The following is a 54,926-nucleotide window of genomic DNA, read 5'->3' on the forward strand; positions in this document are numbered from 1 at the left end:
ATCGCCATCCGTGCGGCGCCGGATTTGAACTCCTTGATCTCGAAGCTCCGGCTGATCGTCGCCTCCGGATAGACGCCGACGAACTCGCCGGCGGCCAGCCGGCGGCAGGCTTCGTCGAACGACGCCGCCCCGCTGTCCCGGTCGACCGGGATGTGCTTCATACCCCGCATCAGCGGGCCGCTGATCTTGTTGTCGAAGACTTCCTTCTTCGCCATGAACCGGACCTTGCGGCCCAGGTGCTGCCGGTAGGCGGGCAGCCCGGCGAACGTGAAGTCGAAGTAGCTGGTGTGGTTGATCGCGATGACGGCCCCGCCGGTGCGAGGCAGATTCTCGATCCCCGTCACGGTGAACTTCAGGCCCTGAATCCGCCAGACCAGCCGGGCCAGCTGGATCGCGGTGCCGTATACCGGTTCCACAGGCGCAAGCGTAGTGCGCCGCCGCGCGCGCCCTGCAGCGCTGCCCCGTCCCGCTAAACTGCTCTGCGGGTCCGCAGTCACCGCAGCGGGCCCGGAAGGGACATCTGTGCAGGTCACGAGCGTCGGCCATGCCGGCTTCCGCATCGACACCAAGGCCGGCAGCATTCTGTGCGACCCGTGGGTCAACCCCGCCTACTTCGCGTCGTGGTTCCCGTTCCCCGACAACACCGGCCTCGATTGGTCTGCACTCGGCGCCGTGGACTACCTCTACGTGTCGCACCTGCACAAGGACCACTTCGACCCGAAGAACCTCGCCGAGCACGTCAACAAGGATGCGGTCGTGCTGCTGCCGGACTTCCCGGTGCCCGACCTGCGCCGCGAACTGGAGAAGCTGGGTTTCCACACGTTCTTCGAGACCACCGACTCGGTCAAGCACCGCGTCAGCGGACCGAAGGGCGACCTCGATGTGATGATCATCGCGCTGCGCGCCCCGGCCGACGGCCCGATCGGCGACTCCGGCCTGGTGGTGTCGGACGGTGTCACGACCGCGTTCAACATGAACGACGCCAGGCCGGTCGATCTGGACATGGTGCACGCCGACTTCGGCCAGATCGACGTCCACATGCTGCAGTACTCGGGCGCGATCTGGTACCCGATGGTCTACGACATGCCCGCCCGCGCCAAGCAAGCGTTCGGCACCCAGAAGCGGCAGCGCCAGATGGACCGCTGCCGGCAGTACATCGCGCAGGTCGGTGCGACGTGGGTGATCCCGTCAGCCGGTCCGCCCTGCTTCCTCGACCCCGAGTTGCGGGATCTGAACGACGACCACGGCGACCCGGCGAACATCTTCCCCGACCAGGTCGTGTTCCTCGACCAGATGCGCAGCCACGGACACGACGGCGGACTGCTGATGATCCCCGGGTCGACCGCGGATTTCACCGGCTCCCAACTGCTTTCGCTGAAGCATCCGATTCCCGACGACGACGTGATGGCGATCTTCACCACGGGCAAGGCGGACTACATCGCCGACTTCGCCGAGCGGATGGCTCCCGTGCTCGCCGCCGAGAAGGCGTCGTGGGCACCTGCCGAGGGCGAGCCCCTGCTCGAGCCGCTGCGCGAGCTCTTCGAGCCGATCATGCTGCAGTCCGACCAGATCTGCGACGGCATCGGATACCCGGTCGAACTGCGGCTCGGGGACGGCGACCGTCAAGAAGTCGTGGTGCTGGACTTCCCCAAACGTGCTGTGCGGGAAGCGATTCCCGATGAGAAGTTCCGCTACGGCTTCGCCATCGCGCCCGAACTGGTGCGCACCGTGCTGCGCGACGGAGAACCCGACTGGGTGAACACCATCTTCCTGTCCACCCGGTTCAGGGCCTGGCGGGTCGGCGGCTACAACGAATACCTCTACACCTTCTTCAAATGCCTCACCGACGAGCGCATCGCCTACGCCGACGGCTGGTTCGCCGAGGCCCACGACGACACCGCGTCGATCACGCTGGAGGGCTGGGAGATTCAGCGACGGTGCCCGCACCTGAAGGCCGACCTGTCCAAGTTCGGGGTCATCGAGGGCACCACGTTGACCTGCAACCTGCACGGCTGGCAGTGGAACCTGACCAACGGCCGCTGCCTGACCACCAAGGGCCACGAGTTGCGCTCGACGAAGCTGGGTTGAGGCGATGACCCAGACTTCGCGGAACGACGACCGCTACTACGACGACGGCCTGATCCAGCTGGATCAGGAGGCACTGACGTTGCGTCGCTACCACTTTCCGTCGGGCACCTCGAAGATCATCCCGCTGCGCGACATCCGCAGCTACGAATCGTCGCCGCTCGGACTGTTCGTCCAGCGGTTCCGGCTGTGGGGCAGTTCGGATCTGCGCCGCTGGCTGCCGCTCGACATCCACCGGCCGACGAAGTCGACCCTGGTGACCCTCGACGTCGGCACCTCGCCGCACCCGGCGTGCACACCGGCGCGGCCCGCGGAGTTTCTGGAACTGCTCGAAGACTTTTTGTCGGCGCGCCGCTGACTACTTCTTGGGTCTGAGCACGTCCGTGCCGACGTGGGGCACCAGCGCCTCGGGGATCCGCACGCTGCCGTCGGGCTGCTGATGGTTCTCCAGGATCGCGACCAGCCAGCGCGTGGTGGCCAGCGTCCCGTTCAGCGTCGCCGCGGTCTGGGGCCTGCCGTTCTCATCGCGGTAGCGCACGGCCAGCCGCCGCGCCTGGAACGTGGTGCAGTTCGACGTCGAGGTCAGCTCGCGGTAGGTCTGCTGCGTCGGCACCCACGCCTCGCAGTCGTACTTGCGTGCCGCCGACGACCCCAGATCCCCCGCGGCGATGTCGATCACCCGGTAGGGCACCTCGATGGCCGCCAGCAACTGACGCTGCCAGCCGAGCAGTCGATCGTGCTCGGCCTCGGCCTCTTCGGGCCGGCAGTAGACGAAGCCCTCGACCTTGTCGAACTGGTGCACCCGGATGATGCCGCGGGTGTCCTTGCCGTAGCTACCCGCCTCGCGCCGGAAGCACGACGACCAGCCGGCGTACCTCAGCGGGCCACCCGACAGGTCGAGGATCTCGTCGGAGTGGTAGCCGGCCAGCGGCACCTCCGACGTCCCGACCAGATACAGATCGTCCTCGGCGAGGTGGTAGATCTCGTCGGCGTGTGCGCCCAGGAACCCGGTGCCGCGCATGATCTCCGGCCGGACCAGCACCGGCGGGATCATCAGTGTGAAGCCGTTCTCGGTGGCGGTGCGCACCGCCAGCTGGAACAGACCGAGCTGCAGCAGCGCGCCGAACCCGGTGAGGAAGTAGAAGCGCGACCCCGACACCTTGGCCCCGCGCTCCATGTCGATCAACCCCAGTGCCTCGCCGAGCTCGAGATGGTCCTTGGCGTCGGGGATGACCCGTGGTTCACCGACGGTGTCGAGCACCACGAAATCGTCCTCACCGCCGGCGGGCACCCCGTCGATGATCACGTTCGAGATCGCCATGTGCGCCGCGGTGTAGGCGGCCTCGGCGGCCGCCTGGTCGGCCTCGGCGGCCTTGACCTTCTCGGAGAGCTCCTTCGCGGCGGCCAGCAGCGCGGGCCGTTCGTCGGGCGACGCCTTGCCGATCGCCTTGCTGGCCGACTTCTGTTCCGCGCGCAGATTGTCGGCGGCCGAGATCGCGGCACGCCGGGCGGAGTCGGCCTCGGCGAGCGCGTCGACCAGACCGGGATCCTCGCCCCTGGCCTGTTGTGATGCGCGGACGGCGTCGGGGTTTTCTCGCAGCACCTTCGGGTCGATCACCGGGCCAACCCTACGGGGTCGGCCGCCCTGCCTGCACATTCGCTGAGGTACCGGCACAGCACCCGACACGCCTGTCACAATGGTGCGGATGTCTGAGTCATCCGGTTCCTGGTGGAGGAGCCTGCACGCTGCGTCGACACGGCGCGCTCTGCTGCTGACCGCGCTCGGCGGGCTGCTGATCGCCGGCGTGATCACCGCGCTCCCCGACACCGACCCGACCGGCGGACTGACCGCGAACTCCATCTCCCTCGGACCGCGCGGCAACGACACCTTCGACCACGCCAAGAGCGGTGACTGCCTCACCTGGCCGGACCGCACGCCCGACGCCGCCGAGATCGTCGACTGCGCCGGTGAGCACCGGTTCGAGGTCGCCGAGTCGGTGGACATGGGCACCTTCCCCGGAAGCGAGTACGGACCCGACGCGGCGCCGCCGTCAGCGGCCCGGATCCAGCAGATCAGCCAGGAGCAGTGCTCGGCGGCGGTGAAGCGCTACCTGGGCGCGCGGTTCGACCCCAACAGCCGGTTCAGCGTCAGCATGCTGTGGTCCGGCGACAAGGCCTGGCGCCAGTCCGGCGAGCGCAGGATGCTGTGCGGACTGCAGCTGCCCGGCCCGAACAACCAGCAGCTCGCGTTCACCGGACGGGTCGCCGACGTCGACCAGTCCAAGGTCTGGCCGGTCGGCACGTGTCTGGGCATCGACCCGGCGACCAACCAGCCGACCGACATCCCCGTCGACTGCGCCGCCCCGCACGCGATGGAGGTGACCGGCGCGGTCAACCTGGCCGCGAAGTTCCCGGCCGCGCTGCCCCCGGAGCCCGAGCAGGACACGTTCATCAAGGACGAGTGCACGAAGATGACCGACGCCTACCTGGCGCCGATCGAGCTGCGAGAGACGACGCTGACGCTGGTGTACAGCACGGTGTCGTTGCCGAGCTGGGCCGCGGGCAGCCGCCAGGTGTCGTGCAGCATCGGGGCGACCCTCGGCAACGGCGGCTGGTCGACGCTGCTCAACAGCGCCAAGGGTCCGCTGATGATCAACGGACAGCCGCCCGTCCCGCCGCCGGACATCCCGGAGGAACGGCTGTCGCTGCCGCCCATCCCGGTGCCCGACTCGTCGTCGGGCAGCTCCAGCTCGTCGAGTTCGTCGGGGTCCTCCAGCTCGTCGGGGTCCTCGGACTCGTCGGGGTCCTCGGACTCGTCGGGATCCTCGGACTCGTCGTCGGGCAGCAGCCAGAGCGAGGACCAGACGGTCCACGGGCCGCAAGCCCCTGCGCCCGCGCCGACCGAGCAGCCGCCGGTCAATCCGGCGCCGCCGCCCCCGGCCGCGCCGCCCGCCGACCAGCTGCCGCCACCGGGCCCCCTGCTTCTGCCGCCGCCCCCGCCGCCGCCCGCTCCCGTGGCCGGGCCCCCGGCCGAGCCGCTGCCGCCCGGACCTCCGCCTCCACCGGGGGTGTAGCCGCGTGCCCGTGCGGATGAGCCCGCACCGGTTCGAGGAGTTGGTCGGTGACGCCCTGGACCTGATCCCGGCAGGGCTGGCCAAGGCGATCGACAACGTCGTGATCCTGGTCGCGGACCGCCATGAGGAGGAGCCCGACCTGCTGGGCCTCTACGAGGGCGTCGCGCTGACCGAACGGGACTCCTGGTACGCCGGGTCGCTGCCGGACACCATCACCATCTACCGCGAGGCGCTGCTCGACATGTGCGGGGACGAGCAGGAGGTCGTCGACGAGGTCGCCGTCACCGTCATCCACGAGATCGCCCACCACTTCGGCATCGACGACGAGCGCCTGCACGAACTCGGGTGGGGCTGAACGCCGCGCGGCAACCCCGATCCGTCACACCCGGGTGCTATGAACGGCACATGACCGAACAGTGCCGCGCCTGCCGTCTCGGGCTGGAGCACTGCCATGGCGCGCTGATCCACCACCCGTTCCACCGCCCGGAGTGCACCGAGGACGACTGCTTCGTCTCTGCCGCCGACCACGACCTGCACATCGACTGCAGCGCGACCGGATGCCTCTGCGAGGACGTCGCGTCGCGGTCAACCCATCGGGTCGGCTGACCGCGGCGCATCGCCTGCGGTCGTGGTGACCGGCGCGTCGCCGACGAACGGCGGGGTCAGCTTGCCCCACTGCACACAGCTCCAGCGTCCGTCGGTGATCGGCGCCAGCACCACCGATTCGGTGTTGGCGAGGTGGTGGTCGACGGCGAACCGGCTGTCGACACCGGCCAGTAAGGCCGAGACGAGCCTGATCGCGGCGCCGTGGCTGACCACGACGATGTCGCCGTGCCACGTCTCGTCGTCGAGGTAGCGCATCCGCAGCTGATCCAGCACCGGCACGTACCGGTCCAGCACCTGCTGAGCGGTCTCGCCACCGGGCAGCGCGACGTCGAGTTCCCCACCGTGCCAGCGCCGATAGACGGCGTTGAACTCGTCGTGGGCGGCCTCGTCGGTGCGGTCCTCCAACTCCCCCACCTGAACCTCGTGGAGTCCCTCGAATGCCATGGCGCCGGCGCTCAGCGCGCCGCCGAACTCCGCGGCGATGTGGCCGGCCGTCTGCACCGCCCGCGTCGCGATCGAGTGGGTGACGATCGCCGCCGGCCGGGCCAGCGTCCGCGCGAACGTCCGCGCCTGATCACGGCCCAGGTCGGTCAACTCGGCGCCGGGCGGCCGGGTGTCGAGGCGCCGTTCCACGTTGGCGTGCGACTGCCCGTGTCGCACGAGCACCAGGCGTCCGGTCACGGCCTGCCCTCCCGGAGCCGCTGCAGCCATGCCGTCGCCTCGTCCAGGGGAGGTGGCGCGGCGCCGCCCGTCTCACCGGTCGGCCACGAACCGAGGTAGCGCACGTCCGCGCAGCGGCGGTGCAGCGCCCGCAGGGCTTCGGCGACCGCGTCGTCGTCGATGTGGCCGACGAAATCGAGATAGAACCGGTAGGTGCCCAATTCCGTTCGGGTGGGCCGTGATTCGATGCCGGTGAGGTCGATCCCGCGGATCGCGAGCTCGTTCATCGCCGTCACCAGCGCACCCGGCACGTTGTCCAGTCGCAGGACCACCGACGTCCGGTCCGAACCCGTGCGCTTCGGCGGTGGCCCCGGACAGCCGACCAGGACGAACCGGGTGCGTGCGTTCGGCTCGTCGACGATCCCCGCGGCGAGCGTGTCCAGCCCGTACCGCTCGGTGGCCAGCGCGGTGCTGACGGCGGCCTCGGCCCTGCCGTCCGCGACGTCGCGCGCGGCGGCGGCGTTCGAATTCGACGGCACCAGTTCGGCATTCGGCAGGTTCTCTGACAGCCACCGCTTCACCTGCGCGGCGGCGACCGGGAAGGCCGCGACGGTACGGACGTCCGCGGCGGTGACGCCCGGGCGGACGGCGATCGTGAAGGACACGTCGAGGGTGAGCTCGGCGTAGATCTGCAGCGGCACCCCGTCGGCGAGGCTGTCGAGGGTCGGGATCACCGGGCCGTCGATGGAGTTCTCGATCGGCACGCAGGCGAAGTCCGCATCGCCGGCGCGCACGGCGGCCAGCGCCGCGGGTGTGCTGTCGGTGGCGAGGGGGGTGACGGAGCCGGCGCCGGACTGAGTCGCCGGGATCAGTCCCTGCGCGTCGAGCGCGCGCAGGGCCGCCTCGGTGAACGTTCCCTCGGGGCCGAGGTAGGCGATGCCGGGCACCGTTCCACCCTATCCGCTGGCCCGGTAATCCCGTTCCGCAGCGGGAAGGGGTTGCGCCGTCGTGATGCCGTAGTTAAGTTAGGCTCACCTTACCAACGAAAGGCGGCGTGATGGCATCTCCGGCACCGACTGCGGCTCCCACGACGGCCGAGCGCATCCGTAGCGCGTGCGTGCGCCCCGGAGGCGCGATGATCGCGGTCGAGGGTCTCGATCCCTCGACGACCTCCGTCCACCATCTGCTCGGCGACGGTTCGGTCGCGATCACCGTGCCCGTCGACGGTCCACTGGCGGCCTCGGTCGTCTCCGCGGGCAATGCCGGAATCCAGGCCGTCCTGGAGATGACCGACTACGCACCGCTGCCTCTGCGCGAACCCGTGCGCTCGCTGGTCTGGATCCAGGGCGTGCTGCGCGACGTCCCGACCGCGGAGGTGCCCGCCCTGCTCGACCTGATCGCCGCGGCGGACCCGAATCCTGCTCTGCTGCAAGTCAACCCCGGCCCGGAGGAAACCCCCCACGCCCTGATGCGTCTGGAGATCGAGTCGGTGGTCGTCGCCGACTCCACCGGCGCGGAGTCCGTCGCGCTCGGCGAACTGCTCGGCGCCCGCCCGGATCCGTTCTGCGCCATGGAATCCTGCTGGCTGCAGCACATGGAGTCCGCCCATCGCGACGTCGTCGACCGGCTCGCCGCACGACTGCCCGCATCGCTGCGGCAGGGACGGGTGCGCCCCCTGGCGCTGGACCGCTACGGCGTACAGCTGCGGGTGGAGGGCGCCGACGGCGACCACGACGTGCGGTTGCCGTTCGGCAAGCCCGTCGACGACGTGACGAGCCTGAGCAGGGCCATCCGGGTGCTGATGGGCTGCCCGTTCCTCAACGGCCTGCGCGCGCGGGGCGTCTAGCGCACCCTGGTCGCCGCGCCGCTACCGTGACTGCGGTGAACGCGACCGTGCACAGACACGACGACGACGACCTGACCGAGGCGCAACGCCGCGCGCTTCGCCTCGAGATCGCCGTCGTCCTGGCGGTCACCTTCGGCCTGAGCGCCTACACCGCGCTGCTGAGCCTGACCGAGGGCGTGCTGCTCGGCCTGGCCGATCGGACCGTCGCGCTCAACCCGAGCCGCTCCCCGTTCGACCTGATCGACCTGGGCCGCAACCTTGCGAGCCTGCTCCAACTGGTGGCCTGGGGTGCGCTGGCGATCTACCTGCTGTGGCGCAGCGGGGACGGGCCAGCGCGCATCGGGCTGGCCCGGATCCGGTGGCGCCAGGACATCCTCGGCGGCGTCGGGCTCGCGATGCTGATCGGCATTCCCGGGCTGGCGCTCTATCAACTGGCCCGGCTCATCGGCGCGAACGCGTCCGTCGAACCCGCCGAACTGAACGACACCTGGTGGCGCATCCCGGTCCTGCTCCTGCTCGCATTCGGCAACGGGTGGGCCGAAGAGATCGTCGTCGTCGGGTTCCTGCTCACCCGGCTGCGCCAGCTCAAGGTCAATCCCTGGACGGCCCTGGTGATCTCGTCGCTGCTGCGTGGTGTCTACCACCTGTACCAGGGCTTCGGCGCGGGGCTGGGCAACATCGCGATGGGGCTGGTGTTCGGCTACGTCTGGCAGCGCACCGGCAGGCTGTGGCCGCTCATCGTCGCCCACACGCTGATCGACGTCGTGGCCTTCGTGGGGTACTCGCTGCTGGCAGGTCGGCTCGGTTGGCTGCTCTAGCACGTACATTCTCACTGTGACCCACGAGCGGCCGCCGTTCCCGGAGCGACGCGAGCCGCCCCAGGTGATCCGGCGCGACCCGAACCGGCGCCCCCCGTGGCCGCCGAATCCGCCCACTCCGGCGCGCAGACCGATTCCGCCGCCGCACCGGGCGCGCGCCGTCCCGCCACCTCCCCCACCGCGCCGGCCCCCTCCACCCCGTCCGCCGGCACCCCGGCCCCCTCCACCCCGACCGCCCGCACCCCGACCGCCCGCACCGGTCGCCGCCGCCCCCCGCAAGCCACGTCGTGTCCGGCGGTGGTTCCGGATCGCGCTGGCGTGTCTGCTGCTGATCGCCGTCGCCGGGGTGGCCGTCGGCGCGTGGATCGACTCGTCGCTGTCGCGGCTTCCCGCGCTCGCCGACTACGCCGGCCGCCCGCCCGCGGGCGCGGGCACGACCTGGCTGCTGGTCGGCTCCGACGGCCGGGAGGGACTGACGCCCGAACAGCAGGCCGAACTGACCACCGGCGGCGATCTCGGCGCCAGCCGCACCGACACGATCCTGCTCGTCCATCTGCCGGGCATCGGATCGAGCACGCCGGCGACCATGGTGTCGATACCGCGCGACTCCTACGTCCCCATCCCCGAGTACGGCAGCGACAAGATCAACGCCGCGTTCTCCCTCGGGGGACCGCCGCTGCTGGCCCAGACCGTGGAGCAGGCCACCGGGCTCCGCATCGATCACTACGCCGAGGTCGGTTTCGGCGGATTCGCCGGCATGGTCGACGCGGTCGGCGGCGTCACGGTCTGCCCGGCCGAACCGATCAACGATCCCCTCGCGGGCATCGACCTGCCCGCCGGCTGTCAGGAACTCGACGGCCGCAACGCGCTGGGCTACGTCCGGTCCCGCGCGACCGCGCGCGCGGACCTCGACCGGATGGCCAACCAGCGGCAGTTCATGTCCGCGCTCATCGAACGGGCGTCCAGCCCGGCGGTGCTGCTCAACCCGCTGCGCTGGTATCCGCTCGCCTCCGCGGCCGCCGACACCGTGGCCGTCGACGACGGCGACCACGTCTGGGACCTCGCCCGGCTGGGCTGGGCGCTGCGCGGCGACGTCACCACCGTCACCGTGCCGATCGGGGAGTTCACCGAAAACAGCGCCGGCTCGATCGTGGTCTGGGACAGCGAAACCGCGCAGCGGTTGTTCGCGGCGCTGGCCTCGGACTCCCCTGTACCCGCCGATGTCCTGGAAGCCGGCAATAGGTAGCCAGCAAATTCTGTTGTGTCGGTCACATTATCTAGTCGAACTAAGGTTAAGCTTCCCTCGGTAAGGTCCACCTTCGGTGACAACCCGGTCTGAGCTGGCATATCGTGGCCGCATGACCGCGACGCCGTTCTCCACGTACTCCGACAGCCTGGACACCAAGTTTCACAGCCTGCTCAACGACCAGGTCCGTAGCGAACTCGGAGCCTCGCAGCAGTACCTCGCCATCGCGGTGTACTTCGACGGCGCCGACCTTCCGCAGCTGGCCACGCTCTTCTACCGCCAGTCGGTCGAAGAGCGCAATCACGCGATGATGCTCGTGCGCTACCTGCTCGACCGCGACGTCCACGCCGAGATCCCCGCGATCGACCCCGTGCGCAATACCTTCGACACCGCGCGCGACGCCCTCGGCCTGGCCCTGGACCTGGAGCGTTCCGTCACCGAGCAGATCAGCCGGCTCGCGGCCACCGCCCGCGACGAGGGCGACTATCTCGGCGAGCAGTTCATGCAGTGGTTCCTCAAGGAGCAGGTCGAGGAGGTCGCCACGATGACGACGCTGGTGCGTATCGCCGAGCGCGCCGGGGCGGACCTCTTCCACCTGGAAGATTTCGTCGCGCGGGAGATCTCGGCATCCGCGGCGGATCCGGCGGCTCCCGCGGCCGCGGGCGGGACTCTCTAGTCCCGGCCCGCTCCGGTCAGACCGTTCTGCAACCAGGCCTTCGTGCGGCCGGGATGGTTGGTCGCTATCCAGGCCACGCCGAGGTCTGCGCAGTACTGGACGTCCTCGTAGTGGTCGACGGTCCAGCAGTACAGCGCCCGCCCCTGCGCGGCGGCGCGGTCGACGAGTTCGGGGTGCTCGCGCAGCGTCGCGATCGACGGGCCGACGGCGGTGGCTCCGACCGTGGTGGCCGCGCCGCCGCCCAGGTAGCGCGACGTCTCGCCCAACAGAACGGTCGGCAGCATCGGGGCCGCACGCCGGATGCGCCACACCGCACCTGCGGAGAACGACATCACGACCGCGCGCGCCATGTCCGCCGACGCCGGCGAGGCGATGCCGTAGCGGTGCAGCAGGGCCAGCACCTTGCTCTCGACCAGGCCGCCGTAGCGCACCGGATGCTTGGTCTCGATGAACATCTTCACCGGCCGGTTCCAGTCCATCACCAGCGAGACGAGGTCGTCGAGGGTGAGCAGCCCGGTGTCGCCCCCGCTGACGTCGTCACGCCGGCTCGGATGCCAGGCGCCGAAGTCGAGCTCACGAAGCTGCGCCAACGTCATGTCGCTGACCAGCCCGGTTCCCGACGACGTCCGGTCGAGCCGTCGGTCGTGGACGCAGACGAGATGACCGTCTCTGGTCAGCCGCACATCGCACTCGACGGCGTCGGCGCCTTCCTCGAGGGCGAGCTGGTAGGCCGCGAGGGTGTGCTCCGGCCGATCGGCGGAGGCACCCCGGTGGGCGACCACGAAGGGATGGCCACCCAACGTCGCGCCGGAGCTCATATCGCTATGCTGCCGGGTTCTGCCCGTCTGTCTCAACTGCACGCGCGGGTTGCGTGTCGTCGACTTCGCCGTCCTGCGGAGCGCCGACGACCACCCAGCGGTGCGACGGCCGGGACACCGGCTGCTGTTCGAATCCGTCGAACACCCGCTGGACCAGCACCAGCGCGGCGAGACCGAACAGGTACGCCACGATCGTGACGACGGTGTTGTCGGCGATCCCCTGCGGGTCGGTGGTGAAACTGGTCGCGATCGAGAAGATCGACACCGCGGTGCTGACGACCCAGACGACCCACCACAGCAGGATCGAGCGGTGCAGCCACCTCAGCCGGGCCTCGGTGTCGGCGAGTTCGATGACATAGACCGGCGCCCACAGAAGGTTGGCCACCGGTACCAGGCAGCCGAGCCGCAGCGACGCGGCCGATCGGGGGTCCTGGTGCCCACGGTGGGCATACGCCGCGGCGCGGCGCGCGATCAGCCAGTTCGTCAGCATCAGGGCGCTGGCCACGACGGTGAACACCGCGACGACGCTGACCGCCACTCCACCCCAGGTCGCTGCCGCGGCGAGCCACGGCGGGAGCAGGACCGTGCGGTTGACGATCAGCAGGATGTAGCGCACGACGTGGACGAAGGCCGCCGCCCCCAGCGCCGCCATCGTGACGAGCAGCAGCGCGCGCACGGCGTTCGCCGAGGGCCCCGTGCGTTCCGCGGTCTGTTCGGCGGGAGCGTCGAAGTGTTCGACCAGACCCCAGCGGGGGATGCTCTGGTACCGCGGCGTCGGCCCGAGTTCCCGTCGGACGCGTCTGGGCCGCGGGGGCGCGCCGGGCCGCACCGCGACCCACCGGTAGCCGGCGGGCGGCCGCGCCGCGGGCCGCTGACCCCAGCCCTGTGCCGGGGCAGGACCCGACGGCGCGAGGAGCGTGCCGCGGCAACGCGGGCACCACACCCGTTGCCGGTCCCGCACGTTCCATCGGGTCCCGCACTGGGAACACACCTGGATCATCGGACCAGCGTAGGTCAGACCGTTCCGACGTTTCCGGCGTCGGTCACCACCGGGCGGCCGGCGCCCGCCCAGGCGAGCATGCCGCCGGTCACGTTGACGGGACGGAATCCGTTCCGGGCGAGGTACTGCGCGACGCGCTGCGACCGGCCTCCCACGTGACAGACGACGTACAACTCGGCGTCGGCGTCCAGTTCGGCGAGGCGGGCGGGGACGTCGCCCATCGGGATGTGGCGGGCCTGGGGCGCGTGGCCGCGCTGCCATTCGTCGTCTTCACGGACGTCCAGGAGTACGACGCCGTCACCGAATGTCGACGGAACGTCGCTGATCGCCGCCTGCGGCACGTCGGGGTCATCCATGCCTCATGCTGACACGGCTCAGGCGTTGCACACCAGCAGCAATAACCCGGTCGCGACGAACTATCCACAGTTTCCACAGGTTCATCCACAGGCCAGGGCGAGGTCGGGGGTGCCGACTGTGGATAACCGACCCCCGCATCTCCGCGACGATCAACAGCGTCCGGTCCGCGGTGAGCGAAATACCTCGCTGCACTAAGCACTTCGGACGCCGGTGGTCACGTTTCCTCCCGATTTCGCCGCAGCGAACAACACGCGTTATGATCGGCGTCACATGGGGGTTGCTGTGATCGAACTCACTGGAACCTCTGAGTGGTTGCTCGAGACGGGGAGGTATTCGAGCGTGCAGGTGAGGAGCATCTGATGTCGTCGTCTCCGATGGGCTCCGGGTCGGCATTTCCGCCCTCGGAGTGGCAGTCTTCGCGGGTTTACACCCGCAGTCAGCTGATGGCCTGCCTTCGCGCGGGACTCATCGCGCTCGTCCTGCTCGGGGTGCTGGCCCTGATCATCCTGTACTGAGTCGCCCTTTACCGGGTCGTCGTCCTTTCCCGGGTCCCGTCACTTCCGGGCTCCCGGCACCGTCCAGATCACCCGGTACGAACGCGCCGCCGGCACCCAACCGAACTGTCTCGAGTCGACGACGCCCGGCGCCCGGGCATTGTCCGACAGCGCCTCGAACGTTGCGCCGCAAGAAGATCGACGCACCCGCCCGACCCGCTTGACCAGAAAGCGCGTCGCGAGCGTCGGGTCCGGAAACACCCGCAGCTGGCCTTCTTTCGGCCGTCCGCCCCGCAGCGCGATCAGACCGTCACCCGGCTCCAGGGTGGGGCGCATCGAGTCCTCGACGACCACGAATCGGCGCAACGGTCCCCAGGCCCGCAGGCGGGACGGCCCATGGTTTTCGCCCACGACGTAAGGGTAAGTTAAGGCACATGCTGCATCGACTCTTCAACTCCGTCTTTTCCGAAGCGACCCCCGCCCACGCACACTGCGACCTGTTCTGCGGTGTCTACGATCCCGCGCAGGCCAAGATCGAAGCGATGTCCTGCCTCAAGACGATCAAGAAGTACCACGAGTCCGACGACGAGCACTTCAAGACGCGGGCGATCATCATCAAGGAGCGCCAGGCCGAAGAGGTCAAGCACCACCTGACCGTGCTGTGGGCCGACTTCTTCACCCCCGAGCACTTCGAGCAGTTCCCGAACCTGCACCAGCTGTTCTGGCAGGGCGTCAAGGGAGCCGGCGACGTCAAGAAGTCGCTCGATCCCGCGGTGGCCGAGAACGTCCTCAAGATCATCGACGAGATCGCCGACATCTTCTGGCAGACCGACAAGGGCAAGCAGATGGGCGTCTACCCGCCGTCCTGACGCACTCCCGCACCTCGTACAGCGCCCACCCGGCCCGGTCCCCGCGACCGGGCCGGGTGTCGTTTTGTTACCTGCTGGCAATCGTGTCCTATTGCGTGCCAACGGGTCTCTGACGCATTCTGGGCGAATCGACCCACGGCTGTGTCGGGCAATACCCTTTGGACACCGGGAGGCGAAGTGGATTTCGGGTCCGGCCGCGCGATCGAGATCGCCCCGTTCCATTCCCGTGGCTCACTGAAGGGCTTCGTGGTGTCCGGGCGCTGGCCCGATTCCACCAAGGAGTGGGCGCAACTGCTCATGGCGGCGGTGCGGGTCGCGTCGCTTCCGGGCCTGCTGTCCACCACGACCATCTTCGGGGTCCGTGAGGAACTGCCGGAGCAGCCGGAGCCGGGAACCGTCGGCCTGGTGCTCGCCGAGGGCACCGTGGTGGGCGAATCAGCGGTTCCGCCGGGGCATTTCGCCGATCGCCAGCCGCCGGCGCTGATGATGCTGCACCCGCCGTCGGAGACGACCCCGTCGCTGCCGGAGTGCACCGGCGCGGCCTCCGGGTGCGTGCTGCTGCCCGGCCTGCCGCATCTCGGGCTCGAGCACCGGGCGGCGTGGGTGGAGGCCGAATCCGACGGCACGGTGACCTCGATGGTGAGCCGGGTCGGTGTCGACCCGATCAGCCACCCCGACACCGCGATCCTGGCGATGCTGCTCGCCGCCTGAGCCTCGCACCGTCGCCGTGCCACTGGCTACTGACACTTTCGTTAGCTGATCGTCCCGGTGTGCTTGCTCGAGTTTGCACTCTCACGAGGTGCGGAGCGTGGCGGCCCCGGCACCGCCCGTACCGGGCCATATACCCTCCAGCAAAGCCTCAGAGCCTTGCGGAAGCAAAGAGTCGGACGTTGCCGGGGGCATGTGGGGGGACTGGTGTGACGACGGGTCCCAAAGAAGCGCGGTCACCGTTACTGCACTGCCGTTAGTATTTGCTTAGCCGCACGGTGACGTCGCGGTGTCAGGCGAGTTCGAGAACGCCGTTCACACGAGCAGCGGCGGGCCTGACAGGTAACCCAACTGAACTTGACGCCGTTTGCACTTGGTTGTGGCCACAACTGTCGCTACGATGATCAGCAAATACGCCGCCCTGAAAACCCGCTCGCCAGTATGTGGAGGTCACAACGATGAGCAACACGTTTGCCGCTCGCCTCAATCGCCTGTTCGACACCGTCTACCCGCCCGGACGTGGGCCTCATACCTCCGCTGAGGTGATCGCAGCACTGAAGGCGGAGGGGGTGACCATGTCCGCGCCGTACCTGTCGCAGCTGCGTTCCGGCAACCGAACCAACCCGTCCGTGGCAACGATGGCGGCGCTTGCCAACTTCTTCCGCATCAAGCCCGCGTACTTCACCGACGACGAGTACTACGAGAAGCTCGACAAGGAGCTCACGCTGCTCGCCGGGATGCGTGACGAGGGCGTTCGCCGGATTGCGGCGCGCACGGTCGGGCTGTCCGCGGAGGCCAAGCAGGACATCGTCCAGAAGGTCGACGAACTCCGCCGTCGCGAGAACCTGGACGATTAGCCCGGAACGAATGCCGGCGAGGTAGCGGGCAACAGGGGTTCAGTCGCCGGCGGAGAAACCGGTGCTGAGCTCGCGGTATTGGCGGGCGATCTCGAGAATCCACTCTCGATCCGAATAGCGGGCGGGCTGACGCAGCCAGGCGATCCCCGGGAACTTCTCACGGCCGTCCCAGATCCACGCGGCGACCGCGCGGGCCTGCTCGGACGGCGCCACGTCGGGTGCCTCCAACTCGGCGCGCTCGACGAGATCGTCGAGATCCGCCACCTCGGCGCCGGTGGAGTCGACGGGACGCAGTGCCCCGTCGGCGGCAGTGGCCTCCAGGAACAGCGCATCGGAGATCAGGGACATCCGCTCGGCGACGCGGAACACCAGCGGCCCCCGCGGGCGCACGCCGATACCGACGTCAGGATGGCGGCGTCCCAATTCCTCCAACAGCGGCGCAATCGTGCGGAGCTCCCGCCGGGCGCCGACCCAGTCCTCCAGGCTCGGCAGCAGCGACCCGGCCGCGACGATCAGCATCGCGCACCCGAGCAGTGTGGCCGCGGCGCCGACGCCGACCAGTCCGGACGTGCCGACCGCGCGCAGCAGGAAGAACGCCAGCGCGAGCACGATGAGCACGATGCCGATCGTGAACACGAACAGTGCCCGGCCGCGGCGGGTCCGATTGGAGTGCCGCAGACCCGCCGCGGCGACCAGGCTCAACGCGACCAGCACGTAGAGCAGCGGGAGCAGCCACGGCAGCATGTTGCCGCCGCCGCTGAGGTTGCGCCTGAGGTACTCCTCCGGCGACATCTCCGGCTGCTGCTCGGCCGCCAGGAAGATCCCGAGGCTGACCGCGGCGATCACCGCGGCGACGCCGTACTGGATGAAGGCCAGTTTCTTCGCCGTGGCAGGGGTGCGGCTCGACGCGACGGTCGTGATCATCACCGCGCTGCCCGCGGCACACGCGATGAGCGCGACCTGGCTCAGCCCCATCGAGATGTTGGGCCAGCGCAGCATGGTGTCGATCAGCAGGGTCAGCGGCTCCCAGTTCAGCGCGGCGACGACGCCGAGGCTGCCCAGCGCCAGGATCATCGCGGTGCTCACGAGCGACTGCTTGTTGACCAGCGCCCAGCCGATCCGCAAGCCGGTGGCCAATCCGAGAAGACCGGCGATCACCCAGACGATCAACCAAATGCCTCTCCGAGGCGGACCTGCACGATCGACGAACGATCGGACGGCAGCCGTCCCAGCCGGTAGATGAGCAGGGCGGCGAAGTCCTCGGCCTCCTGTTCGGCGTCCTCACCGCTGGGTCCCATGCAACCGGTGCGCTGGTTGAGCATGTAGCCGATCAGATCCGAGCTCGCGAGCTCGGTGCTCTCGATCGCGGCCTGCACGACGGGAATCCCCTCGTGGCCGAGAACGAGATGGCCGAGTTCGTGGGCGAGCGTGCGGTCCCAGGCCGGCAGTCCCTGCTGGATCAGGAACACGTCCCGATCGGTGTACTGCCGCCACTGGCCGCACACACCCGGCGGCAACTCGGCGGTCGTCAGTTCGATCGGTCTGCCCCGGCTCTCGCTGACGGCCTCGACCAGCCTTGGCAGGGAGACCTCTCCCTGACGCGGAGCAAGGTCGAGTACTTCACTGACCGCACGTGTCACGCTGCGGCTCGCAGGCATTCTTCCCCCTCTCGATGTCATCCACTATGCGCCGCCGACCCTGTCCGGGTGGACGGTTCGGTGTCAGTTCATGAATCGCGCGATCCCCGTGGTCCGCACCCCCTGTGCTGCCTTGGCCTGCCGGTAGCCGAGAAGACCGCCGGCACCGGTGAGGAGCAGAATCCCGGCCAGTCCCGGCAGCGCCAGGGCCGCGATCTGCGAGACGCCGGCGCCGCGCAGATACTCCCCGTAGCCGGCGCGGCTGGCCGAGGCCGGGATCGTGACCCTGTCACCGGCGGAGGCAGGCATCGACCGGCCGGGCGCCGCGGGTGCGGCCGGCGACGCCGGTGCGGCCGCAGATGCGGGAGGCAGCGCCGCCGACGCCGGTCCGGCGCCACCGGGCGCCACCGCGGCGGGGCCGAACCCCGCCGGGCCGGCGATCACGATCGGCGCATTGATCGGCAGCTCTTCGGCGTCGGCGCTCCCGACGCTGATGCCGGGCACGACGTCGAGCACGTCGGAGCGCTGGGGGCCGAGCGCGGGCGCGGGGATCGTCGGCGGCATGCCGACGGGCCGGTCCCTGTCCTGGCTGGACACCGACGGCGGGCACTCCCACGCCGGTTCGTCGCAGCACGGCCCGGGGAGTGGGGAGTCGGGACGCTCGAGCGGCCGTTCGCCGGCGTCGGGCTTCCTCGGGGTACGGCGGGCGGGTTCGGGGTCACGGTCGGCGGCCACGTCCTCGGAGTTGCCCGATGCGGCGCGCTCAATCCTGCTCGGGCGTCCGGCATCCGGGGGTCGTGCCGGTCGGTCCGGACGGGAGCTCGCGGGCGCGGTCGCTGCCACGCTGTCGTCGCCGGACGACTCTGCCGGGTCGGCCTGCGCGGTTCCGCCGCCGAGCAGCAGGCCGGAGACGACCAGGCAGGTCGCTGCCGTGCTCCGCGCACGCGAACCCACGTCGTCACCACCCTCCGACGACGTGCCGCCGCCTGCCCGCACTGTGCTGCGATTCTCGCACAAACGGCTGGTGATGTTTGCTGTACAACGGGACGATAGTGTTGGACTTCGTGTCCGCCGCATCCCCGGCGGAATGTGCCGACGAGACCTGGGAGGCCGCTGGGATGGGTCTGTTCAAGCGACGCAAATCCCGCGCGACCCGCAAGGCGGAAGCCCGCGCGATCAAGGCCAAGGCGAAGCTCGAAGCCCGACTGTCGGCCAAGAACGAGGTTCGCAGGTTCAAGGCGGAGCAGAAGGCCCGCAACCGGGCGCTCAAAGCCCAGCTGCGGGCGCAACGGGACAGCGACCGCAACGCCCTGCGCATCGCCGAGACCGAGCTGAAGACGGTCCGCGAGGGAAAGCTGTTCTCCCCCGGCAAAATTCGGCGGTTCCTGACGATCGCGCGCCTGCTGGCGCCTGTCGCGGTCCCGCTCGTGTACCGGGCGTCGATCGCGGCGCGCGGCGTGATCGACGAGCGTCGCGCCGATCAGCTCGGCGTCCCGCTGAGCCAGCTCGGCCAGTTCTCCGGGCACGGCGCCCAGCTGTCGGCCCGCATCGCCGGTGCCGAACAGTCGCTGCGACTGCTGGCCGAGAAGCGGGCCAAGGATCAAGAAACCGCACAGTTCGTCCGCGCGATCACCGACCGGCTCAGCGATCTGGCCGCCGCGGTCGCCGCCGCCGAGAACATGCCGTCTGCCCGCCGCCGGGCCGCGCATTCGGCGATCACCGAGCAACTCGACGGAATCGACGCCGACCTGATGGCCCGCCTGGGCGTGGTCTGACCCGTTGTCCACGGCCCCTGCGCGAGTGCGCGGTACGGCGGCGGGGCTGCTGACAGCCGCGCTGACGGTGGCCGCGCACAGCGTCGGCGGGGGCGGGCTGCCGTTCGGCGTGGACGTCGTCGCGCTGGGCGTCGTCGCGGTGACCGTGGGTGCGGTGCTCGCCTCCGCGTCCCGCGGCGGTGACGTCAGGATTCTCGCGGTGGTGCTCGCCGCAGGTCAGGTCGCCGGTCACGCGGTGCTCGCCGCGCCGGGCCACCTGCACGCGGCTGCCGCGCTGCCGGCCTGGTCGATGGTCACCGCACACGTCGTCGCGGTCGTGGCCGGCGCCGCCCTCATCGGGATCGGCGAACATCTGGCCCGTGCGCTCTCGCGCGTTGTGCCGTCGGCGGCACCGGCCGGCGCCGCACCGATCGCCCCGTCCCGGCAGCCCGTGGCGCGGTCGTCGGACCATCCCCTGCTGTCGACGCTTCTTCTCGCCTCCTCGATGTCGCACCGGGGCCCGCCGGTCAGCACGCGCTGACCCGTCCCCCGACCCCTCGAAGAGAAGACAATCGAATGACTGCACTCCGGCGTGCGACGCACGCCTTCCTCCTCGTCGCGGTGATGCTCGGCCTCTCCGCGACGCTCGTCCCGACCGGAACCGCATCGGCGCACGCGACCCGCGTCGCCAGCGATCCCGCGGAGAACGCCGAGCTGGCCCGACCACCCGCGCGGGTCTCCGCGACCTTCAACGAACCGATGCAGGCGCTGTTCGCCGCCATGACCGTGGTGGGTCCCGACGGGGCCCTGTGGTCCGACGGTGACGTCGCCGTCGACGGCACGGTGATCGGTGTCGCGTTGCGGCCCGGCGGTCCGGCCGGCGAGTACACCGTGAACTACCGTGCGACCTCCGCGGACGGACACGTCGTGACCGGTTCCTGGAGCTTCCGGGTGCTCACCGCAGCCGGCCCGGCCCCGGCCACGGCGGCCCCTGTGCCGGCCGAAGCAGACGGCGCCGACGGAACCGACGGCGTGCCGGCCTGGCCGTTCGTCGCGGCGGTCACGGTGATCGTGGCTGCCGGCGCGCTGTGGGCGGTACGGCGCCGGTCGTGACGCACCGTCGCGCGGTGGCGGGCGGTGTGCTCGTCACCGTCGCGGCGTGCGTCATGGCGTGGGGCCTGGCGTATCCGGCGAGCCCTCTCGGACCCGCGGTGATGCGTGCGGTCGCCGACGCCGCCGCGGTCGCCACCCTCGGACTGGTCGTCGTCCCGCTGCTCGACGGTCCGCGCTACCGCGCCGAACTCTCCCGACGGGCGTGGCTGCCGCTCGTGGTCGCGTCGGCGACGTGGGTGGTGGCCGAGGTGGTGCGACTGACGATCACCGCCGCGGGCGCCGCCGGGACCGGGGCGACCAGCCTGGGGCTGCGCACCGCCGTCGAGTTCGCCACCCGGACCGCGCCCGGCCGCGCGGGCCTGCTGACGATCCTGGCCGCGGCGCTGGTGTGCGCGCTGGCCGTCCTGCGGATCGGTTCCGTCCCGACGGTCGTGGCGTCGGCGGGTGCGGCGGCGGTGGGGATCGTCGGGCACCCGTTGACCGGGCACCTCGCCGACAGCCCGTTCGGCGGCGTCGCGATCGCCGTGCACGCGCTGGCCGCGGCCGTGTGGTGCGGTGTGCTGGCCGCGGTGGTGCTCACCGTCGACCATCGCGGCCAGTGGGCCCGGATCCTGCCCCGGTTCTCCCGGCTGTCGTTCGGCTGTGTCGCCGCGCTGCTGGCGGGCGGGGTGGTCGGCGGGGTCGCGATGCTCACGTCTGCGGCGGATCTCTACGCGACCGGTTACGGGAGGGTGCTGACCGCGAAGATCGCCCTCACCGTCGTCCTGGTCGTGCTGGCCTGGCGCAATCGCCGGATCTGGTTGCCCGCGGCCCGCACGCACCGCAGTTCGGCGGTGCTCTCGCGGTCGCGCGCCCATGTCGAGGTGGCGTTGATGGCGGCCGCTCTGGCCGCCGCGGCGACGCTGTCGGTCACCGGCTGAGGCCGCCGGGAGCGCCTCGGGCGACCTGGCATGATGGTGCCATGTCAGACCAGCCGGACGGGCCCGACGAAAGTCCCGCAACCCCGACCCCACCGGCCACGCCGCCCCCGCCGGTGAAGAAGGCCCCCGCGAAGAAGGCTCCGGCCAAGAAAGCCCCCGCCAAGAAAGCCACCCCGGCCAAGGCTGCGCCGGCCAAGGCTGCGCCGGTCAAGAAGGCGCCCGCCAAGAAGGCCGCCGCGAAGAAGGCCCCGCCACCTCCGGCAGACGCCGTCGCCTCGGCGGCGAAAGAAGCCGCCGCACAGGCAAAGTCGACGGTTGCCACGGCCAGCACCGCGGTGACCAGCCCGCCTCCGGCACCGCCGGGACCGGCCAGCTCGTCGCGGCTCCCGCTCGCGGCGGCAGCGGTTGCCGGTGTGCTCGCGCTGGTGGTTGCGCTGCTGGTGGCACGACGCAACAGCGACGACTGACATGGCACTCACCCCCCGTCCGACCGCGGATCTGGTCGACGAGATCGGCCCCGAGGTGCGTAGCTGCGACCTGCAGATGCGTCAGTTCGGGGGCAGGTCGGAGTTCGCCGGACCCATCACCACGGTGCGGTGTTTCGAGGACAACGCCCTGCTGAAGTCTGTGCTGTCAGAACCCGGCGACGGCGGCGTACTCGTCGTCGACGGAGACGGTTCGGTGCACACCGCGCTGGTCGGCGACGTGATCGCCGAACTGGGCCGCTCCAACGGCTGGTCCGGTCTGATCATCAACGGCGCGGTCCGGGACGCCTCGACCCTGCGCACCCTCGACATCGGCATCAAGGCGCTCGGCACGAATCCGCGCAAGAGCTCCAAGACCGGCGACGGTGTGCGCGACGCGGTGGTCGAGTTCGGCGGCGTGGTGTTCACCCCCGGCGACATCGCCTACAGCGACGACGACGGGATCGTCGTCGTCACCGCCGACTGACCGAACTCGAGCGCCTCGTCGTCGACCCTGCCGCGCCGGATCAGCTGCAGGTCGAACAGATAGTTCTGTTTCAGCCGCCACGGTGCGCGCGAGCCCGCCTTGGGCAGGTGGTCCAGTGCGCGCAGCACGTATCCGGGAGTGAAGTCCAGCAGCGGACGCTCGTCGACACCACCGCCCGGATGCCGAGGCTCCATGCGGGTGTAGGAGTGCTCGTCCATGTGGTTGATGATGCGGCAGAAGAACTCGGAGACCAGGTCTGCTTTCAGCGTCCACGAGGCGTTGGTGTACCCGATCGTGAACGCGAGGTTGGGCATACCGGTGAGCAGCATGCCCTTGTAGGCCATGGTGTCGCTGAGCTCGATCACCTCGCCGTTGCGTGAGATCACCGCACCGCCGAACAGCCGCAGGTTCAAACCGGTTGCGGTGACGCTGATGTCGGCATCCAGATGCTGCCCCGAGGACAGCGTGATGCCGGTCCTGTCGAACCTCTCGATGGTGTCGGTGACGACGTCGGCCCTACCCGTGCGGATGGTCTCGAACAGATCGCCGTTGGGCGCCAGGCACAACCGCTGGTCCCACGGGTTGTAGCTCGGGCCGAAATGCCGTGCGACGTCGTAACCTTCGGGCAGCCGCCGCTGCGCCATCGTCATCAGCGTCCGGCGCATGAATCTCGGGAAACGCCGCGACAGCTGGTACTGCACCGACTGGAACAGGATGCTCTTCCAGCGGTTCACGACGTAGGCAGCACCGGTGGGCAGCGTCTTGTTGGTCCGTACCGTGAACGGGTCCACGTCGGGCAGCGCGCCGACGTAGGTCGGTGAGCGCTGCAGCATCGTCACATGTCCGGCACCTGAATCAGCAAGTGCCGGAACGAGAGTCACCGCGGTCGCACCGCTGCCGATGACGACGACGCGCTTGCCGGTGTAGTCGAGGTCCTCGGGCCAGTGCTGCGGATGGATGATCGGGCCTTCGAAGTCCTGCGCGCCGGCGAACTCCGGGGAGTAGCCGCGGTCGTAGTCGTAGTAGCCGCTGCACGCCATCAGATAGCGCGCACTGATCTCGACCCGCTCGCCTCCGCGCTCGACGTGCACGGTCCATCGGTTGTCGGCGTCCGACCAGTCCGCGGCGACCATCCGGTGGCCGTAGCGGATGTGCCGGTCGATCCCGAACTCGGCGACGGTCTCCCTCAGATAGGCCATGATCGACGGACCGTCGGCGATCGCCTTCTCCGATGTCCACGGCTTGAACCGGAAGCCGAGTGTGAACATGTCGGAGTCCGAGCGGATGCCGGGGTATCTGAACAGGTCCCAGGTGCCGCCGAGATCGTCGCGGCCCTCCAGGATCACGAAGCTCTTGCCCGGGCAGCGGTTCTGCAGGTGCCAGGCCGCGCTGATGCCGGAGATGCCGGCCCCGACGACGACGACGTCGACTTCTTCGGTCATCTTCACAAAGCTAACGGCGATCTGTCGGTCGTCAATGCGAACATGTGTTCGTGTCGGGTATCGCCTCTTCGGGGCCGTCGGGTCGGACGGCGGCGATCCTGCACGCGGATCTCGACTCGTTCTACGCCTCGGTCGAACAGCGTGACGATCCGTCGCTGCGGGGTCGTCCCGTGCTCGTCGGCGGCGGGGTCGTGCTCGCCGCGAGTTACGAGGCGAAGGCGTTCGGGGTGCGCACGGCGATGGGCGGCCGTCAGGCCCGGGCGCTGTGCCCGCAGGCGATCGTCGTCGCGCCGAGGATGCGGGCGTACTCGGATGCCAGCGCGGCGGTGTTCGAGGTGTTCCGCGATACCACGCCCGTCGTCGAGCCGGTGTCGGTCGACGAGGCGTTTCTGGATGTGTCGGGGTTGCGCCGGGTTTCGGGGACGCCGGTGCAGATCGCCACGCGCCTGCGTGAACGCGTGCGCGACGAGGTCGGTCTGCCGATCACGGTGGGCATCGCGCGCACGAAGTTCCTGGCGAAAGTGGCCAGCCAGGAGGCCAAGCCCGACGGACTGCTGCTGGTACCGCCCGACCGTGAGCTCGCGTTCCTGCATCCACTGCCCGTGCGACGGCTGTGGGGCGTCGGCGCCAAGACCGCGGACAAACTGCGCGCGCACGGTATCGAGACGGTAGCCGATGTCGCCGAGCTGAGCGAGACCACCCTGAGCTCGCTGGTCGGTGGAGCGATGGGCCGGCAGCTGTTCGCGCTGGCGCACAACGTGGATCGCCGTCGGGTGGTGACGGGTCAGCGGCGGCGCTCGGTCGGCGCGCAGCGCGCACTGGGACGGGCGGGCAGCGCGATGACCGCCGACGAGGTGGACGCGGTGGTGGTGAACCTGATCGACCGCATCACCCGGCGCATGCGGGCCGCCGACCGGACGGGCCGCACGGTGGTGCTGCGACTGAGATTCGCCGACTTCAGCCGCGCGACGCGCTCGCACACGATGCCGTGGGCGACCGCGTCGACGGACGCGATTCTGGATGCGGCGCGGGGTCTGGTCGCCGCCGCGGCGCCGTTGATCGGTGAGCGCGGTCTGACGTTGATCGGTTTCGCGGTGTGCAACATCGACCGCGACGGTGCCCAGCAGATGGAATTGCCGTTCGCCTCGCCTGCCGAGGCGCGGGATCCGCTCGGCGTGGACCTCGCGATCGATCGGGTGCGCGGCCGCTACGGCAACGCCGCGCTCACGCGGGGTGTGCTCCTCGGGCGCGACCCGGGCTGGGAGGTGCCCATGCTCGCCGAGTGAACCAACCCGACTGAGTCAGGACGAGGTCCATTCCAGCAGGCGCTGCGCCGGCCAGGTGTTGACGATGCGGTCGGCCTCCAGGCCGGCGTCCAGGGCGCGCTGGGCGCCGTAGCCGAGAAACTCCAACTGCCCGGGCGCGTGGGAGTCGGTGTCGATCGAGAAGACGCACCCGATCTCCATCGCGAGGTTCAACAGGCGGGTCGGTGGATCGCGGCGCTCGGGGCGCGAGTTGATCTCGACGGCCGTGCCGGCGTCACGGCACAGGCTGAACACCTTCTCCGCGTCGAATTTCGACTCGGGTCGCATGCCCCGGCCGCCGGTGACGAGCCGGCCGGTGCAGTGTCCGAGGACATCGGTGTGCGGGTTGGCGACGGCGGTGAGCATCCGCCGCGTCATCGCGGGCGCGTCCATCGCCAGTTTGGAGTGGACGCTGGCGACGACGATGTCGAGCCGTTCGAGGAGTTCGTCTTCCTGGTCGAGGGATCCGTCTTCGAGGATGTCGACTTCGATGCCGGTGAGAATCCGCATCGGGGCGACGGTGTCGCGGATCTCGTCGATCACGTCGAGTTGCTCCCGCAGGCGCTCGGGGGACAGACCGTTGGCGATGCGCAGGCGCGGTGAGTGATCGGTCAGCGCGCAGTACTCGTGGCCGAGGTCGCGGGCGGCCAGCATCATCTCCTCGATCGGCGCCGACCCGTCCGACCAGTTGGAGTGCACGTGCAGGTCACCGCGCAGTGCGGCGCGGATGTCGCCACCGCCGAGGTCTTCGGCGTTCTCGCGCAATTCGACCAGCACATCGGGTTCGGCGCCGGCCCACGCCTGGGCGATGACCTTCGCGGTCTTGGGACCGATCTTGGGCAGGGACTGCCAGCTGTTGGCCACCCCGTGCTTCTCGCGCTGGGCGTCGGTCAGCGACTCGACGACGTCGGCGGCGGTGCGGTAGGCCATCACCCGGCGCGGGTCCTCGCGGGCGCGGTCCTTGTAGTACGCGATCTGACGCAGCGCAGTGACCGGGTCCATACCTCCAGTGTGCCCGGATCGCTCGGATCCATGGATACACTGATTGCGAAATCGTTCAATCCATCAATCCGCAAGGTTCGCCGATGCCCCATCGTTCCCCCGCCGAACAGCAGCGACCGCTCTACGAGATCAAGGCCAACCTGTTCAAGGCGCTCGCCCACCCCGCCCGCATCCGCGTGCTCGAGATCCTCGCCACCGCCGATGATCCCGTCTCGGTCAGCGACATGCTCGCCGACACCGGTTTCGAAGCCACGCTGCTGTCGCAACACCTCGCCGTCCTGAAAAAGCACCAAGTGGTGACCGCACGCCGCGTCGGCAACTCCGTGTTCTACGAACTGGCCCACCCTCTGGTCTCCGAACTCCTGGTGATCGCCCGCACGTTCCTGGCCGACACGCTCGCCGGCCGGCGCGATCAGCTCAGGTCGATCAAGGCACTGCCCCCGCTGCCGGGGCGGGCATGATCACCATCGGCAGGCTCGGCCGGCTCCTCCCCCAGCGGAGCGACTACACCGACCTGCGGCGCTCGTGGCGGGCCGACCTGCTGGCCGGCGTCACGGTCGGCGTGGTGGCCCTTCCGCTGGCCCTGGCGTTCGGCATCAGCTCCGGGGTGGGGGCGGCGGCAGGGCTGATCACCGCCGTGGTGGCCGGGCTGGTGGCGGCCGTGTTCGGCGGTTCCTCGGTTCAGGTCTCCGGACCCACCGGCGCGATGGCCGTCGTGCTCGCGCCGATCGTCGCCATGCACGGCCTGGGCAGCATCGCGTTGGTGACGGTGCTCGCCGGCCTGCTCGTGCTTCTCGCCGGCGTGACCGGGCTCGGCCGGGCCGTCACGTTCATCCCGTGGCCCGTCATCGAGGGGTTCACCCTCGGCATCGCCGCGATCATCTTCCTGCAGCAGATCCCGGCGGCGTTCGCCGCCGGCGGCCCGCCGGGCGAACGGACCCTGCCCGCGGCGTGGCACGTCGTGACCCACGCCGACTGGTCGGAGGCGGTGAAGTCCCTGGGTGTGATCGCGTTCGTCGTCGCGCTGATGGTCGCGCTCCCCCGGATCCACCGGGCCATCCCGGAGTCCCTCGCCGCGGTCGTCGGCGCCACCGTGGCCGTCGGCGTCCTGGGCATCTCGGTCGCCACGATCGGTGAGCTGCCCTCGCATCTGCCCGCACCCATGCTGCCCCAGATCGTCCCGGGGGCGCTTCGCGATCTGTTCGGAGCGGCGCTGGCCATCGCGGCGCTGGCCGCCATCGAATCGCTGCTCTCGGCGCGCGTCGCGGCCACCATGGCGCCGACGGGCCCCTACGACCCCGACCGCGAACTCGTCGGCCAGGGACTGGCCTCCGTGGCGTCGGGCGCCTTCGGCGGGATGCCCGCCACCGGCGCGATCGCGCGCACCGCCGTCAACGTCCGCTCGGGTGCCCGCACCCGCCTCGCCGCCGTCGTGCACTCGGTCGTGCTGCTCGGCGTCGTCTATCTGGCCACCGGGCCGGTGGCGGCGATCCCGCTGGCCGCGCTGTCCGGGGTGCTGATGGTGACGTCGTTCCGGATGATCTCGCGCTCGACGATGCGCAAGATCCTGACCTCGACGCGGTCGGACGCCACGACGTTCGTGCTGACCGCCGTCGTCACCGTGTGCTTCGACCTGATCGAGGCGGTCCAGATCGGCATCCTGGTCGCGGCGTTCTTCGCCCTGCGCAGCGTCGCGCGGCGCAGCAGCGTGGTGCGTGAGGAGCTGCCCCCCCCACCGCCCGGGCGACGAGGAGATCGCGCTGCTGCGCCTCGACGGTGCCATGTTCTTCGGTGCGGCCGAACGGATCTCGAATGCGATCGTCGACGGCGACCATCCCCGCACATCGGTCGTGATCATCCGGATGTCGCAGCTCGGCATGCTCGATGCGACGGGCGCGAATACCCTGGCACAGATCTGTACCGAGTTGGAGGCCCGCGGCATCACCGTGATCATCAAGGGTGTGCGTCCCGAACACAGCGCGTTGCTGGCCAACGTCGGAGTGTTCGAATCCCTGCGCCACGAGCGGCATCTGGTGGACACCCTCGACGAGGCGATCGATCACGCCAGGACGCACGCGCGGCGTCAACCGCACTGAGTCAGGCGGCGGACCACGACGGATCGCGTCCCGTCATCGCGATCACCCGGTCGAGCAGGGGCGCGTCGTCGGGCACGGGCACCGGCGCGTCGAACAGCCCCTCCACCGGGCCGTCGGCGGTGAACGCCGCCAGGTGTCCGTGCACCGCGGCGAGCGTCTCGCCGTCGACCTCATAGGGAAGGCCGGCGGAGACGGCGACATCCCAGCCGTGCACCACGACCTCGGTCAGCGCGATCAGACCGCCGACGTCGGCGGGGAAGTCCACTCCGCCGGCGCGCGACATCCCCTCCCACGCCGCCGGCTCCCGCCACGCCGACGCCAGGCTTGCCAGCCTGGACGGGTAGGACTCCCGCCAGCCGTCCTCCACCCCGTCGCCCATCTCCGGCGGGGTGTCGGTCAGAGGGCCGAACTCCTTGCGCGCCGCCGCGTCGAACGCCAGTGCCAGCCCGCCGATGTGGGCGATCAATGCCCCGAGGTCCATGCCGCTGCACGGCGTGGCGGCGCTCAGCTGGTCGTCACGCACGCGGTCGAGAAGTCCGGCGGTGCCCGCGCACGCCGCAGTCATGTCGATCATGTCGGTACTGACCCTTGCAGCGCCCGGAACTCATCACAGGCGATCGGCCTACAGTCGGCGGGGTGAGATTTGCATTCAAGACCTCCCCGCAGAACACCACCTGGTCGGACATGCTCACGGTCTGGAAGGCCGCCGACGACATCGACGTCTTCGAATCCGGCTGGACCTTCGACCACTTCTACCCGATCTTCTCGGACCCGACCGGGCCGTGCCTGGAAGGTTGGGTCACGCTGACCGCGCTGGCCCAGGCGACCACCCGGCTGCGGGTGGGCGTCCTGGTCACCGGTATCCACTACCGCCACCCCGCGGTCCTCGCCAACATGGCCTCCGCACTCGACATCGTCTCCGGCGGACGGCTCGAGCTCGGCATCGGCGCGGGCTGGAATGAGGAGGAGTCCGGCGCGTACGGCATCGAGCTGGGCAGCATCACGGAGCGGTTCGATCGCTTCGAGGAGGCCTGTCAGGTGCTGCGGGGGTTGCTCTCGCAGGAGACCACGACGTTCGACGGCAGGTTCTATCAGCTCAAGGACGCCCGCAACGAGCCGAAAGGACCGCAGCAGCCACACCCGCCGATCTGTATCGGGGGCAACGGAGAGAAGCGCACGCTGCGTATCACCGCGCAGTACGCCGACCACTGGAACTACGTCGGCGGAACGCCCGAGGAGTTCGCGCGCAAGCGCGATGTGCTGGCCGCGCACTGCGCGGACATCGGGCGGGATCCGAAGGAGATCATGCTGTCGGCCCATGTGCGACTCGGCGCGGATCTCGATGTCGACAAGGTCATCGCTGAGGCCGCTGCGCTCGGCGACGAAGGACTGGACCTCGCGATCGTCTACCTGCCGCCACCGTACGACCCGGCCGTGCTCGAGCCGCTGGCCGAGAAGATCCGCGCGTCCGGGCTGCTCGACAGCAACGTCGACGGATGATCACGGTTCGATAACGTCCGGCAAACACTCCGTCGCCGGCGTCGCCGCGGCGACAGCAGCCGCCGCGGGTTCGCTAGACGCCGAAGCGGAGGAGTTCGTCGGGGGTGATGAGCCGCTCCGCTTTCGCGGGAAATTCACGGCTCTTGACCGGGTGTCGGAACAATGTCCAGGCGATTCGACCCACCCGTGTCCGGGTAATCGGGCTGCGACTCATGGCGATTACTCCTGCGGTGTGCAATAGCTGAACCGGGGAGCCACATTACCCCAGCCCCCTCACCGAGTCATTAGATACCTGCCCTCCGGCAAACTGCCGGAGGCACGCCGATGAATGATCGGATGTTTTTGGAGTGACTGGTGTTACTGCTGTGACTCCACGAGACCGCGCCGTGACCTACCGCAAGCGCTCATCGCTGGGGCGCGGCGGTGGGCTTGATCGGCGCCGGCAGCGCCGAGTTGCCCATCAGGTACTTGTCCACCGCTGCCGCGGCCGCACGACCCTCCGCGATCGCCCACACGATCAGCGACTGCCCACGGCCCATGTCCCCGGCGACGTAGACGCCCGGGACCGAGGTCGCGAACGCATCGTCGCGCGTGACGTTGCCGCGCTCGTTGAACTCGACCCCGAGGTCCGACAGCAACCCTTCGCGCTCGGGACCGGTGAAGCCCATCGCCAGCAGCACGAGATCGGCGTCCATCTCGAAGTCCGAGCCTTCGACCTTCTCGAACTTGCCCGCGTTCATCACGACCTCGTGCGCGCGCAGCCCGGTCACCTTGCCGTCGGAACCGACGAACGCCTCGGTGTTGACCGAGTAGACGCGCTCGCCGCCCTCCTCGTGGGCGGACGTCACGCGGAACATCAGCGGGTACGTCGGCCACGGCGTCGAGTCCGCCCGCGTCTCCGGCGGTCGCGGCATGATCTCGAACTGGTGCACGCTGACCGCACCCTGCCGGTGCGACGTCCCGAGGCAGTCGGCGCCGGTGTCGCCGCCGCCGATGATGATGACCTTCTTGCCCTTCGCGGTGATCGGCGGTTCGCCGTCCTCGTCGAGCACAGAGTCCTTGAGATCGCCGGTGGCAAACCTGTTGGCCCACGGCAGGAATTCCATGGCCTGGTGGATCCCGTCGAGCTCACGGCCCGGAATCGGCAGATCCCGGCGCGCGGTCGCACCGCCGGCGAGCACCACCGCGTCGAACTCCTGACGCAGCTGCGCGGCCGTGATGTCCTTGCCGACGTTCACCCCGGTGCGGAATTCGGTTCCCTCGGCGCGCATCTGATCGAGGCGCCGATCGATGTGATGCTTCTCCATCTTGAACTCGGGGATGCCGTAGCGCAGCAGCCCGCCGATGCGGTCGTCACGCTCGAACACCGTCACCCGGTGACCGGCCCGCGTGAGCTGTTGCGCCGCAGCCAAACCCGCCGGACCCGAACCGACGACGGCCACGGTCTTGCCCGTCAGCTTCGTCGGCGGCAGCGGCACCACCCAGCCCTCGTCGAACGCGTTGTCGATGATCTCGACCTCGACCTGCTTGATCGTGACCGGGTCCTGGTTGATGCCGAGCACGCAGGACCCCTCGCACGGCGCCGGGCACAGCCGACCCGTGAACTCCGGGAAGTTGTTGGTGGCGTGCAGACGCTCGATCGCGTCGCGCCACCGGCCGGTGCGCACCAGGTCGTTCCACTCCGGGATCAGGTTCCCCAGCGGGCAGCCGTTGTGGCAGAACGGGATACCGCAGTCCATGCAGCGGGTGGCCTGCACCTTGAGGGTGTCGTGGGAGAAGTCCTCGTAGACCTCTTTCCAGTCCTTGAGGCGCAGGTCGACCGGACGGCGCTTGGCCGTCTCGCGGTGGGTGTACTTGAGGAAGCCGCGCGGATCAGCCATTTGCGGCCGCCATGATCGCCTCGGCGACGCCGTTCTCGTCGGCACCGGCCCGTTCGGCTTCGGCGATCGCCTCCAGCACGCGCTTGTAGTCGCGCGGCATCACCTTCTTGAAGTGCACCTGTTCACCGCTCCAATCGGCCAGGATCCGCTGTCCCACCGCGGAATCGGTGGCATCAACGTGCGCCTGGATCATGCCGTGGACGAACACGGCGTCGTCTGAATCGCTGTCGCCGAGACTTTCCAGCTCGACCATCTCGGCGTTGAGATTGCCGGCGAGCGCGTCCTGCGGGTCGTAGACGTAGCCGACCCCGCCGGACATGCCGGCGGCGAAGTTACGGCCCGTCGGACCGAGGATGACCACGCGGCCACCGGTCATGTACTCGCAGCCGTGGTCACCGACGCCCTCGACGACGGCGTGGGCTCCCGAGTTGCGGACGGCGAACCGCTCGCCCACCTGGCCGCGCAGGAACATCTCCCCGCTCGTGGCGCCGAAGAGCACCACGTTGCCGGCGATGATGTTGTCCTCGGCGACATAACCTTCGGGGGCGTTGTCCGAGGGCCGGACCACGACCCGGCCTCCGGAGAGTCCCTTGCCGACGTAGTCGTTGGCGTCGCCGTACACCCGCAGCGTGATGCCCTTGGGCAGGAACGCCCCGAAACTGTTACCCGCCGACCCCTCGAACGTGATGTCGATGGTGCCGTCCGGGAGCCCCTGTCCGCCATAGGCTTTGGTGACCTCGTGGCCGAGCATCGTGCCGACGGTGCGGTTGACGTTGGCGATCGTCGTCGAGAAACGCACCGGGGTTCCGTTGTCGATCGCTTCCCGGCTCTGCGTGATCAGCTGCTGATCCAGCGCCTTGTCCAGACCGTGGTCCTGCCGCGAGCTGCAGTACAGATCCTGGTTCATGAACGCCGAATCGGGCTCGTGCAGAACAGGAGTCAGGTCGAGCTTGTGAGCCTTCCAGTGCTCGGCGGCCTGCGTGGTGTCCAGCGCGCCGACCTGTCCGACCATTTCGTTGACGGTCCGGAAGCCCAGCTCCGCCATCAGTTCCCGCACTTCTTCGGCGATGAACATGAAGAAGTTCTCCACGAACTCCGGCTGGCCGTTGAAACGCTTGCGCAGCACCGGGTTCTGGGTGGCGACGCCCACGGGGCAGGTGTCGAGGTGGCAGACGCGCATCATGATGCAGCCGGCCACCACCAGCGGGGCGGTCGCGAAGCCGAACTCCTCGGCTCCGAGCAGCGCGGCGACCACGACGTCGCGACCGGTCTTGAGCTGACCGTCGACCTGCACGACGATGCGATCACGCAAACCGTTGAGCAGCAACGTCTGCTGGGTCTCGGCCAGGCCGAGCTCCCACGGCGCACCGGCGTGCTTCATCGACGTCAGCGGCGTCGCGCCGGTGCCGCCGTCGTGACCCGAGATCAGCACCACATCGGCGTGCGCCTTCGACACACCGGCCGCCACCGTTCCCACTCCGTTTTCGGAGACCAGCTTCACGTGCACGCGGGCCTGCGGATTGGCGTTCTTCAGGTCGTGGATCAGCTGTGCGAGATCCTCGATCGAGTAGATGTCGTGGTGCGGCGGCGGGGAGATCAGGCCGACGCCCGGTGTGGAGTGGCGCACCTCGGCCACCCACGGGTACACCTTGTGACCCGGAAGCTGCCCGCCCTCACCGGGTTTGGCCCCCTGGGCCATCTTGATCTGGATGTCGGTGCAGTTCGTCAGGTAGTGGCTCGTCACTCCGAAACGGCCGGACGCCACCTGCTTGATCGCGCTGCGACGCCAGTCGCCGTTCTCATCACGGTCGAAGCGCGAGACCGATTCCCCGCCCTCGCCCGAGTTCGACCGTCCGCCGAGGCGGTTCATCGCGATCGCGAGGGTCTCGTGGGCCTCGGCCGAGATCGAGCCGTAGCTCATCGCGCCCGTCGAGAACCGCTTGACGATCTCGCTCGCGGGTTCCACCTCGTCGAGCGGAACGGACGGGCGCTCGCCGTCGCGGAACTTCAGCAGACCGCGCAGCGAGGCCATCCGCTCGCTCTGGTCGTCGACGAGCTGGGTGTACTCCTTGAAGATCGAGTACTGCCCGGTGCGCGTCGAGTGCTGCAGCTTGAACACCGTGTCCGGGTTGAACAGGTGATACTCGCCCTCGCGGCGCCACTGGTACTCACCGCCGACCTCGAGCTCGCGGTGCGCCCACTCGTCGGGGCGGTCCAGGTAGGCCAGCGCGTGCCGGGAGGCGATGTCGGCGGCGATGTCGTCGAGGTCGATGCCGCCGACCGGACAGGTCAGCCCGGTGAAGTAGTCGTCGAGCACCTGCTGGTTGATGCCGATTGCCTGGAACAGCTGCGCGCCGGTGTAGGACGCGAGCGTGGAGATGCCCATCTTGGACATCACCTTCAGCACGCCTTTGCCGGCGGCCTTGACGTAGTTGGCCTTGGCCTGATCGCTGGTGATGTCGGTGATGACTCCGCGATCGACCATGTCCTCGATCGACTCGAACGCCATGTACGGGTTGATCGCGGCGGCGCCGAAGCCGCACAGCGCGGCCATGTGATGCACCTCGCGGGCGTCACCGGCCTCGACGATGAGCCCGACCTGGGTGCGGGTGCGCTCGCGGACGAGGTGGTGGTGCACCGCGGACACGCTGAGCAGCGACGGGATCGGCGCCATCTGCTCGTCGGACTCGCGGTCGGAGAGCACGATGATGCGCGCGCCGTCACGGATCGCCGACGACACCTTGGCGCGGACGTTGTCGAGCGCCTCCTTGAGGCCCTGCCCGCCGCGGTTGACCGGGTACAGGCAACGGATCACCGCGGCGCGCATGCCGTGCTTGTGGCCGCGGATCTCGTGGTCGGGGTCGACGCAGATCAGCTTCGACAGCTCGGCGTTGCGCAGGATCGGCTGGGGCAGCACGATCTGGCGACACGATTCCGGGCCGGGGTTGAGCAGGTCGCCCTCGGGCCCCATCGCACCTTGCAGGCTGGTGACGACCTCTTCGCGGATGGCGTCCAGCGGCGGGTTGGTGACCTGGGCGAACAGCTGCTGGAAGTAGTCGTAGAGCATCCGGGGACGCGACGACAGCACGGCGATCGGGGTGTCGGTGCCCATCGAACCCAGCGCCTCGGCGCCGTTGCGCGCCATCGGCGCGACCAGCAGGTTGAGCTCCTCGTAGGTGTAGCCGAAGATCTGCTGGCGCAGCACCACGCGGTGGTGCGGCATCCGCACGTAGTCGCCCGGGGGCAGCTCGTCGAGCTGGAACAGCCCCGCGTCGAGCCATTCCTGGTACGGGTGTTCGGCGGCGAGCTGAGCCTTGATCTCCTCGTCGTCGACGATGCGGCCCTGCGCGGTGTCGACGAGGAACATGCGGCCGGGCTGCAGGCGCATCTTCTTGACGACCGTGGACGGGTCGAGGTCGAGTACGCCGGCTTCGGAGGCCATCACGACGAGGCCGTCCTCGGTGACCCAGATGCGCGACGGGCGCAGACCGTTGCGGTCGAGCACCGCGCCGATCACGGTGCCGTCGGTGAAGCACACCGCGGCAGGGCCGTCCCACGGCTCCATCAGCGAGTCGTGGAACTCATAAAAGGCCCGGCGGGCGGGGTCCATGCTTTCGTGCCGCTCCCACGCCTCGGGGATCATCATCAGCACGGCGTGCGGCAGGCTGCGGCCGCCGAGGTGCAGCAGTTCGAGCACCTCGTCGAAGCGGGCGGTGTCCGACGCCCCGGGGGTGCAGATCGGGGTGATCTTGTCGAGGTCGGCCTTGGCGCCGAACACGTCGGTCTTGATCAGCGCCTCACGCGCCCGCATCCAGTTCTCGTTGCCGGTGACGGTGTTGATCTCGCCGTTGTGGGCGACGCGGCGGAACGGGTGGGCCAGCGGCCACGACGGGAACGTGTTGGTGGAGAAGCGGGAGTGCACGATGCCCAGCGCGCTGGTCATCCGCTCGTCCTGCAGGTCCAGGTAGAAGGCCTTGAGCTGCGGGGTCGTCAGCATGCCCTTGTAGACGAACGTCTGCCCCGACAGGCTCGGGAAGTACACGGTCTCGCGGCCCGGACCGTCCTGACCCGGACCCTTGGTGCCCAGCTCGTGCTCGGCGCGCTTGCGCACGACGTAGGCACGGCGCTCGAGGTCCATACCTTCGGCGCCGGCCATGAACACCTGGCGGAAGGTGGGCATCGCGTCGCGGGCCAGCGCGCCCAGCGACGAGTCGTCGGTCGGCACGTCGCGCCAGCCCAGCACCCGCAGGCCCTCGGCCTCGGCGATCTTCTCGACGGACTCGCAGGCGGTGGCGGCGTCCTTGGCCGACTGCGGCAGGAATGCGATGCCCGTGGCGTAGCTGCCGGGCTCGGGCAGGTCGAAGCCGCAGACGGCCCGGAAGAACTCGTCGGGGACCTGCAGCAGGATGCCCGCGCCGTCGCCGGTGTTCGGCTCGGCGCCCTGGGCACCGCGGTGCTCGAGGTTCAGCAGCGCCGTGATGGCCTTTTCGACGATGTCCCGGCTGCGACGGCCGTGGATGTCGGCAACCATCGCCACACCACAGGAGTCGTGCTCGAATGCGGGGTCATACAGGCCTTGACGACTGGGCGCCATTCCCACCTACCTCTAAGTGCACACGTCTCGACTGCAGAGTTACGGATGGCAACCGTTGCCGAGAGTGTTAGCCGGTCTGGCGGAGGAGGCACCTTCATGCAGCATTGAACGACGGCCCTTTTCCCACGCGCCACGAGTGTTGAAAACGATATGACAAAAGGGCCCTGACATGCCAACTTAGCCCGACCTAACTAGGTTCGCCGCCCGGCCACCCGGCGTGAACGACCTGCGCGTGGGTCACTGGCGAATAACGTTGCCACCAGCCCACTTTCACGCTGCCGCTGGCTGAAACCCGGCAGTGAGGGACAGGTCACATCGGGCTGCCGGCGTGTGGGATTGTTTGCTGACTGGTGTCATTTCTAGGCTCTGCGCTGCACAGACCGCAACTGTGCACTTTGCGCAAAGCCTTTCTGGATTCTTAGAAATCGCTCGCACCCGGAATCGGCCGCCCGCTCGGCTGTGGCAAACTCCGCGCGCCCCGTAATCGACTGCGGCGCAGCCTCTTTGCCAGGTAGATACCCCGTGGGGGTACCGGGCCGGACCGTCCGCGGTCAGGCTGCACCTATGCCGTATCCGCTGACCACGCCGCTGGGCCGCTTCGGGATCGAGACCGCCCTGGAGAGCAGCGAACGCTGCGTCGCCACGATCCCGGTGGGCGGCCTGCGTAACCCGCTCACCGGCGAGCAGACCCTCGCGCCGCTGGCCATGCTGGTCGACCACATCGGTGGCTTGATCAACCACGCGCGCCGCGACCTTGACGAGTGGACCGTGTCCAGCGAACTCGCGCTCGAGATCGTCCCCGAGGCGACGGAGGTGCTCGCCTCCTCGCCCGACGCCCTCGTCGTCGGGACCTCGCAGCCATTGGGGTCCAAGGGCAGGGGTGCGCTGGGAATGTGTGAACTCGCCGTGGCCGGCACCGTGATCGCTACGGCGACGGTGCGCTCGTTCTACATCACCGTCCCCGGTTCGTTGACGGCGTGGCCGCAGGACCCGGCGGGGTCACTGCCGGGCCCGGAGCTGGGCCGGCTGATGGCGGTCAGCGCCGGCGAGACGGGAGGCACCTCCTCGGTGCTGGTCCAGCACGACGACCCGGTGCTCAACAACAGCGTCGGCGCCGTACACGGCGGCGTGTCGTCGATGGGCCTGGAGCTCGTCGGTTCGGCGACCCTCAACCGGGACCCTGAGGGCGCGCCCTACCGGACGGCGTCGCTGCGGGTGAACTTCCTGCGGCCGTTTCACGGCGGCGGTGAGGCCCACTACCGCGCCACACCCTCGCACCTTGGCCGCAGCAGCGGAGTCGCCGAGGCGGAGGCGGTGGGTCGTGACGGTCGCGTGGCACTGATCGCCCGCGTCACCGCCTACCGCTGAGACGACGACACTGAACGACGAACGCCGCCGGGGAGCTCGTCGGCCACCCGGTAAGGGCCGACTGCTCCCCGGCGGCAGTCTTTGCCGTCCGGAGACTGAGTCAGGACTTGTTCTTGGCCTTCGACGCCGCGGCCTTCTCGCTGGTGGCGCCCTCGTTGACGAGTTCGCCACCCGAGTTCTCCAGGTGCGCACGCACGAACCACTGGAACTTCTCCAGCTCGGCGGCGTGTCCGATCAGCATGTCCTCCGACACCGGATCGAGCTCGCCGAGGCGCTCGATGCTCTTGCGGGTGTCTTCGATGACGCCGGTGTAGACGAGGTCCAGCGCGGCCAGGTGCGCCTGCACGGTGTCACGGTTGACCGAGTAGTCGTCCCAGGTGCGGTCGCTGATGATCGCGCCGGGCGTGCCCAGTGGCGCGGTGCCCAGTGCGGCGATGCGCTCGGCGGCCTCGTCGGCGTACCCGCGGACGAGCTCGACCTGAGGGTCGATCATCTCGTGGACGCCGATGAAGTTGGGTCCCACGACATTCCAGTGCACATGCTTGAGTGTCAGATGCAGGTCGTTGTACCTGCTGAGCGCCTTCTGCAGCAGCTCGGCGACTTCGGCCCCCTGCTTGTCGGACAGGCCGGGAACGGTGAACGTAGTCATTACTACTCCTTCGAGATCTACTGTCCCGCGACGTGTACCCGAGTGTGTGGGCAGGTAATCACCTGTGACATCCAGGTCACAGATGAGGTCACAGATCGGCGAGGTTCGGGATCGACAGCCGTGGCCCGAAACGCGGATTGACCGTCATACCACTGACTTCCAGCATGCGGACCGCACGGTGCCGGTGGGGCCGCAGAGGCTCGAGCAGCTCGACCATCGCCGCGTCGTCGATGGGATGCCCGAGCAGGGTCCACCCGACGATCTTGGCCAGGTGGTAGTCCCCGACCGACAGTGCGTCGGCGTCACCGAACGCGCGCTGCGCCGTCTCGGCGGCGGTCCAGACACCGATGCCGGGCAGGGACATCATCGCAGTTCGGGCCGCCTCCGGAGACCTGCCGATCAATCTCTCCAGCGCATCGGCGCGCTGGGCGCAGCCGACCACGGTGCGGGCCCGGCCGGGGTCGACGTTGGCGAGGTGGAACTTCCACGACGGGATGCGCCGCCACGTCTCCGGGGTCGGCGGAACCCGCATGTGGGCGGGCGCGGGGCCGGGCGCGGGCGCCCCGTACTCAGTGACCAGTTGTCGCCACGACCTGCGGGCGTCCTTGCCGACGACGCGCTGCTCCAGGATCGCGGGCACGAGGGCCTCCAGGACCCGGCCCGTGCGGCCCAGCCGCAGGTGCGCAGCTCTGCCCGCGGCCTTGGCGACCGTCGGATCCGCAGGGTCGAACCCGGTGGCGTCGTCGTCGGCGCCCAGCAACGCGGGCAGGCCCTCGGTGAACTCGGCCGCGCCCGGTCCCCACGCCTCGTAGTCGATGGTGTCGCGCGCACTGTGGCTGATCCGGGCGGTCACCGGACCGCTGCGCATCAGGCTGGTCCGCCAGATCGCGCCGTCAGGGGCGTCGTGGTAGCACGGGTCGGCCCTGCCGCGGCGCAACGGCGACAGCGTCCACCCCGGCCTGACCGGCCCGGGGAACACGACGCCGGCCGTACTACCCGTCATCGACACTGACGTCGGCCTTGTCCGGGTAGAACGCGACGTGGCCGGCGATCTGGGCCACCGCCGGGTACGGCTCCCGGTAGGTCCAGACCGCGTCGGTGACGGTGCTGCCGCCCGCGGTGACGTCGAAGTAGCCGGCGTCTCCCTTGAACGGGCAGTACGTCGCGGTGTCGCTGGGACTCAGCCGGCCGGGGAGGACATCACCGATCGGGATGTACTGCACCGCAGGGTAACTGGCCTCTTGAAGTGTCAATGCGGCGTCGGTTTCGGCGACGACGTCGCCGTTGACCCGCACGACGACGTGCCGTCCGGTGGGGACGACGGTGATCGGGTGCGACGGGGAGGGCTCGTGGATGGGGCGATCGGTCATGTCTCCATTCAACGCCCCGTGATCCTGTTCGCGACGAGGGCGATCGGCGACGTGCGCTTCGTTCCGCGCGCCTCGTGCCAGTCGGCCGCCTTGTAGGCCAGGTACATGCCCCGCACCCCGATCCAGCGCAGCGGTTCGGGCTCCCAGTCCTTGCACTCGTGCCCGACCCACGGCAGCCGCGTCAGCGGTGACTCCCGCGTGAGCACGAGATCGGTCAGGGTCCGGCCGGCGAGGTTCGTCGCCGTCACACCGTGACCGACATAGCCCCCGGCCCAGCCCAGACCCGTCGCCGGGTCGAAGTCGACGCTCGCCTCCCAGTCCCGGGGCACGGCCAGCACCCCGCACCAGCCGTGCGCGATCGGAACGTGCGCAACCTGCGGCAGGATCGAGTGCAGCGTCGCGGTGAGGTTCTTGATGGTGCGCTCGGGGACCCGCCCGTCCCGGTCGGTGCGTGAACCGAACCGGTAGGGCACACTGCGGCCGCCGATCGCGATCCGGTTGTCGACGGTGCGCTGGGCGTAGAAGAAACCGTGGGCGGTGTCGCCCAGCGTTTCCCTTCCCTCCCAACCGATCTCGGCCCACACCGACTCGGGGACGGGCTCCGTCGCGATCATCGAGCTGTTCATCGGCAGCCATCGCCGCTTCAGACCCGGCAGACCCGCGGTGAAGCCCTCGGTGGCACGCAGGACGACCGGTGCGCTGACCGCCCCCCACGGGGTGGCCGCGCGGCCTGCGGTGATCTCGGTGACCGGGGAACGTTCGTAGATCACCACCCCGAGGCGCTCGACGGCATCGGCGAGACCACGGACCAGCTGCGCCGGCTGGATGCGGGCGCAGTGCGGACTGTAACAGGCCGAGATCACTTCGTCGAGCGCGATCCGTTGTGCGGCTTCGGATTTGGTCAGCACCTCGACACCGTCGACCTGCCAGCGCCGCTCGGCGTCGACGGCGGCGGCCAGTCGCCTCACCTGGGCCCGGTTCCGGGCGACCTCCAGGTTGCCGCCCTTGACGATGCCCGCGTCGATGCCCTCCTGCGCGGCGACGTCGATCACCTCGTCCACGGCGTCGTTGAGCGCGCGCTGCCAGGCGACCACCCCGTCGCGTCCGTACTGCCGCGCCATCCGCTCGCGGTCGCCGGGCACCAGGCCCGACAGCCAGCCGCCGTTGCGCCCCGAGGCCCCGTAGCCGGCGAAGCGCGCATCGAGCACGACGACCCGCAGTGACGGATCTGCGCGCTTGAGGTAGTAGGCCGTCCACAGCCCGGTGTAGCCGGCGCCGACGATGCAGACGTCGGCGTCCCGGCTGCCGGGCAGCGGCCCGCGGCTGATCGGCAGCCCGTCGAACCAGTGGGACACCTGTCCGTTCAGGGCTCGGGTGTGCACCTCGCGATTCTCGCAGCTGTGCTCAGGCGGTGCGTTGCCGCTTGGCGGCTTTGAGACCGACCCAGAATTTCGCGGCTTCGCGGATCGACTCCTCCACGGGCCGGGGCTGCCAGCCCAGTTCACGGCGTGCCTTGCTGCAGTCGACCGGAGCCTCGGCCCGCATCAGCCGCAGCGATCCCAGCGACATCCGCTCGTCGGTGCCCTTCAGCCGGGACTTCGCGCTGCCCAGCGCCGCCATCGCGTAGGACAGCACCAGCGGGATCTTCTTCGTCGGCGCCGGCACTCCGGCGGCTTCGGCGGCGATCCGGACGACGTCGGCGTTGGAGATCATCTTCTCCGAGATCAGGTACCGCTCACCCGCGCGACCCTTCTGCGCGGCCAGCAGCATGGCCTGCGCCGCGTCGTCGATCCCGACCGCTTCGAGTTCGATGCCGCCCATCACGAACGGCAGCTTGCCGAACGCGGCGCCTGCGATGATCGCGCCGTGCGGGGTGCGGCCCCAGTCACCGGCGCCGTACGTGGTGGACACGCACATCGCGACCGCGGGCAGCCCGCGTTCGCGCGCGTACTCCATCACCAGGTTCTCGGCCTGGACACGCGAACGGACATAGGGGGTCAGGCTCTTCAGATCGGCAGGGTCGGAGATCACGTCGGCCTCGGTGGCGACACGTCCCCTCGTGCGCCCCACGGTCACATAGCTGCTGGTGAAGACGAACTTCCGCAGCGTCGCGGCGATCCCGGGCTCCACCGCGACGTCCAGGACGTTGCGGGTGCCCTCGACGTTGGTGCGGAACAGCGGCGCCGGGTCGCGAAGCCAGCCGCGGGTGTCCACGACGCAGTAGTAGACGACCTCGCCGCCCGTCATGGCCTCGCGCAACACGTCGGTGTTCCAGATGTCGCCGACGTAGCGGGTGACCGCCAGGTCGTCGATGCCGACGGTGTTGGCGCCGTCGCGCACCATCACCCGGACGTCGTTGCCGGCGGCCACGAGTTTCCGGGTGACGTGGCTGCCGAGGTAGCCGTTGGCGCCGATGACGAGGACCGGCGCGCTCACCGCTTTCCGCCGTACTTGGCCATCCACTCGGCGGCCTCATCGGGCAGCGTGCCGAGTTCCTCGGCCTTCCTGCACCACTTCACCGCCGCCGACACGAAGCGCAGCGGGTTGTAGATGTCCTCCTGCTGCCTCCACCTGCCGTCACCGGCGTAGGTGAGGATCGAGATGTTCGTGGCGCTGATGATGGTGCCGTCACCGGGGTCGCGCATCGGGTTGTCGAGTTCGCAGATGATGCGTCCGGTGTCCTGGTCGATGACGTGCCACAGCGACGGGAACGACGTCATGTAGTTGCCGGGGAAGCTCTCCATCGTCTTCCAGATCCACGGCCGCACCTGCTCGCGGCCGCGCATGGTCCCGGCGGCGTGCTCGATGTAGAGGATGTCGTCGGTGTACTGGTCAACCCACGGATCCCAGTCTCGGGTCTGCGCGGCGCGGTCGACCGTCCCCTCGAACACCGCGAATGCCTCGACCAGTTCGTCGCGAGAGAAAGTGCTGCCCGTCACACCAGAACTAGAACACGTTCTACACGCGCTTGTCGAGGGATTAAGGGCGATTCCGTGATCGTTATACAACCACCATGACACTGCCTTACAACAAGAATCCCGCCGCGGTGAACGCGCTGTCCCCCGAGCAGTACCACGTGACCCAGCAGAACGGCACCGAGCGGCCCTTCACCGGCGAGTACTGGGACAACCACGAACCGGGGATCTACGTCGACGTCGTCTCGGGCGAACCGCTGTTCGCGTCGGTCGACAAGTTCGAGAGCGGTTCGGGCTGGCCGAGTTTCACCCGTCCGATCGACAGCGGGAACGTGGTGGAGAAGCGCGACTTCTCGCACCTGATGATCCGCACCGAGGTGCGCTCCACGCACGGCGACAGCCACCTCGGTCACGTGTTCAAAGACGGCCCGCGCGAAGCGGGCGGTCTGCGCTACTGCGTCAACTCTGCGGCGCTGCGCTTCGTCCAACTCGACGACCTCGAGGAGCAGGGATACGGGCAGTACCGTGGGTTGTTCGTAGCCGAGACGGCCACCGAGGAGGAGCAGGCGTGAGCGATTACAAGCGAGCAGTGCTGGCAGGCGGATGTTTCTGGGGTATGCAGGATCTGATCCGCAAGCAGCCCGGCGTGGTGTCCACCCGGGTCGGCTATACCGGCGGGCAGAACGACCACCCCACCTACCGCAACCATCCCGGCCACGCGGAGGCCATCGAGATCGTCTACGACCCGGCCCAGACCGACTACCGCGCGCTGCTGGAGTTCTTCTTCCAGATCCACGATCCGACGACGAAGAACCGCCAGGGCAACGACGTCGGCACCAGCTACCGGTCAGAGATCTTCTACGTCGACGACGAGCAGCGCCAGATCGCACTGGACACCATCGCCGACGTCGACGCATCCGGTCTGTGGCCCGGCAAGGTGGTGACCGAGGTCAGTCCCGCACCGGACTTCTGGGAAGCCGAGCCCGAGCATCAGGACTACCTGGAGCGCTACCCGACCGGCTACACGTGCCACTTCCCCCGGCCGGGCTGGAAGCTGCCCAAACGCGCCGAAGTCTGAGTCAGCGGCGGCGCATGACGACCCGGCCGCCGTCGTCGGGGGTGTAGGCCACTCCGCGTGAGTGCATCTTCTCCCCCGGCGCGGTGGTCGTCTCGATCGTGAAGTGGCGAAACACCGTTCGAAGGACGATGTCCATCTCCACGTTGGCGAACACCGCGCCGACGCAGCGCCGCGTTCCGCCTCCGAACGGGATGTGGGACAGCGTGCTCGGCCGCTGACCGACGAAGCGCTGCGGGTCGAAGTCCTCCGGGTCGAGGTAGTCCTGCTCCCGATGGTGTACCTGACCGATCGCCACGACGATCGAATATCCCTGCGGGATAACCCATTCCCCGAGTTCGAAGGTCGGCGCGTAGACGTGCCTGCCGGCGAAGTCGATCACCGTGCGGACCCGCTGCGTCTCCAGGATGACGGCCTGGCGGTACTCGTTTCCGTCGGTGTCGGCCTCGGCCTGCAGCCTCGCGAGGACGTCGGGATGGCGGCTGATGCGCTCGAACACCCACCCGAGCGTCGCGGCGGTGGTCTCGTGGCCCGCGGCCAGCAGCGTGAGCAGCTCGTCGCCGATGTCCTGGCGCGACATCGACGATCCGTCCTCGTAGGTGCTGCGCAGCAGTAAGGCGAGGACGTCGTCGCGGCTCTCGAAGTTCGGGTCGGCCTGCACGGCGTCGATGAGCCGTCCGATCACCTCGTCGTAGCGGCGGCGGTACCGCGCCAGGCGGCCCCACGGGCTGAACCGGCCGTAGGTCCGGTGCGGCGTGGGCAGCACGGCCAGCCGCGACCCGAGGGTCACCCACGGCGGGATGATGCGCCGCAACTCGTCGAGGTGGGCGCCGTCGGCGCCGAAGACGGCACGCAGGATCGCGTTGAGGGTGATCCGCATCATCGGTTCGAGCGTCTCGAAAGGTTGACCTTCCGGCCAGCTCGCGGCCTCGCGCAGCGTCTCCTCTTCGAAGATCCGCTCGTAGTTTTTGATGCTCTTGCCGTGGAACGGAGGCGTCAGCAGCTTGCGACGGAGCCGGTGGTCGGTGCCGTCGAGGGCGAACACCGACCCCGATCCCAGCACCCGCGACAGGTTGGGCTGGATGTTGCCGACATCGTCGGTGTTGGCCATGAACAGCTGCTTGGCCAGCGCCGGGTCGGTGACCAGCACGGTCTTGCCGAACACCGGCAGCGTCATCGTGAACACATCGCCGTACCGGCGCACCACCTGCGCGACGGTCCACTGCCGCGACAGCGAGAAACCCAGTCCCTGCAGGAACCGCGGGATACGGGGGGTGGGGGGCAGCCGCACGGGAAGAACCGGCGAACTCTGGCTGGTACTGCTGTGTACCGTCGTCATGTCCGGTACGGTACCGGTTGGTACCAGCAGGTCGCAAGGGGTGGAGGTGATTACGTGACGACGGCTCCCGCCTCGACAGCCCTCGCGCCTACAACCATGCCGCCCACAACCATGACCGACCGCCTCCTCGACGGGCTGGCCTTCTCGATCGTCGAACGCGGCTACCGGGAAACCACCGTCGCCGACATCGTCCGCCACGCGAAGACCTCCAAGCGCGCCTTCTACGAGCAGTTCGCGAGCAAGGAGCAGTGCCTCATCGAACTGCTCCGCAACAACAACACCGATCTGATCGCCCACATCAACACCGCGGTCGACCCCGAATCCGACTGGCGCGAGCAGATCGGCCAGGCCGTGGACGCCTACATCGGTCACATCAGCGCCCGCCCGGCGATCACCCTGTGCTGGATCCGCGAAGCACCCGCCCTCGGCGCAGTCGCGCGGCCCTTGCACCGTCAGGTCATGCGCGACCTCACCGAGATGCTGACGGCCCTGACCGGCAGCTCCGGTTTCCGGCGCGCCGGCCTGCAACCGATAGAACCGGCCATCGCGCTGATCCTGCTCGGCGGATTACGCGAGCTGACAGCACTTTTCGTCGAGGACGGCCGGGACATGCGCGGCATCGCGGGCCCGGCGACGGCAGCCGCCGTCGCACTGCTCGGCCCGCACTGAGACGGGCTGCGTCAGCCGCCGAGTATCAGGCGGGCGGAGCGCTCCAGCTTGTCGGCGATCTCCTCATACGACGCATAGCCCATTCCCGCACGGACCAGCGCGCCGGAATAGAGCATCTCCAGCGCGTCGAGCACGTCGGGATCGGTGTCGGGGCCGAGCGCGTCGGCGAGCCGATCGCGAATGTCGAGCCCGATACGCTGCCGCAGCACCTCGACGTCGGGATCCCTGCCCAGCAGCGCGGTGGTGACCGCCCCCGCGAACTGCGGCTCGTCGGCGACCAGCAACGAAATGTGCCCCAGCACCTCGATCACCCGCGCGGCCCGGTCGGCGGCACCGTACTCGCAGCGCGGGGAGCTCGTGAGGCGCCGCCAGAAGACCTCGGCGACGAGATGCTCTTTCGACGAGAAGTAGGTGTAGGCCGTGGCCGCCCCGACACCCGCCTCGGCGGCGACCCGGCGCACCGTCAGCGCACCGAAGCCGTCACGCCTGAGCAGGTCGACGGCGGCCCGGCCCAGCCGGTCCACGGTGTCGGCCTGCCTGGCCGTCAAGCGCCGCCGAGTCGACTCCAGAGTCGGATCGGACACATGTCCGGACGCTACTACAATGAGGTCCCGATGGATACCACCGATGCCGCATTGCCGCCCGCCGCTGCCGCCCTGTTCGAGTTCGCCGACACGGTGATCGGCTTCATGCCCGCCGACGAGGGGCGCGCGCTCTACGACACCGCCGTGCAGTACCTCGCCGACGGCGTCGGCGTCGAGATCGGCACGTACTGCGGCAAGTCCACGGTGATGTTGGGCGCCGCCGCCGCACAGACCGGTGGGCTGATCTACACCGTCGACCACCATCACGGCTCCGAGGAGCACCAGGTCGGCTGGGAGTACCACGACGCGTCGATGGTCGACCCCGTCACCGGTCTGTTCGACACCCTCCCGACGCTGCGCCACACCCTCGATGCGGCAGGCCTCGACGACCACGTCGTCGCGATCGTCGGGCGCTCCCCCGTCGTGGCGCGCGGATGGCGAACTCCGTTGCGGTTCTTGTTCATCGACGGCGGACACACCGAGGACGCGGCCAACCGTGACTTCGACGGCTGGGCCCGCTGGGTCGACGTCGGCGGCGCACTGGTCATCCACGACGTGTTCCCCGATCCCGCCGACGGCGGCCGGGCCCCGTTCCTGATCTACCAGCGCGCGTTGAAGACCGGTGACTTCCGTGAGGTCCGTGCGACAGGATCGATGCGGGTGCTCGAGCGGGTATCCGGCCGCCCGGGCGAACTCGCCGCTTAGCGCTCGCTGATCACGCACTCGCAGTCGTACACGCCCTCAAGGCCTCTCGGCAGATCCGCACCCCGGAAGATACCGCTGCCCGGCGTCGTGGACGACAACGCGTCGGCGGCCAGGATCACCGCCGCACCCGTCCAGGTGGTGCGCTCCACGGGCCAGCGCTTGCCGTCGGCGTACACCAGACCCGTCCAGTAGGAGCCGTCCTCCTCACGGAGGTGATGCATCGCGGCGAACTGCTCGTGAGCCCGCGCCCGGTCGCCGATCGCGTCCAGAGCCATGACCAGCTCGCAGGTTTCGGCGCCGGTGACCCAGGGGCGGTCGTCCACACACCGGATTCCGAGTCCGGGGACCACGAAGTCGTTCCACCGCTCGTCGATGCGGGCCTGCGCACGCGGACCTCGAAGCGCGCCACCGAGAATCGGGTAGTACCACTCCATCGACCAGCGGTCCTTGGTGACGAACGCATCCTGATGATCGGCGATGGCGTGGCCCAGGCGGCCGACGGCGACCTCCCACTCGGGCTGCGGGTCGTCGACGTAGTCGGCGAGCGCGAGGGCACACCGGATGCTGTGGTAGATGCTGGCGCACCCGGTCAGCAGCGCCTCGTCAGCGATGCCGCCCTGCCCACGCGCCCAGGCGATCTCACCGGTGCCGGACTGAAGCTCCAGCACGAAGTCGATCGCCTTGGACACGACCGGCCACATCGTCGCGGCGAACGCGCGGTCACCGGTGACGAGCACGTGGTGCCATACCCCGGTGGCGATGTAGGCGCAGAAGTTGCTGTCGCTGTTGGCATCCTCGATCACGCCGTCGCGCAGCTGGATCGGCCAGGTGCCGTCCGCGCGCTGGGTGGTGCGCGACCATTCGAACGCGGCGCGCGCCGGTTCCCACAGGCCGGCCACAGTGAGTGCCATCGCGTTCTCGATGTGATCCCACGGGTCGGTGTGGCCGCCGACCGACCACGGAATCGCGCCGCTCGACTCCTGCGTCGCGGCAATGGATTCGGCTGTCTGCCGGCACTGGGCCGGAGTGAACACCCCCGGCACACCGGGAATGTCATGCATCGGTATCGGCGGGCTTCCTGAAGTACAGAGCGACGCTCTTGCCGATCAGCGGGTTCAGCGCGGCTTCCGCGGTGCGCGTCAGCCACGGCTGACTCATCATGTCCCAGACCAGCAGCTTGTGATAGGCCGCCACCGCGGGGTGGTCGTTCTTCTCTGTTCCCACAGCACATTTGAGCCACCAGAACGGCGAGTGCAGCGCGTGCGAATGATGGGTGTGCGTGAGCGTGAGGCCGTGCGCGAGCACCTTGTCGCGAAGCTCGTCGGCGCGGTAGATGCGGATGTGGCCGCCCTCGTTGGCGTGGTACTCGTCCGACAGCGCCCAGCAGATCCGCTCGGGAAGCCACCGGGGGACGGTGATGGCAAGCGCCCCACCGGGTTTGAGTACGCGGACCAACTCCGAGATCGCCTTGTCGTCGGCGGGGACGTGCTCGAGGATCTCGGAGGCGATGACGCAGTCGAACGTGCCGTCGGCGTAGGGCAGTTCCAGGGCGTCGCCCTTGACGGCCTCACCCTTGGCCGACGCCGGCGCCTCGCCCTGCTCCTTCATCGCCTGCAGGATCTCGTCGACATCGTTGAGATCCGATGCGCTCTGGTCGAATCCGATGACGTCCGCACCGCGGCGGAACGCTTCGAAGGTGTGCCGGCCGGCGCCGCAACCCACGTCGATCACCTTGGTCCCGGCACCGACGCCGAGACGGTCGAAATCCACGGTCAGCATGTCGCGACCCTCTCACATGCTCGCTCGTACACCGCGACGGTCTGCGCGGCGACGGATTCCCAACTGAACACTTCCAGCGCACGCCGGCGGCCGTTGTCGCCCAGGCGACGCAGTTCCCGCGGCGAATCCAGCAGTTCGCCGAGCACCGAGGTCAACTCGGCCACATCGGCGGGCTTGACCAACCGCGCACACTGGCCGTCGGCTCCGACGACCTCGGGCAGCGCTCCCGCGCGGCTCGCCACGATGGGCGTGCCACTGGCCATCGCCTCCACCGCGGGCAGCGAGAAGCCCTCGTACAGCGAAGGGATGCACGCGACTTCGGCCGAGGCCAGCAGGCCGGCGAGTTCGGAGTCCGACAGTCCGCTGGAGATGTGCACGATGTCGGAGATGCCGAGTTCGGCGATCAGCTTCTCGGTCGGACCGTTGGGCTCCAGCTTGGCGACGAGCTGCAGCTCCAGGTCGCGCTCGACGCGCAGTCGCGCCACCGCGTGCAGGAGGTGGCTGACACCCTTGAGCGGGACGTCGGCGCTCGCGATCGCGATGATGCGGTTGCGGACCCGGTGCTCGGCCGGCTGGAACAACTGGGTGTCGACGCCGAGGGGGACGACGTTGAGCTGCTCGGGTGTCACGCCGAAGTCCTCGGCGATGTCGGCGGCCGACGTCGACGACACCGTCACCAGTTCGGGGATCTTGCGTGCGACGTCCTTCTGCATCTCAGCAAATCCGTACCACCGGCGCACGAGCGGCTTGCGCCACCACTTGGCCGCCGCGACCTCGAGCACCTTGTCCCGGGTGATCGGGTGGTGGACGGTGGCCACCACCGGCATCCCCGACTCGGCGATGGTCAGCAGTCCGGTGCCCAGGCACTGATTGTCGTGGACGACGTCGAAGTCGCCGCGGCGCGCGGCGAGCAACCGGGCGGCGCGCATGCTGAACGTCTTCGGCTCGGGAAAGCCGGCCGTCCACGTGGTCAGCAGCTCTTCGAGGTCGATGCTGGACCTGATCTCGCTGGGTCGCGGGATCCGGAACGGATCCGGTTCACGGTAGAGGTCGAGGCTCGGCACCTCGGTCAGCCGCACCCGGGGGTCGAGGATCTCCGGGTAGGGCTGTCCGGAGAACACCTCGACGTCGTGACCGAGTTCGACGAGCCCACGGCTCAGATGCCGGACGTAGACACCTTGGCCACCACAGTGGGTCTTGCTCCGATACGACAGCAGGGCAATGCGCATGATCAGCTCACAAATCCTGGAGAGCGGCCCTGAGCTGGCCGAACTGAGTGGAGCAAGGAATCCGAACCCTCCTGGACATGTGTCCAGACTATAGTTTGACGTGCTAGCTGACGCAACGCGCCCGCGTGCTCTGACTACCACAGTCGCGGGCGGACGGCCTAACGGGGAGGGAAGCCCCCGGTGGCGATCGGGCCCCACTGCTGCGGGGTGACCCTGATCAGGCACTTGCCCTGGTCGCGCATCGCCTGCCGGTACTCGTCCCAGTCGGGATGCTCCCCGGCGATCGACCGGAAGTAGTCGACGAGCGGTTCGACGGCGTCGGGCAGATCGACGACCTCGGCCGCACCGTCGACCTGGACGTACGGCCCGTCGAACTCATCGGAGAGCACCACCACGCTCGCGTGCGGATGACGGCGGATGTTGGCGGTCTTGGCCCGCTGCGGATAGGTCGCGATGACGATACGGCCCTCGCCGTCCACGCCCCCGGTGACCGGGGAGCTCTGCGGTGATCCGCCGGAGCGGAACGCCGTCAGCACCATCCTGTGCCTCGGGCGGACGAACTCCAGCAGGTCGGGCAACGCGACGTGATCGGCGGTGGCGAACTTTCGGGCCATGGCGCCAGCGTATCGATAGTTGTCGGTCCCCCTTTCTAGGCTGTCGAACATGAGTTCGAAGAAGGAAGTGATCGCGGCGCTCGACGCCGTGGACCGTGCCCACCGGGCGGCAGCCGCGCTGCCGTTCCAGAGCCTCGCGCCCGCCGACCAGCGCGCGCTGCTGGTTCGCCTCGACGCCGTGGCCAAACAACTGGCGGTGACCCAGCGCCGGCTGCTCGGACAGATGGTCGCCGGCCCCCCGCCGGTCGAGCTGGCGGGAGCGCCGTGGGCCGAGGTGCTCGCGCGGCGCCTGCGCATCTCGGTCGGCGAGGCGCAACGCCGCATCTCGGAGGCCGCCGCGCCGATAGACTCCTGAGCGCTCGCTCAGCATGGGAGGTCCGGTGACGAGGTTCGACAGCGCGGCGATCGCCGAGTGGCGCCGCTACGGCACGGTTCCGCTGGCCGCCGGCCTCGGCTACTCCATGGGCGTCATCCACGTGTACTCCCTGGGTGCGTTCATGGGTCCGCTGCAGGACGAGTTCGGCTGGAGCCGCGCGCAGGCGTCGGTCGGGTTGACGATCGTCGGGATGGCCGCGGCGGTCGCCGCGTTGCCCATCGGGCTGATGGTCGACCGGTTGGGCCCCCGCCGGGTGGGCATCATCGGCGCGGGGCTGATGGCCGGAGCGTTCGCGCTGCTGGGCACCGCGACGGGCACCATGGGCAACTGGATCCTGCTGTGGTCGGTGCTCGCCTTCGCCTGCTTCTGGGTGCAGACCACCGTGTGGACGTCGGCGGTGGCGAGCCGATTCGAGACGTCGCGCGGTCTCGCATTCGCGGTGACGCTGTCGGGCGGCTCGCTCGCCGCCGCGGTGTTCCCACCGCTGGCCACCCTGCTGATCGGCGAATGGGGTTGGCGCGGAGCCCTTTTCGGCCTCGGCGGACTGTGGGGCGGCCTCGTGCTGATCGTCGTGCTGCTCTTCTTCCGCGGCGCCCAGGACGACAAGAAACCTGCGCCCGCCCGGACCGTGATCGCGCCGACGGCCGCGGCGGCCGACCTGCCCGGCGTGACGCTCGCCGAGGGACTGCGGTCGGCGACGTTCTACAAGCTCCTGGTCGCCGCCGGGTTGTTCGCGTTCACCACCCTCGGCATCGTCGTCCACCTGGTACCGATCCTGCGCGATGCGGGAGCCGAGCCGCTGGCCGCGGCGGGCACCGCGGCGCTCGTGGGCATCTTCTCGATCGTGGGCCGGCTCGGGGTCGGGCTGCTGCTCGACCGGTTTCCCGGACGGGTGGTGGGTGCGTGCGCGTACCTCGTGCCGATCCTGGGTTGCGCGGCGCTGCTCATCGACGGGAGCAGTCCGCTCAGTCAGACGGTCGCGGCGGCGCTGTTCGGGCTGACCCTCGGCGCCGAGGTCGACGTGATCGCCTACCTGGCATCGCGGTACTTCGGGCTGCGCAACTTCGGCGGCCTGTTCGGCGGGTTGGTGGCCGCGCTGTCGCTGGGTACCGCCTTCGGCCCGCTGGCGGCAGGGGCGACGTCCGACCACTTCGGCGGCTACACCAACTTCCTGATCCTGACCATCGTGTTGATGGGGATCAGCAGCCTCGCTCTCGCCAGCCTCAAAGCACCGCCGGACTGGACCGTCACCAGGCCGGAGGAGGACGCCCAGGCCGACCGATTCCCCCGGCCGTGAAGTGGGTACCAGTGAACACATGTGCACTCAACCCGGGGGTTCGCCATGACGTTCGACATCACTCCGACCGCCGCGCAGCACGACCTCGCGCGGCGCGCCCATGAGTTCGCCGAGGACGTCGTCCGCCCTGTGGCGGCCGAATACGACCAGCGGCAGGAGTTCCCGTGGCCGGTGCTGGAGGAAGCCGCCGCCCGCGGCTTCTACAGTCCGCTGTTCTACCGCGACCTGATCGGCGACCCGACCGGCCTGTCGCTGCCCATGTTCATGGAGGAGTTGTTCTGGGGTTGCGCGGGCATCGGCCTGGCGGTGGTGATGCCGGCGCTGGCGTTGTCGGCGATCGGTCAGGCCGCCTCGCCCGAGCAGATGCTGCAGTGGGCCCCGGAGTGCTTCGGCACGCCCGGCGACCTGAAGCTCGCCGCACTGGCCATCTCCGAACCCGAGGGCGGTAGCGACGTCCGCAACCTGCGCACCACAGCCCGCCGGGCGGGCCCGGAACCCGACGCGGACTGGATCATCGACGGTCACAAAATGTGGATCGGCAACGGCGGCATCGCCAACGTCCACGTCGTCAACGCGGTGGTCGACCAGGAGCTCGGACACAAGGGGCAGGCGCTGTTCGTGGTGCCGGGCGGAACTCCCGGACTCGACATGGTCCGCAAGCTCGACAAGCTCGGCTGCCGGGCCTCGCACACCGCGGAGCTGAAGTTCAACTCCGTGCGGGTTCCGGCCGATCATCTGCTCGGCGGCCAGGAGAAGCTCGACCACAAGCTCGCCCGCGCCCGCGAGGCGGTCGAAGGCGGCAGGCACTCCGGCTCGGCGACGCTGGGCACCTTCGAGCAGACCCGGCCGATGGTCGCCGCGCAGGCCCTCGGGATCGCGCGGGCCGCGCTGGAGTACGTCACCGAGTACGCCAACCGCCGGGAGGCCTTCGGCGCGCCGATCATCGACAACCAGGGCATCTCGTTCCCGCTGGCCGACCTGGCGACCGGCCTGGATGCGGCCCGGTTGCTGACATGGCGCGCGTCGTGGATGGCGGCCACCGGCGTGCCGTTCGAACGCGGCGAGGGGTCGATGTCGAAGCTGGCCGCCAGCGAACTGGCGGTACGGGCCACCGAACGCGCGATCCAGACGATGGGCGGCTACGGCTACGTCAAGGACCACCCGGTCGAGAAGTGGTACCGCGACGCCAAGCTGTACACGATTTTCGAGGGCACGAGCGAGATCCAGCGCATCGTGATCTCGAACGCGCTCGGGGCGGCCGAGGGAAGACCACCCCTGCACGTGGACCTGGACCCGACGGGCGGGCCGTTCAACCGTCTGCTCGGGCGCGGCACGCCGGCGAGGACACGCGCGGGGGCGAGGGCGCTGACGCTCAAGGACCGGGTTCCGGCACCGGTGATGCAGATGGCGATGAAGGTGCTCAAGCCCCCACGAAAATGATCCGATGTCGCGTGTCTGCGCAGCTCACGCGTTTGCATACCCCAGGCCGGGGGAATCTCAATGTCCGGTAAGTACCCGGTACCCCTGGTTTCGCCTGGGTGATTCTGGCAATATTACCGACGAGTAAGGTCCGTGAGGCACGGGATAGGGGAAGACGATGGAGCTCTCACTGCAGGCGGAGGTGTTGGCGCAGGGCAGCGAAGGGGGCGGCGCCGCCATCAGCGAGATCATCACGCTGTCGGCCGCCGGTGCGGTCATCGCGGTGATCCTGCTCTGGATCGGCTGGATGCACCGCACCCGCAAGATCACCTGGCTGGCACGCCTGGGCGACTGGTCGGGCCGGCGATTCAAACGCCCGCCCTGGGTCGCGCTGCCGATCGGGCTGTTCATCTCCTCGATCATCTGCGCGCTGTTCGGCTTCATCTGGGACGTCAGCCTGCATATCGGCAACGGCCGTGACGACGGCGCCCTGGCCAACCCGGCGCACTACTTCATCCTCATCGGGCTGTTCGGCATCTTCGTCGCCGGCTGCACCGCGATGGTCCTCCCCCTCGACGAGAAGCCCGGCGTCGCCGCGGTCCGCATCACCGACGACTGGTACGCCCCGGTGGGCGGCATCGTGATGGCCGGCTGCGGCGTGTACGCCCTGCTGGGCTTCCCGCTCGACGACATCTGGCACCGCATCTTCGGCCAGGACGTCACCCTGTGGGGACCGACGCACCTGATGATGATCGGCGGCGCGGGCTTCTCGACGCTCGCCGCCCTGTACCTGGAGTACGAAGGCCGCAAGGCCCGCACCGGCACCGAAGACGTCCCGCGCGACGGCCTCGGCCTGAAGTTCGTGCAGTACCTCGCGTTCGCCGGCGTGCTCATCGGCGCGTCGGTCTACCAGATCGAGTTCGACTTCGGCGTCCCGCAGTTCCGTCAGGTGTTCCAGCCGATGCTGATCGCGGCGGCCGCCGGGCTCGCCCTCGTCGCCGCGCGCATCTTCATGGGCCGGGGCGCCGCACTGATCGCCGCGCTGATCGCGATCGGTCTGCGCGGAATCGTCGCACTCGCCGTCGGCCCGGTTCTCGACGCGCCGATCAACTGGTTCCCGCTCTACCTCGGCGCGGCCGTGGTAGTCGAGCTCGTGGCCCTGACTCCCCTGATCAGGAAACCGATCCTGTTCGGACTCGTCGCCGGGCTCGGCATCGGCACCGTCGGGCTC

59 protein-coding genes and 1 pseudogene (2 of these 60 running past the window's edge) are annotated in these 54,926 nt (G+C 69.3%); 32 read left to right on the top strand and 28 right to left on the bottom strand.

Going from position 1 to position 54,926, the window contains the following annotated elements:
- Positions 1-416, bottom strand: partial view of a lysophospholipid acyltransferase family protein gene (locus DYE23_RS26710; RefSeq protein WP_011892051.1) — the 5' portion only. 373 nt of this gene lie to the left of the window's left edge; 416 of the gene's 789 nt are visible here — the first part of the coding sequence; its start codon is at positions 414-416; the stop codon falls past the left edge of the window.
- Positions 417-522: 106 nt separating this feature from the next.
- Between DYE23_RS26710 and DYE23_RS26715 the strand changes: the two genes are divergently transcribed.
- Together DYE23_RS26715 and DYE23_RS26720 are read left to right on the top strand one after the other, a co-directional pair.
- The gene (locus tag DYE23_RS26715) at positions 523-2,088 is read left to right on the top strand and encodes a Rieske 2Fe-2S domain-containing protein (RefSeq protein ID WP_115328612.1); all 1,566 of its coding nucleotides are present in this window, start codon (positions 523-525) and stop codon (positions 2,086-2,088) included.
- 4 nt (positions 2,089-2,092) lie between these two features.
- Complete coding sequence (locus tag DYE23_RS26720) at positions 2,093-2,443, top strand: hypothetical protein (RefSeq protein ID WP_011892049.1); 351 nt, start codon at positions 2,093-2,095, stop codon at positions 2,441-2,443.
- Here DYE23_RS26720 and serS read toward each other — a convergent pair whose 3' ends face one another.
- Complete coding sequence (serS, locus tag DYE23_RS26725; RefSeq protein WP_013473062.1) at positions 2,444-3,703, bottom strand: serine--tRNA ligase; 1,260 nt, start codon at positions 3,701-3,703, stop codon at positions 2,444-2,446.
- 79 nt (positions 3,704-3,782) lie between these two features.
- Here serS and DYE23_RS26730 point away from each other — a divergent pair, with 79 nt between their 5' ends.
- The 3 genes from DYE23_RS26730 to DYE23_RS26740 are packed head-to-tail and all read left to right on the top strand — an operon-like array spanning position 3,783 to position 5,765.
- Positions 3,783-5,159, top strand: coding sequence for a septum formation family protein (locus tag DYE23_RS26730; protein WP_115328613.1), 1,377 nt, complete (start codon positions 3,783-3,785; stop codon positions 5,157-5,159).
- 4 nt (positions 5,160-5,163) lie between these two features.
- A complete protein-coding gene (locus DYE23_RS26735) occupies positions 5,164-5,514 on the top strand; it encodes a metallopeptidase family protein (protein WP_011892046.1) in 351 nt (116 codons plus the stop codon).
- Between the two features lie 50 nt (positions 5,515-5,564).
- Positions 5,565-5,765, top strand: coding sequence for a hypothetical protein (locus tag DYE23_RS26740; RefSeq protein ID WP_013473065.1), 201 nt, complete (start codon positions 5,565-5,567; stop codon positions 5,763-5,765).
- On the opposite strand, the gene DYE23_RS26745 is transcribed toward DYE23_RS26740, so the two are convergent.
- Complete coding sequence (locus DYE23_RS26745; RefSeq protein ID WP_011892044.1) at positions 5,745-6,446, bottom strand: histidine phosphatase family protein; 702 nt, start codon at positions 6,444-6,446, stop codon at positions 5,745-5,747. The genes DYE23_RS26740 and DYE23_RS26745 overlap by 21 nt on opposite strands.
- Positions 6,443-7,372 (bottom strand): prephenate dehydratase, encoded by a 930-nt coding sequence (gene pheA, locus DYE23_RS26750; RefSeq protein ID WP_099962096.1) that lies wholly within the window; start codon positions 7,370-7,372, stop codon positions 6,443-6,445. Before pheA ends, DYE23_RS26745 begins: the two co-directional genes overlap by 4 nt.
- A gap of 110 nt (positions 7,373-7,482) precedes the next feature.
- Between pheA and DYE23_RS26755 the strand changes: the two genes are divergently transcribed.
- The 4 genes from DYE23_RS26755 (at position 7,483) to DYE23_RS26775 (ending at position 11,011) form a co-directional block, all read left to right on the top strand.
- A complete protein-coding gene (locus DYE23_RS26755) occupies positions 7,483-8,271 on the top strand; it encodes a DUF2470 domain-containing protein (protein ID WP_013473067.1) in 789 nt (262 codons plus the stop codon).
- 26 nt (positions 8,272-8,297) lie between these two features.
- Positions 8,298-9,089: a CPBP family intramembrane glutamic endopeptidase gene (locus tag DYE23_RS26760; protein ID WP_013473068.1), complete on the top strand. Its 792-nt coding sequence runs from the start codon at positions 8,298-8,300 to the stop codon at positions 9,087-9,089.
- 16 nt (positions 9,090-9,105) lie between these two features.
- Positions 9,106-10,335, top strand: a complete 1,230-nt coding sequence (locus DYE23_RS26770; protein ID WP_172527847.1) for an LCP family protein — start codon at positions 9,106-9,108, stop codon at positions 10,333-10,335.
- 112 nt (positions 10,336-10,447) lie between these two features.
- Positions 10,448-11,011, top strand: a complete 564-nt coding sequence (locus tag DYE23_RS26775; RefSeq protein ID WP_099962097.1) for a ferritin — start codon at positions 10,448-10,450, stop codon at positions 11,009-11,011.
- Here the strand turns inward: DYE23_RS26775 and DYE23_RS26780 are convergent.
- Genes DYE23_RS26780 through DYE23_RS26790 form a run of 3 tightly spaced genes read right to left on the bottom strand, consistent with a single transcriptional unit; the run spans position 11,008 to position 13,185 of the window.
- Positions 11,008-11,829, bottom strand: coding sequence for a glycerophosphodiester phosphodiesterase (locus DYE23_RS26780; protein WP_011892038.1), 822 nt, complete (start codon positions 11,827-11,829; stop codon positions 11,008-11,010). The genes DYE23_RS26775 and DYE23_RS26780 overlap by 4 nt on opposite strands.
- Before the next feature lie 4 nt (positions 11,830-11,833).
- The gene (locus DYE23_RS26785; RefSeq protein ID WP_115328614.1) at positions 11,834-12,829 is read right to left on the bottom strand and encodes a DUF4328 domain-containing protein; all 996 of its coding nucleotides are present in this window, start codon (positions 12,827-12,829) and stop codon (positions 11,834-11,836) included.
- Positions 12,830-12,843: 14 nt separating this feature from the next.
- Positions 12,844-13,185, bottom strand: a complete 342-nt coding sequence (locus DYE23_RS26790; protein WP_011892036.1) for a rhodanese-like domain-containing protein — start codon at positions 13,183-13,185, stop codon at positions 12,844-12,846.
- 360 nt (positions 13,186-13,545) lie between these two features.
- Here DYE23_RS26790 and DYE23_RS30960 point away from each other — a divergent pair, with 360 nt between their 5' ends.
- On the top strand, positions 13,546-13,701 hold the full coding sequence (locus DYE23_RS30960; RefSeq protein WP_172527848.1) for a hypothetical protein: 156 nt from the start codon (positions 13,546-13,548) through the stop codon (positions 13,699-13,701).
- Between the two features lie 39 nt (positions 13,702-13,740).
- Here DYE23_RS30960 and DYE23_RS26800 read toward each other — a convergent pair whose 3' ends face one another.
- Entirely contained in the window at positions 13,741-14,016 is a 276-nt protein-coding gene (locus tag DYE23_RS26800) for a S26 family signal peptidase (protein WP_172527951.1), read from the bottom strand.
- A gap of 98 nt (positions 14,017-14,114) precedes the next feature.
- On the opposite strand from DYE23_RS26800, the gene sodN reads away from it, so the two are divergent.
- The 3 genes from sodN (at position 14,115) to DYE23_RS26815 (ending at position 16,114) form a co-directional block, all read left to right on the top strand.
- Positions 14,115-14,549 (top strand): superoxide dismutase, Ni, encoded by a 435-nt coding sequence (gene sodN, locus DYE23_RS26805; RefSeq protein WP_011892033.1) that lies wholly within the window; start codon positions 14,115-14,117, stop codon positions 14,547-14,549.
- A 177-nt stretch (positions 14,550-14,726) separates the two neighbouring features.
- Positions 14,727-15,260 carry a hypothetical protein gene (locus DYE23_RS26810; protein WP_011892032.1) on the top strand — a complete coding sequence of 178 codons (534 nt, stop codon included), beginning with the start codon at positions 14,727-14,729 and terminating at the stop codon, positions 15,258-15,260.
- A gap of 455 nt (positions 15,261-15,715) precedes the next feature.
- Positions 15,716-16,114, top strand: coding sequence for a helix-turn-helix domain-containing protein (locus DYE23_RS26815; RefSeq protein ID WP_011782790.1), 399 nt, complete (start codon positions 15,716-15,718; stop codon positions 16,112-16,114).
- Positions 16,115-16,153: 39 nt separating this feature from the next.
- On the opposite strand, the gene DYE23_RS26820 is transcribed toward DYE23_RS26815, so the two are convergent.
- The 3 genes from DYE23_RS26820 to DYE23_RS26830 all read right to left on the bottom strand — a co-directional run bounded on the left by DYE23_RS26820 (position 16,154) and on the right by DYE23_RS26830 (position 18,705).
- Positions 16,154-17,284, bottom strand: a complete 1,131-nt coding sequence (locus DYE23_RS26820; protein ID WP_115328615.1) for a hypothetical protein — start codon at positions 17,282-17,284, stop codon at positions 16,154-16,156.
- Positions 17,281-17,772: an ImmA/IrrE family metallo-endopeptidase gene (locus DYE23_RS26825; protein WP_011892030.1), complete on the bottom strand. Its 492-nt coding sequence runs from the start codon at positions 17,770-17,772 to the stop codon at positions 17,281-17,283. The genes DYE23_RS26820 and DYE23_RS26825 overlap by 4 nt, the downstream gene beginning before the upstream one ends.
- A 63-nt stretch (positions 17,773-17,835) precedes the next feature.
- Positions 17,836-18,705 carry a hypothetical protein gene (locus DYE23_RS26830; RefSeq protein ID WP_115329118.1) on the bottom strand — a complete coding sequence of 290 codons (870 nt, stop codon included), beginning with the start codon at positions 18,703-18,705 and terminating at the stop codon, positions 17,836-17,838.
- A 164-nt stretch (positions 18,706-18,869) separates the two neighbouring features.
- On the opposite strand from DYE23_RS26830, the gene DYE23_RS26835 reads away from it, so the two are divergent.
- Genes DYE23_RS26835 through rraA form a run of 6 tightly spaced genes read left to right on the top strand, consistent with a single transcriptional unit; the run spans position 18,870 to position 22,489 of the window.
- Positions 18,870-19,526, top strand: a complete 657-nt coding sequence (locus tag DYE23_RS26835; RefSeq protein ID WP_013473074.1) for a DUF6474 family protein — start codon at positions 18,870-18,872, stop codon at positions 19,524-19,526.
- A gap of 25 nt (positions 19,527-19,551) precedes the next feature.
- On the top strand, positions 19,552-20,046 hold the full coding sequence (locus tag DYE23_RS26840; protein ID WP_011892027.1) for a hypothetical protein: 495 nt from the start codon (positions 19,552-19,554) through the stop codon (positions 20,044-20,046).
- A 35-nt stretch (positions 20,047-20,081) separates the two neighbouring features.
- Positions 20,082-20,618 (top strand): copper resistance CopC family protein, encoded by a 537-nt coding sequence (locus tag DYE23_RS26845; protein WP_011892026.1) that lies wholly within the window; start codon positions 20,082-20,084, stop codon positions 20,616-20,618.
- Entirely contained in the window at positions 20,615-21,538 is a 924-nt protein-coding gene (locus DYE23_RS26850) for a CopD family protein (RefSeq protein WP_115329119.1), read from the top strand. The genes DYE23_RS26845 and DYE23_RS26850 overlap by 4 nt, the downstream gene beginning before the upstream one ends.
- Before the next feature lie 41 nt (positions 21,539-21,579).
- Complete coding sequence (locus DYE23_RS26855) at positions 21,580-22,005, top strand: hypothetical protein (RefSeq protein WP_115328616.1); 426 nt, start codon at positions 21,580-21,582, stop codon at positions 22,003-22,005.
- Between the two features lies 1 nt (position 22,006).
- A complete protein-coding gene (rraA, locus tag DYE23_RS26860; protein ID WP_013473079.1) occupies positions 22,007-22,489 on the top strand; it encodes a ribonuclease E activity regulator RraA in 483 nt (160 codons plus the stop codon).
- Here the strand turns inward: rraA and DYE23_RS26865 are convergent.
- Complete coding sequence (locus tag DYE23_RS26865) at positions 22,447-23,931, bottom strand: flavin-containing monooxygenase (protein ID WP_115329120.1); 1,485 nt, start codon at positions 23,929-23,931, stop codon at positions 22,447-22,449. The two genes, rraA and DYE23_RS26865, sit on opposite strands and share 43 nt — an antisense overlap.
- Positions 23,932-23,975: 44 nt before the next feature.
- Between DYE23_RS26865 and dinB the strand changes: the two genes are divergently transcribed.
- Complete coding sequence (gene dinB, locus DYE23_RS26870) at positions 23,976-25,217, top strand: DNA polymerase IV (protein WP_013473081.1); 1,242 nt, start codon at positions 23,976-23,978, stop codon at positions 25,215-25,217.
- 15 nt (positions 25,218-25,232) lie between these two features.
- On the opposite strand, the gene DYE23_RS26875 is transcribed toward dinB, so the two are convergent.
- Positions 25,233-26,237, bottom strand: a complete 1,005-nt coding sequence (locus DYE23_RS26875) for a PHP domain-containing protein (RefSeq protein ID WP_013473082.1) — start codon at positions 26,235-26,237, stop codon at positions 25,233-25,235.
- An 83-nt stretch (positions 26,238-26,320) separates the two neighbouring features.
- Between DYE23_RS26875 and DYE23_RS26880 the strand changes: the two genes are divergently transcribed.
- Both DYE23_RS26880 and DYE23_RS26885 read left to right on the top strand, forming a co-directional pair.
- Positions 26,321-26,698 carry an ArsR/SmtB family transcription factor gene (locus tag DYE23_RS26880; protein ID WP_011892019.1) on the top strand — a complete coding sequence of 126 codons (378 nt, stop codon included), beginning with the start codon at positions 26,321-26,323 and terminating at the stop codon, positions 26,696-26,698.
- Positions 26,695-28,333: pseudogene (locus DYE23_RS26885) on the top strand (SulP family inorganic anion transporter). Before DYE23_RS26880 ends, DYE23_RS26885 begins: the two are co-directional and overlap by 4 nt.
- A 1-nt stretch (position 28,334) precedes the next feature.
- Here DYE23_RS26885 and DYE23_RS26890 read toward each other — a convergent pair.
- The gene (locus tag DYE23_RS26890) at positions 28,335-28,907 is read right to left on the bottom strand and encodes a TIGR03086 family metal-binding protein (RefSeq protein ID WP_099962103.1); all 573 of its coding nucleotides are present in this window, start codon (positions 28,905-28,907) and stop codon (positions 28,335-28,337) included.
- A 62-nt stretch (positions 28,908-28,969) separates the two neighbouring features.
- On the opposite strand from DYE23_RS26890, the gene DYE23_RS26895 reads away from it, so the two are divergent.
- Positions 28,970-29,833 carry an LLM class F420-dependent oxidoreductase gene (locus tag DYE23_RS26895; protein ID WP_115328617.1) on the top strand — a complete coding sequence of 288 codons (864 nt, stop codon included), beginning with the start codon at positions 28,970-28,972 and terminating at the stop codon, positions 29,831-29,833.
- A gap of 404 nt (positions 29,834-30,237) precedes the next feature.
- Here the strand turns inward: DYE23_RS26895 and DYE23_RS26900 are convergent, their stop codons facing one another.
- Both DYE23_RS26900 and gltB read right to left on the bottom strand, forming a co-directional pair.
- Positions 30,238-31,713 (bottom strand): glutamate synthase subunit beta, encoded by a 1,476-nt coding sequence (locus DYE23_RS26900; RefSeq protein ID WP_013473085.1) that lies wholly within the window; start codon positions 31,711-31,713, stop codon positions 30,238-30,240.
- Positions 31,706-36,307, bottom strand: coding sequence for a glutamate synthase large subunit (gene gltB, locus DYE23_RS26905; RefSeq protein ID WP_115328618.1), 4,602 nt, complete (start codon positions 36,305-36,307; stop codon positions 31,706-31,708). Before gltB ends, DYE23_RS26900 begins: the two co-directional genes overlap by 8 nt.
- A gap of 564 nt (positions 36,308-36,871) precedes the next feature.
- On the opposite strand from gltB, the gene DYE23_RS26910 reads away from it, so the two are divergent.
- Positions 36,872-37,675, top strand: coding sequence for a PaaI family thioesterase (locus DYE23_RS26910; RefSeq protein WP_115328619.1), 804 nt, complete (start codon positions 36,872-36,874; stop codon positions 37,673-37,675).
- A 100-nt stretch (positions 37,676-37,775) separates the two neighbouring features.
- Here DYE23_RS26910 and DYE23_RS26915 read toward each other — a convergent pair whose 3' ends face one another.
- From DYE23_RS26915 to DYE23_RS26940, 6 genes are all read right to left on the bottom strand, one after another.
- On the bottom strand, positions 37,776-38,324 hold the full coding sequence (locus tag DYE23_RS26915; protein WP_011892011.1) for a Dps family protein: 549 nt from the start codon (positions 38,322-38,324) through the stop codon (positions 37,776-37,778).
- Between the two features lie 88 nt (positions 38,325-38,412).
- Positions 38,413-39,327, bottom strand: a complete 915-nt coding sequence (locus DYE23_RS26920) for a DNA-3-methyladenine glycosylase family protein (RefSeq protein ID WP_115329121.1) — start codon at positions 39,325-39,327, stop codon at positions 38,413-38,415.
- Positions 39,317-39,694, bottom strand: coding sequence for a DUF427 domain-containing protein (locus DYE23_RS26925; RefSeq protein WP_013473088.1), 378 nt, complete (start codon positions 39,692-39,694; stop codon positions 39,317-39,319). The genes DYE23_RS26920 and DYE23_RS26925 overlap by 11 nt, the downstream gene beginning before the upstream one ends.
- 8 nt (positions 39,695-39,702) lie before the next feature.
- The gene (locus tag DYE23_RS26930; protein WP_115328620.1) at positions 39,703-41,076 is read right to left on the bottom strand and encodes an NAD(P)/FAD-dependent oxidoreductase; all 1,374 of its coding nucleotides are present in this window, start codon (positions 41,074-41,076) and stop codon (positions 39,703-39,705) included.
- A 22-nt stretch (positions 41,077-41,098) separates the two neighbouring features.
- Entirely contained in the window at positions 41,099-42,130 is a 1,032-nt protein-coding gene (locus DYE23_RS26935; RefSeq protein ID WP_115328621.1) for an NAD-dependent epimerase/dehydratase family protein, read from the bottom strand.
- Complete coding sequence (locus DYE23_RS26940) at positions 42,127-42,633, bottom strand: nuclear transport factor 2 family protein (RefSeq protein WP_115328622.1); 507 nt, start codon at positions 42,631-42,633, stop codon at positions 42,127-42,129. Before DYE23_RS26940 ends, DYE23_RS26935 begins: the two co-directional genes overlap by 4 nt.
- Positions 42,634-42,707: 74 nt before the next feature.
- Here DYE23_RS26940 and msrB point away from each other — a divergent pair, with 74 nt between their 5' ends.
- Together msrB and msrA are read left to right on the top strand one after the other, a co-directional pair.
- Positions 42,708-43,181 (top strand): peptide-methionine (R)-S-oxide reductase MsrB, encoded by a 474-nt coding sequence (gene msrB / locus DYE23_RS26945; protein WP_115328623.1) that lies wholly within the window; start codon positions 42,708-42,710, stop codon positions 43,179-43,181.
- Entirely contained in the window at positions 43,178-43,687 is a 510-nt protein-coding gene (gene msrA / locus DYE23_RS26950) for a peptide-methionine (S)-S-oxide reductase MsrA (protein ID WP_115328624.1), read from the top strand. Before msrB ends, msrA begins: the two co-directional genes overlap by 4 nt.
- 1 nt (position 43,688) lies before the next feature.
- On the opposite strand, the gene DYE23_RS26955 is transcribed toward msrA, so the two are convergent.
- Positions 43,689-45,023, bottom strand: coding sequence for a cytochrome P450 (locus DYE23_RS26955; RefSeq protein WP_099962109.1), 1,335 nt, complete (start codon positions 45,021-45,023; stop codon positions 43,689-43,691).
- A gap of 111 nt (positions 45,024-45,134) precedes the next feature.
- Here DYE23_RS26955 and DYE23_RS26960 point away from each other — a divergent pair, with 111 nt between their 5' ends.
- Positions 45,135-45,692, top strand: coding sequence for a TetR/AcrR family transcriptional regulator (locus DYE23_RS26960; protein ID WP_115328625.1), 558 nt, complete (start codon positions 45,135-45,137; stop codon positions 45,690-45,692).
- 11 nt (positions 45,693-45,703) lie between these two features.
- Here the strand turns inward: DYE23_RS26960 and DYE23_RS26965 are convergent, their stop codons facing one another.
- Positions 45,704-46,276, bottom strand: coding sequence for a TetR family transcriptional regulator (locus DYE23_RS26965; protein WP_013473093.1), 573 nt, complete (start codon positions 46,274-46,276; stop codon positions 45,704-45,706).
- Between the two features lie 30 nt (positions 46,277-46,306).
- Between DYE23_RS26965 and DYE23_RS26970 the strand changes: the two genes are divergently transcribed.
- Positions 46,307-46,981, top strand: a complete 675-nt coding sequence (locus DYE23_RS26970) for a class I SAM-dependent methyltransferase (RefSeq protein ID WP_011892001.1) — start codon at positions 46,307-46,309, stop codon at positions 46,979-46,981.
- Here DYE23_RS26970 and mmpH read toward each other — a convergent pair.
- The 4 genes from mmpH to DYE23_RS26990 all read right to left on the bottom strand — a co-directional run bounded on the left by mmpH (position 46,978) and on the right by DYE23_RS26990 (position 50,603).
- Entirely contained in the window at positions 46,978-48,042 is a 1,065-nt protein-coding gene (mmpH, locus tag DYE23_RS26975; RefSeq protein WP_011892000.1) for an MMP endo-(1,4)-3-O-methyl-alpha-D-mannosidase, read from the bottom strand. The genes DYE23_RS26970 and mmpH overlap by 4 nt on opposite strands.
- Positions 48,035-48,760, bottom strand: coding sequence for a class I SAM-dependent methyltransferase (locus DYE23_RS26980; protein ID WP_011891999.1), 726 nt, complete (start codon positions 48,758-48,760; stop codon positions 48,035-48,037). The genes mmpH and DYE23_RS26980 overlap by 8 nt, the downstream gene beginning before the upstream one ends.
- On the bottom strand, positions 48,754-49,989 hold the full coding sequence (manT, locus tag DYE23_RS26985) for an MMP alpha-(1->4)-mannosyltransferase (protein ID WP_011891998.1): 1,236 nt from the start codon (positions 49,987-49,989) through the stop codon (positions 48,754-48,756). Before manT ends, DYE23_RS26980 begins: the two co-directional genes overlap by 7 nt.
- A 158-nt stretch (positions 49,990-50,147) precedes the next feature.
- Positions 50,148-50,603 carry a PPOX class F420-dependent oxidoreductase gene (locus DYE23_RS26990; protein ID WP_013473096.1) on the bottom strand — a complete coding sequence of 152 codons (456 nt, stop codon included), beginning with the start codon at positions 50,601-50,603 and terminating at the stop codon, positions 50,148-50,150.
- A gap of 49 nt (positions 50,604-50,652) precedes the next feature.
- Here DYE23_RS26990 and DYE23_RS26995 point away from each other — a divergent pair, with 49 nt between their 5' ends.
- The 4 genes from DYE23_RS26995 to DYE23_RS27010 form a co-directional block, all read left to right on the top strand.
- On the top strand, positions 50,653-50,958 hold the full coding sequence (locus tag DYE23_RS26995; protein ID WP_013473097.1) for a DUF222 domain-containing protein: 306 nt from the start codon (positions 50,653-50,655) through the stop codon (positions 50,956-50,958).
- 25 nt (positions 50,959-50,983) lie between these two features.
- Positions 50,984-52,276 carry an MFS transporter gene (locus tag DYE23_RS27000; RefSeq protein WP_013473098.1) on the top strand — a complete coding sequence of 431 codons (1,293 nt, stop codon included), beginning with the start codon at positions 50,984-50,986 and terminating at the stop codon, positions 52,274-52,276.
- Between the two features lie 45 nt (positions 52,277-52,321).
- A complete protein-coding gene (locus tag DYE23_RS27005) occupies positions 52,322-53,716 on the top strand; it encodes an acyl-CoA dehydrogenase family protein (protein ID WP_013473099.1) in 1,395 nt (464 codons plus the stop codon).
- Positions 53,717-53,873: 157 nt separating this feature from the next.
- A protein-coding gene (locus DYE23_RS27010; RefSeq protein WP_115328626.1) for a hypothetical protein crosses the window boundary here: on the top strand, positions 53,874-54,926 show its 5' portion. Its footprint extends 792 nt past the window's final position; 1,053 of the gene's 1,845 nt are visible here — the first part of the coding sequence; its start codon is at positions 53,874-53,876; the stop codon falls past the right edge of the window.

Origin of the sequence: Mycolicibacterium gilvum, from assembly GCF_900454025.1 — a bacterium.
GTDB classification, from domain to species: Bacteria; Actinomycetota; Actinomycetes; order Mycobacteriales; family Mycobacteriaceae; genus Mycobacterium; species Mycobacterium gilvum.

Coding starts and splice junctions, on each gene's coding strand:
- DYE23_RS26720 (WP_011892049.1), top strand. CDS start 2,093: ATGACCCAGACTTCGCGGAACGACGACCGCTACTACGACGACGGCCTG.
- DYE23_RS26730 (WP_115328613.1), top strand. CDS start 3,783: ATGGTGCGGATGTCTGAGTCATCCGGTTCCTGGTGGAGGAGCCTGCAC.
- DYE23_RS26740 (WP_013473065.1), top strand. CDS start 5,565: ATGACCGAACAGTGCCGCGCCTGCCGTCTCGGGCTGGAGCACTGCCAT.
- DYE23_RS26755 (WP_013473067.1), top strand. CDS start 7,483: ATGGCATCTCCGGCACCGACTGCGGCTCCCACGACGGCCGAGCGCATC.
- DYE23_RS26775 (WP_099962097.1), top strand. CDS start 10,448: ATGACCGCGACGCCGTTCTCCACGTACTCCGACAGCCTGGACACCAAG.
- DYE23_RS26780 (WP_011892038.1), bottom strand. CDS start 11,829: ATGAGCTCCGGCGCGACGTTGGGTGGCCATCCCTTCGTGGTCGCCCAC.
- DYE23_RS26785 (WP_115328614.1), bottom strand. CDS start 12,829: ATGATCCAGGTGTGTTCCCAGTGCGGGACCCGATGGAACGTGCGGGAC.
- DYE23_RS26790 (WP_011892036.1), bottom strand. CDS start 13,185: ATGGATGACCCCGACGTGCCGCAGGCGGCGATCAGCGACGTTCCGTCG.
- DYE23_RS30960 (WP_172527848.1), top strand. CDS start 13,546: ATGTCGTCGTCTCCGATGGGCTCCGGGTCGGCATTTCCGCCCTCGGAG.
- DYE23_RS26800 (WP_172527951.1), bottom strand. CDS start 14,016: ATGCGCCCCACCCTGGAGCCGGGTGACGGTCTGATCGCGCTGCGGGGC.
- sodN (WP_011892033.1), top strand. CDS start 14,115: ATGCTGCATCGACTCTTCAACTCCGTCTTTTCCGAAGCGACCCCCGCC.
- DYE23_RS26815 (WP_011782790.1), top strand. CDS start 15,716: ATGAGCAACACGTTTGCCGCTCGCCTCAATCGCCTGTTCGACACCGTC.
- DYE23_RS26825 (WP_011892030.1), bottom strand. CDS start 17,772: ATGCCTGCGAGCCGCAGCGTGACACGTGCGGTCAGTGAAGTACTCGAC.
- DYE23_RS26835 (WP_013473074.1), top strand. CDS start 18,870: ATGGGTCTGTTCAAGCGACGCAAATCCCGCGCGACCCGCAAGGCGGAA.
- DYE23_RS26845 (WP_011892026.1), top strand. CDS start 20,082: ATGACTGCACTCCGGCGTGCGACGCACGCCTTCCTCCTCGTCGCGGTG.
- DYE23_RS26855 (WP_115328616.1), top strand. CDS start 21,580: ATGTCAGACCAGCCGGACGGGCCCGACGAAAGTCCCGCAACCCCGACC.
- rraA (WP_013473079.1), top strand. CDS start 22,007: ATGGCACTCACCCCCCGTCCGACCGCGGATCTGGTCGACGAGATCGGC.
- DYE23_RS26865 (WP_115329120.1), bottom strand. CDS start 23,931: ATGACCGAAGAAGTCGACGTCGTCGTCGTCGGGGCCGGCATCTCCGGC.
- DYE23_RS26875 (WP_013473082.1), bottom strand. CDS start 26,237: ATGGACCCGGTCACTGCGCTGCGTCAGATCGCGTACTACAAGGACCGC.
- DYE23_RS26880 (WP_011892019.1), top strand. CDS start 26,321: ATGCCCCATCGTTCCCCCGCCGAACAGCAGCGACCGCTCTACGAGATC.
- DYE23_RS26890 (WP_099962103.1), bottom strand. CDS start 28,907: ATGATCGACATGACTGCGGCGTGCGCGGGCACCGCCGGACTTCTCGAC.
- DYE23_RS26900 (WP_013473085.1), bottom strand. CDS start 31,713: ATGGCTGATCCGCGCGGCTTCCTCAAGTACACCCACCGCGAGACGGCC.
- gltB (WP_115328618.1), bottom strand. CDS start 36,307: ATGGCGCCCAGTCGTCAAGGCCTGTATGACCCCGCATTCGAGCACGAC.
- DYE23_RS26910 (WP_115328619.1), top strand. CDS start 36,872: ATGCCGTATCCGCTGACCACGCCGCTGGGCCGCTTCGGGATCGAGACC.
- DYE23_RS26915 (WP_011892011.1), bottom strand. CDS start 38,324: ATGACTACGTTCACCGTTCCCGGCCTGTCCGACAAGCAGGGGGCCGAA.
- DYE23_RS26920 (WP_115329121.1), bottom strand. CDS start 39,327: ATGACGGGTAGTACGGCCGGCGTCGTGTTCCCCGGGCCGGTCAGGCCG.
- DYE23_RS26925 (WP_013473088.1), bottom strand. CDS start 39,694: ATGACCGATCGCCCCATCCACGAGCCCTCCCCGTCGCACCCGATCACC.
- msrB (WP_115328623.1), top strand. CDS start 42,708: ATGACACTGCCTTACAACAAGAATCCCGCCGCGGTGAACGCGCTGTCC.
- DYE23_RS26955 (WP_099962109.1), bottom strand. CDS start 45,023: ATGACGACGGTACACAGCAGTACCAGCCAGAGTTCGCCGGTTCTTCCC.
- DYE23_RS26960 (WP_115328625.1), top strand. CDS start 45,135: ATGACCGACCGCCTCCTCGACGGGCTGGCCTTCTCGATCGTCGAACGC.
- DYE23_RS26970 (WP_011892001.1), top strand. CDS start 46,307: ATGGATACCACCGATGCCGCATTGCCGCCCGCCGCTGCCGCCCTGTTC.
- mmpH (WP_011892000.1), bottom strand. CDS start 48,042: ATGCATGACATTCCCGGTGTGCCGGGGGTGTTCACTCCGGCCCAGTGC.
- DYE23_RS26980 (WP_011891999.1), bottom strand. CDS start 48,760: ATGCTGACCGTGGATTTCGACCGTCTCGGCGTCGGTGCCGGGACCAAG.
- manT (WP_011891998.1), bottom strand. CDS start 49,989: ATGCGCATTGCCCTGCTGTCGTATCGGAGCAAGACCCACTGTGGTGGC.
- DYE23_RS26990 (WP_013473096.1), bottom strand. CDS start 50,603: ATGGCCCGAAAGTTCGCCACCGCCGATCACGTCGCGTTGCCCGACCTG.
- DYE23_RS26995 (WP_013473097.1), top strand. CDS start 50,653: ATGAGTTCGAAGAAGGAAGTGATCGCGGCGCTCGACGCCGTGGACCGT.
- DYE23_RS27005 (WP_013473099.1), top strand. CDS start 52,322: ATGACGTTCGACATCACTCCGACCGCCGCGCAGCACGACCTCGCGCGG.